The 56,650-nt window shown below is 41.7% G+C and carries 41 protein-coding genes; 22 read left to right on the top strand and 19 right to left on the bottom strand.

The annotated features are described in order from the left end of the window. The first annotated feature begins 5 nt into the window (after positions 1 to 5). A complete protein-coding gene (locus ISP07_RS20795; RefSeq protein WP_366035313.1) occupies positions 6 to 86 on the top strand; it encodes an IS3 family transposase in 81 nt (26 codons plus the stop codon). Between the two features lie 142 nt (positions 87 to 228). Further along, on the top strand, positions 229 to 1,209 hold the full coding sequence (locus tag ISP07_RS19425; protein ID WP_209328617.1) for a WD40 repeat domain-containing protein: 981 nt from the start codon (positions 229 to 231) through the stop codon (positions 1,207 to 1,209). 49 nt (positions 1,210 to 1,258) lie between these two features. On the opposite strand, the gene ISP07_RS19420 is transcribed toward ISP07_RS19425, so the two are convergent. Genes ISP07_RS19420 through ISP07_RS19400 form a run of 5 tightly spaced genes read right to left on the bottom strand, consistent with a single transcriptional unit; the run spans position 1,259 to position 6,357 of the window. Further along, positions 1,259 to 2,116: an aminotransferase class IV gene (locus ISP07_RS19420; RefSeq protein ID WP_054553387.1), complete on the bottom strand. Its 858-nt coding sequence runs from the start codon at positions 2,114 to 2,116 to the stop codon at positions 1,259 to 1,261. Between the two features lie 2 nt (positions 2,117 to 2,118). Beyond that, the gene (locus ISP07_RS19415) at positions 2,119 to 2,982 is read right to left on the bottom strand and encodes a glutamate cyclase domain-containing protein (RefSeq protein ID WP_209328616.1); all 864 of its coding nucleotides are present in this window, start codon (positions 2,980 to 2,982) and stop codon (positions 2,119 to 2,121) included. After that, positions 2,973 to 3,698 (bottom strand): 5-oxoprolinase subunit PxpA, encoded by a 726-nt coding sequence (locus tag ISP07_RS19410; protein ID WP_209328619.1) that lies wholly within the window; start codon positions 3,696 to 3,698, stop codon positions 2,973 to 2,975. The genes ISP07_RS19415 and ISP07_RS19410 overlap by 10 nt, the downstream gene beginning before the upstream one ends. 6 nt (positions 3,699 to 3,704) lie before the next feature. Then, positions 3,705 to 4,502, bottom strand: a complete 798-nt coding sequence (locus ISP07_RS19405) for a putative hydro-lyase (RefSeq protein WP_054553389.1) — start codon at positions 4,500 to 4,502, stop codon at positions 3,705 to 3,707. A 46-nt stretch (positions 4,503 to 4,548) separates the two neighbouring features. Beyond that, positions 4,549 to 6,357: a glycoside hydrolase family 3 protein gene (locus tag ISP07_RS19400; RefSeq protein ID WP_209328615.1), complete on the bottom strand. Its 1,809-nt coding sequence runs from the start codon at positions 6,355 to 6,357 to the stop codon at positions 4,549 to 4,551. 350 nt (positions 6,358 to 6,707) lie between these two features. On the opposite strand from ISP07_RS19400, the gene ISP07_RS19395 reads away from it, so the two are divergent. Further along, positions 6,708 to 9,572, top strand: coding sequence for an FAD-binding and (Fe-S)-binding domain-containing protein (locus ISP07_RS19395; RefSeq protein ID WP_209328614.1), 2,865 nt, complete (start codon positions 6,708 to 6,710; stop codon positions 9,570 to 9,572). 20 nt (positions 9,573 to 9,592) lie between these two features. Further along, complete coding sequence (locus tag ISP07_RS19390) at positions 9,593 to 10,372, top strand: hypothetical protein (protein ID WP_209328613.1); 780 nt, start codon at positions 9,593 to 9,595, stop codon at positions 10,370 to 10,372. On the opposite strand, the gene ISP07_RS19385 is transcribed toward ISP07_RS19390, so the two are convergent. After that, positions 10,367 to 11,263 (bottom strand): LysR family transcriptional regulator, encoded by an 897-nt coding sequence (locus tag ISP07_RS19385; RefSeq protein ID WP_209328612.1) that lies wholly within the window; start codon positions 11,261 to 11,263, stop codon positions 10,367 to 10,369. The two genes, ISP07_RS19390 and ISP07_RS19385, sit on opposite strands and share 6 nt — an antisense overlap. Positions 11,264 to 11,403: 140 nt before the next feature. Between ISP07_RS19385 and ISP07_RS19380 the strand changes: the two genes are divergently transcribed. The 3 genes from ISP07_RS19380 to ISP07_RS19370 all read left to right on the top strand — a co-directional run bounded on the left by ISP07_RS19380 (position 11,404) and on the right by ISP07_RS19370 (position 17,185). Next, a complete protein-coding gene (locus ISP07_RS19380; RefSeq protein WP_209328611.1) occupies positions 11,404 to 13,848 on the top strand; it encodes a TonB-dependent receptor in 2,445 nt (814 codons plus the stop codon). Between the two features lie 79 nt (positions 13,849 to 13,927). Beyond that, positions 13,928 to 15,151: an MFS transporter gene (locus ISP07_RS19375; RefSeq protein WP_324616139.1), complete on the top strand. Its 1,224-nt coding sequence runs from the start codon at positions 13,928 to 13,930 to the stop codon at positions 15,149 to 15,151. A 147-nt stretch (positions 15,152 to 15,298) separates the two neighbouring features. Next, positions 15,299 to 17,185: a C39 family peptidase gene (locus ISP07_RS19370; RefSeq protein WP_209328609.1), complete on the top strand. Its 1,887-nt coding sequence runs from the start codon at positions 15,299 to 15,301 to the stop codon at positions 17,183 to 17,185. Positions 17,186 to 17,319: 134 nt separating this feature from the next. Here the strand turns inward: ISP07_RS19370 and ISP07_RS19365 are convergent, their stop codons facing one another. Continuing rightward, entirely contained in the window at positions 17,320 to 17,832 is a 513-nt protein-coding gene (locus ISP07_RS19365; RefSeq protein WP_209328608.1) for an NlpC/P60 family protein, read from the bottom strand. Then, positions 17,833 to 19,020 carry an acyltransferase family protein gene (locus ISP07_RS19360; RefSeq protein ID WP_209328607.1) on the bottom strand — a complete coding sequence of 396 codons (1,188 nt, stop codon included), beginning with the start codon at positions 19,018 to 19,020 and terminating at the stop codon, positions 17,833 to 17,835. 195 nt (positions 19,021 to 19,215) lie between these two features. Between ISP07_RS19360 and ISP07_RS19355 the strand changes: the two genes are divergently transcribed. Further along, positions 19,216 to 20,841, top strand: a complete 1,626-nt coding sequence (locus ISP07_RS19355; protein WP_209328606.1) for a sensor domain-containing diguanylate cyclase — start codon at positions 19,216 to 19,218, stop codon at positions 20,839 to 20,841. A gap of 52 nt (positions 20,842 to 20,893) precedes the next feature. Continuing rightward, on the top strand, positions 20,894 to 21,595 hold the full coding sequence (locus tag ISP07_RS19350; protein WP_209328605.1) for a M15 family metallopeptidase: 702 nt from the start codon (positions 20,894 to 20,896) through the stop codon (positions 21,593 to 21,595). Positions 21,596 to 21,802: 207 nt separating this feature from the next. Here ISP07_RS19350 and ISP07_RS19345 read toward each other — a convergent pair whose 3' ends face one another. After that, a complete protein-coding gene (locus tag ISP07_RS19345; RefSeq protein ID WP_209328604.1) occupies positions 21,803 to 22,297 on the bottom strand; it encodes a hypothetical protein in 495 nt (164 codons plus the stop codon). A gap of 126 nt (positions 22,298 to 22,423) precedes the next feature. On the opposite strand from ISP07_RS19345, the gene ISP07_RS19340 reads away from it, so the two are divergent. Next, positions 22,424 to 26,434 (top strand): rhombosortase-dependent M36 family metallopeptidase, encoded by a 4,011-nt coding sequence (locus ISP07_RS19340; RefSeq protein ID WP_209328603.1) that lies wholly within the window; start codon positions 22,424 to 22,426, stop codon positions 26,432 to 26,434. 308 nt (positions 26,435 to 26,742) lie between these two features. Here ISP07_RS19340 and ISP07_RS19335 read toward each other — a convergent pair whose 3' ends face one another. Beyond that, positions 26,743 to 28,908 (bottom strand): M3 family metallopeptidase, encoded by a 2,166-nt coding sequence (locus tag ISP07_RS19335; protein ID WP_209328602.1) that lies wholly within the window; start codon positions 28,906 to 28,908, stop codon positions 26,743 to 26,745. Between the two features lie 432 nt (positions 28,909 to 29,340). On the opposite strand from ISP07_RS19335, the gene ISP07_RS19330 reads away from it, so the two are divergent. From ISP07_RS19330 to ISP07_RS19310, 5 genes are all read left to right on the top strand, one after another. Continuing rightward, positions 29,341 to 30,672: a dihydroorotase gene (locus ISP07_RS19330; protein ID WP_209328601.1), complete on the top strand. Its 1,332-nt coding sequence runs from the start codon at positions 29,341 to 29,343 to the stop codon at positions 30,670 to 30,672. An 11-nt stretch (positions 30,673 to 30,683) separates the two neighbouring features. Further along, positions 30,684 to 31,568 carry a GTP cyclohydrolase FolE2 gene (folE2, locus tag ISP07_RS19325; RefSeq protein WP_209328600.1) on the top strand — a complete coding sequence of 295 codons (885 nt, stop codon included), beginning with the start codon at positions 30,684 to 30,686 and terminating at the stop codon, positions 31,566 to 31,568. Between the two features lie 145 nt (positions 31,569 to 31,713). Continuing rightward, a complete protein-coding gene (locus tag ISP07_RS19320) occupies positions 31,714 to 33,873 on the top strand; it encodes a S46 family peptidase (protein ID WP_209328599.1) in 2,160 nt (719 codons plus the stop codon). Positions 33,874 to 34,137: 264 nt separating this feature from the next. Beyond that, entirely contained in the window at positions 34,138 to 34,347 is a 210-nt protein-coding gene (locus ISP07_RS19315; RefSeq protein ID WP_054553399.1) for a cold-shock protein, read from the top strand. 168 nt (positions 34,348 to 34,515) lie between these two features. Then, positions 34,516 to 35,223: a substrate-binding periplasmic protein gene (locus tag ISP07_RS19310; protein WP_324616138.1), complete on the top strand. Its 708-nt coding sequence runs from the start codon at positions 34,516 to 34,518 to the stop codon at positions 35,221 to 35,223. Between the two features lie 118 nt (positions 35,224 to 35,341). Here the strand turns inward: ISP07_RS19310 and ISP07_RS19305 are convergent, their stop codons facing one another. The 3 genes from ISP07_RS19305 to udk form a co-directional block, all read right to left on the bottom strand. Then, entirely contained in the window at positions 35,342 to 36,070 is a 729-nt protein-coding gene (locus ISP07_RS19305; protein WP_209328597.1) for a substrate-binding periplasmic protein, read from the bottom strand. A 157-nt stretch (positions 36,071 to 36,227) separates the two neighbouring features. Next, a complete protein-coding gene (locus ISP07_RS19300; RefSeq protein WP_054553401.1) occupies positions 36,228 to 37,451 on the bottom strand; it encodes a NupC/NupG family nucleoside CNT transporter in 1,224 nt (407 codons plus the stop codon). An 18-nt stretch (positions 37,452 to 37,469) separates the two neighbouring features. Next, positions 37,470 to 38,099 carry a uridine kinase gene (udk, locus tag ISP07_RS19295; RefSeq protein ID WP_054553619.1) on the bottom strand — a complete coding sequence of 210 codons (630 nt, stop codon included), beginning with the start codon at positions 38,097 to 38,099 and terminating at the stop codon, positions 37,470 to 37,472. A gap of 191 nt (positions 38,100 to 38,290) precedes the next feature. Between udk and ISP07_RS19290 the strand changes: the two genes are divergently transcribed. The 4 genes from ISP07_RS19290 (at position 38,291) to ISP07_RS19275 (ending at position 41,952) form a co-directional block, all read left to right on the top strand. After that, entirely contained in the window at positions 38,291 to 39,520 is a 1,230-nt protein-coding gene (locus ISP07_RS19290; RefSeq protein ID WP_209328596.1) for a phosphopentomutase, read from the top strand. Continuing rightward, a complete protein-coding gene (deoD, locus tag ISP07_RS19285) occupies positions 39,520 to 40,221 on the top strand; it encodes a purine-nucleoside phosphorylase (protein ID WP_036972525.1) in 702 nt (233 codons plus the stop codon). Before ISP07_RS19290 ends, deoD begins: the two co-directional genes overlap by 1 nt. A gap of 211 nt (positions 40,222 to 40,432) precedes the next feature. After that, complete coding sequence (locus tag ISP07_RS19280; protein ID WP_209328595.1) at positions 40,433 to 41,173, top strand: ferredoxin--NADP reductase; 741 nt, start codon at positions 40,433 to 40,435, stop codon at positions 41,171 to 41,173. A 71-nt stretch (positions 41,174 to 41,244) separates the two neighbouring features. Beyond that, the gene (locus tag ISP07_RS19275) at positions 41,245 to 41,952 is read left to right on the top strand and encodes a nuclear transport factor 2 family protein (RefSeq protein ID WP_209328594.1); all 708 of its coding nucleotides are present in this window, start codon (positions 41,245 to 41,247) and stop codon (positions 41,950 to 41,952) included. A 183-nt stretch (positions 41,953 to 42,135) separates the two neighbouring features. Here ISP07_RS19275 and ISP07_RS19270 read toward each other — a convergent pair whose 3' ends face one another. The 4 genes from ISP07_RS19270 to ISP07_RS19255 form a co-directional block, all read right to left on the bottom strand. After that, positions 42,136 to 43,341 carry a type II toxin-antitoxin system HipA family toxin gene (locus tag ISP07_RS19270; protein ID WP_209328618.1) on the bottom strand — a complete coding sequence of 402 codons (1,206 nt, stop codon included), beginning with the start codon at positions 43,339 to 43,341 and terminating at the stop codon, positions 42,136 to 42,138. After that, positions 43,331 to 43,630 carry a helix-turn-helix transcriptional regulator gene (locus ISP07_RS19265; RefSeq protein ID WP_138600147.1) on the bottom strand — a complete coding sequence of 100 codons (300 nt, stop codon included), beginning with the start codon at positions 43,628 to 43,630 and terminating at the stop codon, positions 43,331 to 43,333. Before ISP07_RS19265 ends, ISP07_RS19270 begins: the two co-directional genes overlap by 11 nt. Before the next feature lie 456 nt (positions 43,631 to 44,086). Next, positions 44,087 to 45,112, bottom strand: coding sequence for an IS110 family transposase (locus tag ISP07_RS19260; protein ID WP_209328593.1), 1,026 nt, complete (start codon positions 45,110 to 45,112; stop codon positions 44,087 to 44,089). 107 nt (positions 45,113 to 45,219) lie between these two features. Beyond that, entirely contained in the window at positions 45,220 to 46,110 is an 891-nt protein-coding gene (locus tag ISP07_RS19255; protein ID WP_209328592.1) for a tetratricopeptide repeat protein, read from the bottom strand. 271 nt (positions 46,111 to 46,381) lie between these two features. On the opposite strand from ISP07_RS19255, the gene ISP07_RS19250 reads away from it, so the two are divergent. After that, on the top strand, positions 46,382 to 47,755 hold the full coding sequence (locus ISP07_RS19250) for a GAF domain-containing sensor histidine kinase (protein ID WP_209328591.1): 1,374 nt from the start codon (positions 46,382 to 46,384) through the stop codon (positions 47,753 to 47,755). Positions 47,756 to 48,328: 573 nt separating this feature from the next. Further along, the gene (gene katG / locus ISP07_RS19245; RefSeq protein ID WP_209328590.1) at positions 48,329 to 50,506 is read left to right on the top strand and encodes a catalase/peroxidase HPI; all 2,178 of its coding nucleotides are present in this window, start codon (positions 48,329 to 48,331) and stop codon (positions 50,504 to 50,506) included. 220 nt (positions 50,507 to 50,726) lie between these two features. Here katG and ISP07_RS19240 read toward each other — a convergent pair whose 3' ends face one another. Both ISP07_RS19240 and ISP07_RS19235 read right to left on the bottom strand, forming a co-directional pair. Beyond that, the gene (locus tag ISP07_RS19240; RefSeq protein ID WP_209328589.1) at positions 50,727 to 52,652 is read right to left on the bottom strand and encodes a hypothetical protein; all 1,926 of its coding nucleotides are present in this window, start codon (positions 52,650 to 52,652) and stop codon (positions 50,727 to 50,729) included. 136 nt (positions 52,653 to 52,788) lie between these two features. Continuing rightward, complete coding sequence (locus ISP07_RS19235) at positions 52,789 to 54,387, bottom strand: ABC-F family ATPase (RefSeq protein WP_209328588.1); 1,599 nt, start codon at positions 54,385 to 54,387, stop codon at positions 52,789 to 52,791. Between the two features lie 532 nt (positions 54,388 to 54,919). On the opposite strand from ISP07_RS19235, the gene ISP07_RS19230 reads away from it, so the two are divergent. Next, on the top strand, positions 54,920 to 56,545 hold the full coding sequence (locus ISP07_RS19230) for a methyl-accepting chemotaxis protein (RefSeq protein ID WP_209328587.1): 1,626 nt from the start codon (positions 54,920 to 54,922) through the stop codon (positions 56,543 to 56,545). Positions 56,546 to 56,650: the final 105 nt, after the last annotated feature.

Raw genomic sequence — 56,650 nt, 5'->3', positions numbered from 1 at the left:
TTTATATTGAAAAATACTACAACTCAGTAAGAAGGCATGGCACCCTAGGGTATAAAAGTCCCATGCAGTACGAACAAGTTAATTAAACCCTGTGTCTACTTTATCGGGGTCAGATCATCAACCTGATGGCTGACGGCTGAAAGCTGACAGCTAGTTCCCCTACCAAGTTCCGCTTATTTTCATTACACTGCTCCAATACAAAAATAATTATAAAAATTGAGAATGATCATGACGTCGAAATTGCTTAAACCTCTTTGCTGTGTATTTGCACTAAGCCTTGTGGGCTGTGGTGGAGGTGAGGTGTTTACTGCTCCTGCTAGTAGTGAATTTGCCCATGGCAATGAGCTACTCAGTGCCACGGCGCTTAGTGAGGATGCCAGTCACGCGTTAGTGGCAACCCAATCTGATGTGTGCGTTTGGGATAATCAGATAAAAGCGCGTCTATACGATTGTATAACAGGGCAGGGCGCTGAACATGTTGAGCTTGTGGGTTTTAGCGCTAACAAATCTCGTTTTTTCATTTCAAATCGATTATCGGTGACTTTATATGATACTCGCACAGGGCGTAGTATTGGTACTTGGCTTACCGGGCAAGAAATCGCTAGAGACATCGCTATTTCAGCCGTAGGCGATACGTTGGTTATCGCTTATCGTAGCGGCAAGGCTGAGGTAATAAATACTCGCACAGGTGATACTAAGCGTTTTGATATTCATCGCTTAGATATTAATAGCGTGGCGTTATCGGCTGATGGTCAGTGGGCGTTTACCGGCTCAAGCGACAAGTACGTTAAGCTTTGGTCAACAAGAGATGGTAGCACTCGCTTTGAAGAGCGTTTAGCGACTAGAGTGAATCACGTTACTTTAAATAAAACAGCAAGCTTGGGCTTTGCAATTGACTCGGTTGATGATCGTGTATTCTTTGATTTAGCCAATAAAAAAGAGTTATCAGAAGTGGCTTCATATTCTAACTTTATTGAGTTCACTGCATCGCAATTTATTAATCGAGATAAATGGCTATTAACTGGGTCGCCAAAAATGAAGATGCGTTTATATCGCGTTGCAGATGGTGAACTAATCGCTGAGTACGAAGCTAAACAACAGCGCCAGCGAACGTCAGTACTGAGTGTGGCTTACGATGGTAAGCAGCTATATTCAGAAACCAGTGACGGCCTATTGCAAGCTTGGCCTTATAAAGCAAATAAAAGCTAAAACAAAAACGCCTACTTGCAGTAGGCGTTTGTTTTTGAGTCCGATTAAATTAGTAATCAAACTTATGCTTGGTAAACAAGCTTTGCACTTGTTGCCAAACTGCACCAGGCTTACCATCGCCAACTAACTTGCCATTTACTTTTACAACTGGGCCAACTTCTTTAGTGGCGCTAGTGATCCATACTTCGTCGGCATCAAGTAACTCGTCTTTACTAATAATGCGCTCTTGCACTTTAAAGTTACTGTAACTGTGAAGAATATTGAGGATTAACCAGCGGGTGATCCCCGGTAAAATTTGGTTATCAAGTGGTGGCGTACTGATCACACCATCTTTAACAATAAACACATTACTTGAACTAGCTTCGGTAATTTCTTCTAAGCGGTTAAATAGAATAGTTTCTTTGTTGCCCGCTGCTGCACCGTGCTGGTAATGGATCACGTTGCCAAGCAGTGCCGTTGATTTTATATGGCAGCGTTGCCAGCGACGGTCTTGCTCAAGCGATACAGTGTAAGTTGTTGCATTGTCGATATCGCCTTTTGGCTCTGCCGGAATTTCAAAAGCAAACGCGAATACGGTCGGGGTAATATTAGTTGGGTAACCGTGGGCACGTTTAGTATCAGCGCCACGGCTCACGTGTAAATAAATCCCTAGATTATCACCTTGGTTTTTCTCGCATAAATCATTACAGATTTTACGCCACGTATCGGCACTGTAATCGAGCTTAATTTCAAGTTCGTTTAAACCGTTATTCATACGCTCAATATGTGCGCCAAAGCCAAGCATTTTGCCTTGGTATGATGGGATCACTTCATAGATGCCATCGCCAAATAAGAAGCCGCGATCCATGGGTGAAATCTTTGCTTCATCAGCGCCAAGGTATTCACCGTTTAGGTATACCGTGCCCATTGTTAAACCTCATTCTCTGTCGTAAAGCCGCCAAGTTGGCGAAGCCGAGTTATTAATTGTTGACCATGCATTGCATGCAGGCCGTCTTCGGTGAGCTCATTTTTATGGGTGACGCCATCGACACTACCGCGCTCACTTAGGTAATGTAAAATGTTGAGTGGCTCAATATCAGCCAACAAATCAGTGTTATGCCAGCGACTTAAAAAGGCAATGAGTCCGTATGCTGCCCAGTTAGATACATCGGCGAGTAACAGCTCATCACAGGTTGTTAAACAAGGAGTGATGTTTAGCGCTTGCATATGCTGTGCAAGGTTACCCATGCCTATTTCGTTTCCGCCATCACCAATCGCTATGGTGGGGCAAGGTGCTTCTGTCACAAAAAAATCAAAGCAGCCGCAATGCTCCGAAATATCAATACCGCGCATATTATAATAACGCTGATGCTCGTTAAGCCCCGGGCGTTCTATTGATAAAACACACTCAGGTTTTAGCTGCGCAAGGGCTTTAATGCTAAAAGTGTGTGCATTATCAATGCTATTTATAGGTAGCTCAAAACAGTTAAAGTCATTTTTCAGGGCACTGTAAAGGGGGTTGCCAGTAACCAAAATAGGCTGTTTACCAAGCTTTTCGAGTACCTTGTAAAGTGCAATTGCACCAACCGGACCATCAGTCTCGAAGGTATTGTTGACCGCAAAGCCCGTACCTATCAACACAGTACCTTGTACTTTATAAAGGTATTTTGCTGCGCGTAAATACGTACCCGTTAGTTGTTTTGCGTATAAATGCTGCATACCACGCGGGTTTTGTTCAACCATCATGGTTTCAATGTGTTGGCTGAGCGCAGCGTCGCTTAGGCTTACTGACATAGTGCTTTAATCTCTTGAATGAGTGCAATACCCGCTTCATTATCGCCGTGTACACACAGGCTGTCGGCATTGAGTGCCAACTGCTGGCCACTTCGCGTTGTAACTGTGCCATGTTCAATTAACTGTTTAACCTGAGCTATTAGCGCCTGTTTGCCGTGTACGCTGCCCGCTAAAGAACGTGCAACAAGCTTACCTTCGTCTGTGTATTGACGGTCGGCAAACGCTTCTAAAATGAGTTCTAGTTGCAGATCGTTTGCTTGTACTTTGTGTTTGGCAGCTTGGTTGGTAGCTAAAATCATTAATTTTAATGGCTTTGCATAACTTGCCACTGCGCGCATAACGATATTCAGCGTTTGCTCGTCACTCATCATGTCGTTATACAGTGCGCCATGTGGCTTAACGTATTCGAGCGTTAAACCATGTACTGCAGCCATACCGTCAATTGCAGCAATTTGATAATGCAGGCAATTGGTCAGCTCTTTTTCGCTCATAGCCATTGAGCGGCGACCAAAGCCTTGCTTATCTGGGTAACTTGGATGTGCGCCAATCATTACTTTGTGCTGCTTGGCGAGGGCTAGGGTGTTTGCCATCACATCGGCATCGCCAGCATGAAAGCCACAAGCAATATTTGCCATATCAATATGTGGCATAACTTGCTCGTCTAAGCCCATTTTCCACATACCGAAGCTTTCGCCAAGGTCGCAGTTTAGTTTCATCGTCATTTATAACGCTGCCATTTTACTATTTGGAATATCGGTGATCAGCATGTGCCCTGGGCTATGCGTGATACAAAAATCAGGAGCCGCGTTAGCAATCGCAACTTGTGGAGTAACACCACAGGCCCAAAATACGGGCACTTCGCCTTCTTTAATGGTTACCGCATCACCAAACTCAGGTTTGTTGATATCTTTAATGCCAATTGCTGCAGGGTCGCCAAAATGCACTGGTGCACCATGTACACTTGGAAAACGGCTGCAAATTTGGATGGCACGAATGGCATCGGCAGGTTTCATTGGGCGCATACTCACAACCATATTGGCGTGGAAAATCCCCGCACTCTGACAAGCCATATTTGTCACATACATAGGCACATTTTTTTGCTCGCTGATATTTCTGATCTCAAGACCCGCGGCAATCAGCGCTTCTTCAAATGAGAACGAGCAACCAATTAAAAAGGTGACTAAATCGTCGCGCCAGTGACGGGTAATATCGGTTACTTCTTCAACCATTTGGCCATGTTTGAAGACGCGGTAACGAGGTAAATCGCTACGAATATCAATGTCTTCACCAACACTTGGCATATCGGCAACGCCCGGTAAGCGACTAGAGGCAATAATTGGGCACGATTTTGGGTTTGCTTGACTAAACTGCAAAAAATCAAACGCGTACTGTTTGGGTAAAATGACTAAATTAGCCTGCACAAAGCCCGGTGCAAAGCCCGATGTATTACCACTGTAATCTCCTGCGCGAACCATTTTTCGTATAGCTGCGGGAGTGGTTAATGATGCATTTTTTTGCATATACCGATCCTTACCAAATGCTTAACTGATAGTTTTACAATAACACTCAGTTCAGATCATTAATAGTAACGGGTAACTGTCCCGTTGCAGGAGCTTTTCCTAGTAATACTTTTGCCAATGCTGTGAAAGCTGGCCCTGCAATTTTCTCATCAGTATCTACATCAATATTGTAAGCATAAGTAGCAAGTACAGCGTCGCTAAATTTCCCGAATTGGGCAATATCGTAAGGGGCACGTAAGCTTACAAATATAGTCTTCTTATGGGCTAATTTTGCTTGTTTTAGCAATGACTCTAATGCCGCAGATTGGTCGGCTTTAGCAATTGCAAACTCCGGGTTGTCAGCTAAGTCATCCATCCCGCCGACTTCAACAGCACTTTGTTTTGGTGACGCATTGGCGGCAATGATTATATCCGCTTCGTTAATTTCTTTTAATGTTGCAAGCGGCTCATAACCTTGCAAACTTGTGCAGCTAAAGCTGATTAACTTATCGGTGTTGTCAATTAACGCCTGCTGAAGAGCATAGCATTTACGGGTATCTGGCATAATAATATGCACTTTGCTGTTCGATTTAATGCTAAGCGGTAAGGTGTTTTTCTCGTTTTTCACTTCAGTGATAGCAGCTAATGCTAATTCGGCTTCTACTTTTCTATGGCTTTGATCACCGAGTAACAGCTGCGCTTTTTTGATGGCTGCTTTGTCATCAAGCAACGAAGTGAGCTTAAACTTTTCTTTAAGTTTTAAAATGCGTGTAGCAGAAGCACTCATTTCGTTGGCATTTAACGTGCCGCGTTGTACTTCTTGTTCTAATCGCTCAATCAGGGCTTCAAGCACAGCTAAGTCTTTAGGGCTTCTGATTTCGATTGGCATCAGGGCAATATCAACACCCGCTGCAAAGGTATTTACGACCGCTTCAATTGGTTCAAAAAAGTGGCTGATCCCCGCCATATCAAGAGCATCTGTGATCACCACACCTTGATAACCAAGTTCGTCACGTAATAAGTCGGTGATGATTTTGCGCGACATCGTTGCAGGCTTGATCATGGTTTTGCCTTCTTTACTGACAAACGTGCTGTCGTCGAGGGCGGGGTATTGGATATGTGCAGTCATGATCATACCCGGTTGTTGGTTTTTAATAATTTCTTTAAAAGGGGGTAAGTCTTGCTGCCAAATGGTTTCTTTATCATGCATTACTTTTGGCAGACCTGTGTGGCTATCTACATTGGTATCGCCATGCCCCGGAAAGTGCTTTAACGATGAAATAACGCCGTTGTTTTCAAACCCAGCTACTTGGGCACCACCTAGTTTTGCAACCAATTGCGGATCTTCACCGTAAGAGCGCACGTTAATAACGGGGTTATCTGGGTTCATGTTTACATCAACCGTGGGTGCATAGTTAACATTAACACCCAGTGCTAATAGCTCGTCGGCAATAATGCGGGCAGACTCAGTCGCGAAGTGGGTACCATGTTCTTTATAGGTCGCGCCAATCGACATGTTACCGGTAAACGATGTACCTACATCACGAGGAATACGGGCAACTCGGCCGCCCTCTTGGTCTATCGAAATAAACAGCGGTAAGCCTAACTCTGACTTAGCAGCGGCTTTTTGTAGGTCATTGTTAAGTTTGATCACTTGCGGCACAGTATCGATATTTTCTGCAAATAAGATCACCCCACCAATGTTATGTTTAGTGATGATATTTGCTAAATCGGCCGGCAGTTCTGTCACCGGTGTACGGCATTTTTGCTCACCCGGGTCTTGCTCGCAGTAATAACGTAGGTCAAGCATGAGCTTTTGCCCTAACTGTTGTTTTAAAGTTAATGCAGACTCAGCAAATGATGATTGTAATGGCATGAAACATCCTAATCCGATAACCAGTGACGATAGTGCAAACTTATTTAACACAGCAAGCTCCAAAGCAAAACGCTTATTTAGTTTTTAGAATAAATTATTCTTGATGTTAATGGGTTTTTAAATATAAATACAGTATTTTTTTGCTACCCTAGCGGTTTTTGAGTCCGACTGCAAAAAGCTAAGTTAGATCACCAAATAGGGCTAATAGGCTTAAGTAACCAAACCTTTATACTGATGAAAAGCGTGGCAAGTTGATAATTTATCAATTTAATGGGTCGCTTTTTAGTACAATTTAAAGTAATAATATATTCCATAATCATCAGCGTAAATATGACAAGCCTGGGGGCGAGATGGCTTTAACTCGATTGCACGCATTTAAACAGCAAATTAAACCTTTTTTACCAGAGTCTGCATTAATAGAAGATTACTCGCGCCGTTATGCGTACGGGACAGACGCCAGCTTTTATCGATTAATCCCTGAATTAATTGTATTAGTAAGCAATCAAAATCAAGCCCGGCAAGTGATCATTGCTGCCAACGAGCAACAGGTACCCATCACATTTCGCGCCGCTGGCACGAGTTTATCTGGGCAAGCAATTACCGATTCGGTATTAGTTTTATTGTGCGATAGTTGGAGCAAGTTTGAGATTATTGATGACGCCGAGGCAATCCGTTTACAACCGGCGATCATTGGTGCTCGAGTAAATCAAGTATTAGCCCCGTTTGGTAAAAAAATTGGCCCTGATCCCGCTTCAATTAATAGCTGCAAAATAGCCGGAATGGCGGCAAATAATTCATCGGGCATGTGTTGTGGGGTGGCGCAAAACAGCTATCACACAGTAAAAGATATGACCCTCATTTTTGCCGATGGCACTGTGCTAGATACGGCTGATAGCCAAAGCTGTAATGCCTTTTTACAAAGCCATAGTCTTTGGGTTGATGAACTAATGAGCCTTGTTGATAGGGTAAAGCAAAACCCCGATTTGAGTGAGCGCATCGCCCATAAATACCGTTTAAAAAATACCACGGGTTATGGTTTAAATGCACTGCTGGATTTTTCTGATCCAATCGAAATCATTAAGCACTTAATTATCGGCTCTGAAGGCACCTTAGCTTTTATCGCCGATATCACTTACCACACCGTGGTTGAGCATAAGTACAAACACACAGGTTTCTTTATTTTTGACGATATCAGCAAGGTGTGTGAGCTGGTACAAAGGCTGAGTGAAGTTGATGTTGCGGCCGTTGAGCTGCTAGATAAACGTGCCCTGATGTCGGTATCTGAGCACGCCATATTGCCAAAAGAAGTGGCCAGCTACCCAGAGCAATCAGCGGCACTGTTAATTGAGTTAAGAGCTGAAAATGCACAGGCTCTCGATGTGCTCACAAAGGTCACCGAACAACTTCTTGCTGAGTTTAAGCAAAGCCAACTGGCAGCGATTGAGTTTTCAGCAGACAGCGCCCGTAATGCGGCACTTTGGAATATCCGCAAAGGCACCTTTCCTGCGGTTGGCGCAGTGCGCGAAACTGGCACTACTGTGATTATTGAAGATGTTGCTTTTGCTCTTGATAAATTAGCTGAAGGCGTGAATGCGCTGCATCAATTATTTATCAAATATGGTTATGATGAAGCCATTATTTTTGGGCATGCCCTTGCCGGAAATCTGCACTTTGTATTCACCCAAGCTTTTGATACACCAGAACAAGTAAGCCGATACGAACAATTTATGGCTGATGTGGCGAACTTAGTAGCGGTTGAACTAAAAGGGTCATTAAAAGCTGAGCATGGTACTGGGCGTAACATGGCACCGTTTGTTGCCACCGAATGGGGAGACGATGGCTTTGCGGTGATGGTTGCGCTTAAAGCATTATTCGATAAACAAAATATTCTTAACCCTGGGGTTATTATAAATCACGACAAAAATGCTCACACTCAGCATTTAAAAGTCATGCCAAAAAGTGATGATATTATCGATACCTGTATTGAATGTGGTTTTTGCGAAGTTGTTTGCCCGTCAAAAGGGCTTAGCTTAACACCGAGGCAGCGTATTACTTTATGGCGACACCGCACCGAGTTACACAATCAATTGCTAACAACCGAAGATTTAGCAAGCAAGCAGAAGTTAAATCAAAAGCTCAGTGTTATCGAGGCCGACTTTAAATACCTTGGTATTGATACGTGCGCGGCAACGGGCCTTTGTGGCCTTAAATGCCCGGTGGGAATAAACACGGGCGAATTTATTAAATCGCTCAGAGCAGAGCAAGCCTCATCGAACAAAGTTGCGCGATCATTATCACGTTTTGCTAGCAAGCATTTTGCGGTTGTTGCTAAGGGGGCACGGTTTGGTTTAACCGTGATGCAGGTGCTCGAAAAAGCAATCGGCAGCAGTAACCTAAGAAACCTGAGTAAACCTGCTAATAAGTTGCTTGGTACACCGCTGTATTACTCGGCATGGCCAAGAGCTGAGCAACCAATTAATAGAAAGCTTCAACAACCCCAACAAGCGAAAAAGTTGGTGTATATGCCTAGCTGCGCCAGCCGGATTTTTGCGGCTGATAAACTTGCCGATGATAAGCGCCCACTGCTAGATGTTATTTATTCACTCGCAGCCAAAGCTGGCTATGAAGTGCTACTTCCGAAACAAGCCGATTCACTTTGTTGCGGTATGCCATTTGCTAGCCAAGGCTTTAATGAAGAGTCTAAAAATAAAAGTAAGCAGTTACTTACTGAGCTCGAGACGCTTTCAAATAATGGCCAATATCCCATTGTTTTTGATGCCAGCCCTTGTGCACTTACTACTCTTAATGCCGCGCAAAATACAGCTCTCACAATTTATGAAAGTGCCGATTTTGCAGCCCAGCATTTACTGCCTAATTTGCAGGTAACCCCCGTGCAAGAGCCGGTGATGCTCCATGTTACTTGTAGTTCTAAGCGATTAGGTAAAGAGCAAAGCCTAGTATCACTTGCCAAGGCATGTAGTAATGAGGTGATTATTCCAGCTGATATTGAGTGTTGTGGCTTTGCAGGTGATAAGGGCTTTAACTTGCCAGAACTCAATGGCAATGCGTTAAAAACTCTTAAACAACACGTGCCAAAAAACTGTAGTCGGGGTGTGTCTAATAGCCGTAGTTGCGAAATTGGTTTAACTGAACACAGTGGCATTAGTTATCAGTCAATTTTGTATCTACTCGATAAGCAAAGTACAAACAAATAAGTTTAGGAGAAAAAATAATAATGAAGTTCCTTACACCAGTCATATTGTTGATGCTTACGGCATGCTCAACAGTCAAACTAGACCAAAATAATGGGAGTAAGCCAACGCTTGTTGAAATCGCTCAAAAAGTAACCAGCGCTAAAGTAATTATTTTGACAGATCATACATTGCCGGGTCATTTAAATTTAAGCAGTGGTGGAGCTGCAGATAAAGAGCGGTTATTTATCGATCCTGCGGCTGATGTTTTTGCTCAGCAACTAAGTGAACATGGGTTGAAATCTACCATATTGAAAGTCGAAGACATGATCCCCGAAGATATAATCACCACTAAAGAGCAATTTGATCAAGCGTATGCAAACTACGACCAATTATTGAAGCAAGCTGTAGCACAAGGAGATACGATTATCTCTTTACACTTTGATGCTGACATTATTATGGGGAAAGATTACAAAGACAATCAACTGTATATTGGTGGCGTACAAATTATTTTGGATGAGCGTGCAGTTAGTCCAGAAACATTTAAATTAAGTTATTACTTGCTCCACGACTATCCTTTGTTTGATACCCTCAACAGTGCTGGTTTCAGAACGCGGCCTGGTTATCAGGATAAACCCCGCTATCAAAATAATTTAACCTTAAACATTACTGGTCACTCATCTGGTGGGGGGATTTTATTGGAGCTTGCACCTCAGGAACAAGCTATACGCTTATATGATACTCCCGAAAATACAGCACACGCACTTATACCCGCTTTAAGTGTTTTAGCTAAAGCGGTATCTGACTTTCGTAAGTATTTATAAAACAGTACGTTGACCTGCATTAGTAAATGCATTTAATAACCAATTTAATGCGGGCCCTGTTGTATTTTTATGTTGCCATACTAAGTCTATACAATGCGGAAAGGTGACTGTTTGGTGATCTGTTTGTAAGATCACCAAGTCACCGTCTTTGACTGCATTTTTAACTGCATGTGCCGGTAATTGAGCCCAACCAAAACCACTTTCTACTATTTCGAGCAGCATCGAGACGTCATTAACATACCAACTTTGGTTAGAAAGCCCACTATCAAAGCGCCTAAAACCTGATTCAGTATCGGTAATACGAATATGTCGTTGCAATGCCAGATCGTCAGTTGATACTTTATTTAATTGTGCTAATGGGTGGCTTGGTGCAACTACAGTGTAGTAGTGGGCATGGCCTATCCCCCTAAAAGTGACTTGCTCTGGATAGTCATCCACACTTAATGAAACTGCTAAGTTTGCTTTACCTTGCTCAACAAGTTTAAACGCGCTTTTATGAGATGCAGCTACTAGCAGTAAAGAGGTAGAGGCAAACTTTTGATTAAACTTGTCGAGAATTTTTAGTAGTTCGTATTTAGGAAATGCTAATTCGTCATAGGCAATGATTAATTCGCTTTCTATATCGGCAGCAATATGAGTAATGCGAGTTGATAAGTTTTTATGGCTATTTGTGACACTGCGAATGTCATTATATATAGCGAGCCCTTTATCGGTTAATTTAGGCGAACGTGTTGTTCTATCAAACAATAAAAAGCCTACATCCACTTCTAAATTACTGATCAAGCCACTTATAGAAGATTGTGCTTTATTTAATTTTCTTGCTGCTGCCGAAAAACTGCCTTGCTCTACAGAAACAATAAATGCTTCTAATTGTTCAATTGAGAATTGCATCTGACTTATCGCTTTAACCTATAGTTTCTAATTTTTACTAACTTAGCTTATCAGTCAAGCTAAAGTTAATAAATTGAAAAGAATAATTTATACCTAAAATAAATAAAAATAGAAATAATTTAAAGTTAAAAGGGGCAAACATGGTAGAGTTGAGATTAACAAAGGTTGCAATGTTCGTTGCTGCAGGCCTATATAGCATATGCTCACACGCGTCAGATGAGCTTGAACAAAAAGAGCAGCAAGTAAAAGATAAACAGCAGCTGGAAGTCATTGAAGTCACGTCTTCAGGGCGCAGTACGATTGCAACAAAAACAGCAATGAATATTAGCGCAATAGGTGAAGAAGAGCTACGCCGTAAAAACATCGCTGATATTAAAGCATTAATTCAAGATAGTACAGTAATTAGTTCTCCTGGTAATAGCTCTCGTTTCGCAGACTCGGTAACGGTTCGTGGTCTAAATGTGGCAAACGTTAATGCAAATAATTTAGAGCGCTTCACTACATCTACTTTAGCGTATTACCTTGATAGCACACCTCTACCTAATATCGCTTATAGAATTAAAGATGTTGCGCGTGTAGAAACATTATTAGGTCCGCAAGGGACACTCTATGGCGGTGGTAGCCTAGGTGGTACTGTGCGTTATATTACAAACAAGCCTCAACTTGGTGATTTTCAGTTCGATTTTAATACGAGTGTTTATCAAGTAAAAAAAGGCAGCGTGAGTAATGATACTGATATGACAGTGAATGTACCTGTTAGCGACTCTGTTGCTTTGCGTGTGAATGTTGCTCGATTGGATGATCGCGGCTTTACAGACCGAAAAATGAACGCGGTTTGGCTTGAAGACAATGAAACGCGTTTTGGTACTCCTGACCGTGCAAAAGAGCTCTACCAAGACGATGACTGGGAGCGAACAGACTCTGCGAGAATACAACTGCTATGGCAGCCGAATGATGATTTTAAGATTAACTTTTCACATATTGAGCAAGACCAACTCGCTCATGGTACACGTGGTGTCAGCCTTTGGGACGTTGCAGAAGCTTGTGCTGCTGAAGGGGTGAGTGACACTGATTGTACATACACAGATCCAACCGCTCCTTTACAAGTTGATGAATACACGGTGCAGTCTGTACACGAAGAATACTCTGATCGTGGGTTTAGTATGTCATCCATCGATATTGATTGGTCACTGAGCTTCGCACAGTTATCTAGTAGTACAGCTATTTATGACGATGAACGTGTAGGTCAAGGTGATTATATTGGTGAAGGGTACATTTACTATGGCTGGATCCCAGGTTTGAGTGCTGCAGATACACGCGAATCAGCTTTTATGACATTTGATAATAGCAATGAAGGCTTGAGTCATGAAACACGATTAACTTCAACAAATTCAGGGCCATTATCATGGATTGTTGGTATCTACTACACAGATACTGATAGTAGCTTAAAATTTTGGGAACATTTTAAAGGGCTTGATCAAGCCATGTTTGATGCTTGGGGAGGGTTCGATGCGAATGCGCAATACCCTAGCAGAAAACAGGGAGATATTGGTTATTATGAAGACATATCGTCAAGTTATAGTGAGCTTGCTCTATTTGGTGAGGTGACTTACGAAGTGACTGATGCATGGGATATTACGCTTGGTGCCCGTGTTTTCAATTGGGAAGATAAAGCATATAAGAACATTAGTGATTACACAGGAGCAATAGGTGTAACAGAGGATGTGTCTAAAGGTGAAGGCAAGGGAGAGAGCATATTTAAATTTAATACATCCTATGATATTAATGCCGATAACCTATTTTATTTCACTGCTTCTGAAGGGTACCGTCGTGGCGGAACGAATGGTTTTCGTGATGAAGGCGAACTAGTCGTTAAAGAGTCAACGCAGCGTTTTGAACCAGATACGACGACCAACTATGAGCTAGGCTATAAAGGCTATATGCTTGATAAGGACCTTTACATCCAAGCAAATATTTTCAAAATTGAATGGCAAAATACACAAACATATTACGATCAAACTTTAGCAGGTATTTTCCCACTCAATGGCACTGCAAATGGTCCAGACTCTGAGTCTATGGGGTTCGAAATGCAGTTGCGTTATGCACTTACAGATGAGTTAGCGTTCAAGCTTAGCAGTGCAACGTCTGAAGCTGAGTTTACAGAAACAAAAACAGTCTGTTTATACGAAGGTGCTGATGATATGCCCGACCAAGAATGTAGTACTTGGGTGGCTGGTGATAAGTTAGGTGGTGCTCCAAAATGGCGTCATAATGCCAGTGTTGATTACAATACTGAGTTGGGTGATGGTTACTTAAGCGCGAACTTACGTGCCCGCTATACTGATAAAGTATTGAGCGGTCGTCAAAGCCGTGGAGAAGATCCATTTATTTTTGATGCTTACACAACACTTGATGCATCAATCACCTATGGCAAAGACAGCTGGAATGCAACGTTGTGGATAGATAACTTAGCGAATGATTTAACACAAACATCTTATCAACGTGTAGCTGGGCCTTGGGGGTATCGTAGTATTAGTCAGCGCCCGCGTACAATTGGATTGAATTTCTCGTATAGCTATTATTAATGGTGTAAAGTAATTATTCTAATAATAAAAGATAGTGGGTGTTTAATGCTTTTTACGTATTAAACACCCTTTCATTTAGATGATTACAAGATATTCTCACTTAATTAATTCACAGATAGTTTTTTCTCACCTATTAACCCAACTTCCACTTCTATTTGCAGCTGTTGTTGCTTCGGGTAGTAGCTTATTAATGCCAAGTGTCATTGGTGCTTACCTTCGTTTTTCGGATTTAACCCAGTCACAAATCAGTGTTATGGCTAGCCTTGAAATGGCGGGCGTATTGTTAGTAAGTGCGACCAGTTTTATATGGTTAAAATTTATAAATTTTCAGAGGGTAATTGTCATTTCAATCGCACTATTAATTGCTCTAAACAGTGCGACGGTCGTTTTTAATAATCAACCTTGGGCAACAGAAATAGGTTTAATTTTACGTTTTATTGCTGGTTTGGTGACAGGTGTCGTTTATTCAACCGCGGTGTATTTGCTTGCCCAAAAAGGAACTGCTACAGGCGCATATGCTTGCCTCGTTAGCTTGCAAATACTCTATGGGAGTATAGGTTTTTTACTGCTCCCAGTGCTTACCCAAACAATGGGCCTAAATAGCATTTATGCATTTTTTAATTTAGCCGCTTTATTTTCTCTCGTCTTATGTGCCCGGTGTGGTTTATTTACTAAGCCTGCAAGTTCATTACTTGCTCAAAATAATGAAAAGATGCAAGCAAGAAACAAAACTAATATCTCTGCGATTGTGCAGGGATTTCTGGCTATTGTTGCATACTACATCGTGCAAGGTAGCTTGTGGGTTTATATCGAACCCATTGGTTTAGCAAAAGGGTTGAGCGCAATTCAAGTTGGTTTGATACTCAGCATAGGTTTCTCACTAAGTATTTTAGGATCTCTATATTGCCAAAAATTCTATGCAAGGTACGGCATTGGCAGAGTTATTTGGGGAGTGTTGCTATTGCAATTGGGTTGCTTGTATTTATTATATTTGCCACTTTCAAACACATACAGCCTATTTGTTTTTGCATTAACGACAATAGTTTACCAGCTTTTGTGGAGTTTTGTTGTACCGTTTATGATGACTTTGATGAGTTCCAGTAATGCTGGTGGCGGTTACAGTGCTTTGAGTATTAGTGCTTTTAAGATAGGTTTGATCATTGGTCCACTTTTAGCTGTAAAAATCACCTCAAGCTTTAGTTATCAAACTTTAATTCTAGTGTCTGGCTTGGGACTTATAATCTCAGCATATTTTCAGTACAAAGCTTCAAAGAATATTAATTATGCAATTTATTCAAGATAAGTTTATTGCATTTTGTCATTGCGATTATGCGCAGTTACATATCGCTTTAAACGATAGTTACTAAAGTGTTTTTGTTAATTAAATGTTTCATTATGAATCCAGGAATGTAGTAAAGATGGATAAATTTCTACTTTAACTGGAATCAAAATGAATAATAAATTTAATACACTCGCAGTAAGTACGCTCTTGCTAACAGCTGGAAACGCATTAGCTTTGTGCCCTGATGGCGCAAGTTATGATGAAACCTTGGATTTTTGCCGAATTGATAATGACGTTTTTGGTCCTTTTACCAAAGCAATGGTAGATAAGTGCCAGCAGTTTGGAGGGGGAAATGCGTGTACTTCCACCTATCAATACCCAGTTCAAGGTAACACGATCGATGTACTTCGCTGGTCTCAGTCATTTGCAACAAATATTCGTGGTGATGGAGATTGCCCAATAGGCGCTGTTCGTTCAACAGCTTATGGAGGGCATTGTTTCGAAGAATTAATTGGTGAACCCAATAATATATATGGGAATTTCAGCCAACAAGAAGTTGCGGCCTGTAATGAACTGGATGGAGGTGTAGCCTGTTATACAAATAGGTGGAGTGCAAGCTTTTACTTAAGTGTTAAAGGGAAGTTGGCTGAAGATAATACCGAAGGTGTAGAAGTTAAAAATCGTCTTGGCGTTTGGCTTTGGTATATAGATGAAGTGGGTTTAAATAAAACGCACACCCAATTAGCTGATGAGCTTTCGGCGATGGGTGTAAAGCGTATTTTTATTAAAATTGCTGATGATACGCAAAGCTGTAGTTTATTTACTGACGCTTGTTCAACAAGTACAACGAATATTTATAAATCGCGCGGTATAGAACCATGGGCTTGGTCTTATAATTATCCAGGCAGCTATAATGCGCAAGCAGATGCATTATTTGAGGCTGCGCAATATGGCTATGTTGGTTATGTAAGTGACGTTGAAGTTGAGTTTAACAACAAAACAGCTGAGCTACATAGTATGTTCCAAGCGTTTACAGCAGCACGCAACGATGCGATTAATGCAGGTTATACTGATAGCAGCTTTAAATTGGGGGCAACTACTTGGAGTAACCCAATTGCACAGGGAATGAATGTAGGCATTATTGACCAGTACGTAGATTTTCATATGCCGCAAACTTATGTTGAAGTTTGGGGGGCTTCATATATGGCAGATCCTAAACGCTGGATTGAAGAAGGTAATGCAGAGTATCGTTCTTTAGGCGCCAATAAACCTATTTGGCATATAGTGTCAACTGAATATGATGATATTAGTGCGGATCAATTAAATAGTTTCATTAGTGCGGCAGGGCCAAATACCTCGGTTTGGCGAGTGCCCGGCGGCTCGGTCCCGCAGGCCGTGTGGAATGATTGGCAACAAATAGATTGGCTGCGTGCTGTTTACGATAGTAATGTTCAGGGCAATTCAGGTAATAACACCATGCTAGAGTGGATGGCAGATACCCCAAATGACGATGAGACGCCTCCTCCTGTTCAAGCCGCTGTCCCCTACTATAAACAACTTAATAACTATTATGACCCTTATGGTACATGTTCTGTTACTTCTTTAGCTATGGTGACAGATATGGCAGGCTTTACTGATCCAATGGTAAATGGTCGCACGCCTGACTATCTTTACGAAGAGCTTGGAGGCGTATTACAAACCGTCCCAGCGTTAGAGTGGGGCTACAACCAAATGGCCCAGCGTGCAGGCAGTAGTAAGCGGGCTAATAGTAAAACCAATGCGACGATAACCGAGCTGCGTAATGCATTGAATGCAGGTAAAGTGGCTATTGTTCATGGCTGGTTTACCAATCCTGGCCATATCATGGTTGTAACAGGATTTGATGGCACACATTACACGGTGAATGACCCGTTCGGACAGTGGAACCTACAAAAATGGGGAAGCTATAATAGCGGTGTATCAGGTAAAGGGATACGCTATCCAAAAGCTGAGTTCGAATATGCCATCAATGATAATGGTACGGGTGATGATTTATGGTTACATATCTATGACTAAATAAGGCTTCCCAAGCCACCTAGGTGGCTTGGGATAGTTTTTTTGAGATTATTTTGCAGCGTTTCAACGAGCTATTAAATCTGTATCCAATTGGCGAGGTTTTTGCGGATAGATCACAACCTCAGTGACAAGGCTTATTGTTTTGGTTGGCAAAATTTTCTTGCTAACCTTAGCGCTCCAGCAAACTGATGGCTAGGAATTGCCTCTACTTTGACAACCCCCTTATTTGAAGTCATGCGATGGATGTACTGAGTGTTATCGAGCGCAATCCCCACATGAGTTATTACGCCTTCAGCCCAATTGCCGTAAGTATTTTTTAAGAAAATTAAATCACCTTCTAAGACATCACTCAACCGAGTTATTCTCTTGCCAAACTCATCTGATGCCAGTGAATCTGCATGTATTACAGCTAATTTGTCATCAACACCTAATAAATGAATATCCCAAGGCTGAGTGGTTTGTAAAGTTTTAAAATGCTCACCACACGCGCTAATTAATACTTCGCGAGTCCAGTTCATACATTGCTCAGTTTTACCAACCTTATAACCCTTACCCTGCCAAGTTAAAGCGGTTTCTACAACGGTAGCATTTGCAAAAATGTGACTACTAAACACAACCAATGTCACAGTTAAAAAACGTTTTTTCATTTATACCTTCCAAAAAATGCCTTTGCGGTAGCAGCCGTACATCACACCATAAGACACCATTAAAAACAGCAGTGAAAAGCTAAATGAAGCGAGGTAATCATTGCTGATCACTAATTGTATTAAGCCATAAATACTGCCTTTTAAACTGCTATCGCCGAGCGGGATCATAATTAATAGCCGTGCAAACACGCCCGCAAACATAAAAAATAATATCGCATTCGCACCAAATACAATAAACGGAGCGCCCCAACTACGCAGCTTATAAATATCTAAAATAGCACTGCACAGTGCATAGAAAATCGCTGCAAGCCCTGAGCTGAGTAGCACATAGCTCGGCGTCCATAAGGCTTTATTGATAGGTGTTATTGGTGCAATCGCATAGCCGGCAATAACGGCTAATGTGCCCAGTAAGATAAGTGTACGGGCTTGTTTTTTAAGGTCGGGTTGCTTAGTTAAATAAACCGCAGCCAATATGCCGCTTAGTGCACTCGCAATGGCAGGCAGTGTTGAGAACAGTCCTTCAGGGTCAAATGGCAGTGGCTTAGCATTGGCATAATACAGGTGATGACTACCAAATACGGTATTGTCTATGAAGGCACTTAAGTTATTGCCATGTAACCATAACCCACTCACTACCTCGCCGTTTGGCAAGGTATAAGGGATATAAAGCATGGCAGCGCCGTAAAACAATAAAAGAGTGATGCAAGTTATGGCTATTTTCTTAGGTGATAAATAAAGATAACAACACAGAGCTACTAAATAGACCAAACCGATACGTTGCAGCACGCCTAACACGCGCAGCTGCAATAACTTGTCATCAACCCAGCTAAAAGAAGGGTCTCGAAAGTTGTAATAAAATAGAGCTAAAAACCAACCTAGAGCAATGAGTTTGATGGTTCGAATAAAACCCGCTTTTAGTATGTGTTGATCACTGATCCCTTTAGCACGCAAGCTATTTACTGATAGCGTGATAGACATGCCGACAATAAAAATAAAAAACGGAAAAATTAAATCGGTAGGTGTCCAACCATGCCAGTCAGCATGCTTTAAAGGCCAATACATCGCTCCCCAGCTGCCAGGGTTATTCACTAATATCATTGCGGTAATAGTCAAACCGCGCATTACATCTAACGCCATCAGGCGATGTGAAGGGAGTTTATTGATGATCGCAGAACTATGTTTAAACATGGAAAATTTCTATATTTTTTCTTTATTGTAATAAATTATTCCTTTTGAGCAAGTTTATTTGTCAATATAAATTTTGATTTTATTGCATCATCATTGAGCTAAATCAAATTATGACGAAAGTTTTATAGAGGCTGTAGTAATAAATTGCTAGTATAAATGTATTAGATGTACCCGATATGGACATTGGGCTTTGATATGAGAATTACAGTGCTTAATGGTCTTAAGGCAGGTTTAAATCTGCGCCGCTTAATTTTATTATTAGCGTTTTCGGCAACGCTAATCACCTCTCTAAACAGTTATTACTCGAGCTATCAAGTTCAAAAGCAACAACTAATAGATAAAACGCTTGAAAATCACAAAGCTTACGCAGCTAAACTGGTATCGGCCACCGATAATTTTTTATTGGCGGCGCAGCAGCAACTGGCTTATGTAGGTAAAATTCTTGAAAATGACTTTAATAATCAAGAGTTGATAAATGCTGAAGCAGAACGATTAAGGTTACAAACTAACAGTTTTAACTCGACCATTATTGTTAATAAACAAGGTGATATCTTAGGGGTATCACCGCAATCCTTAAAACTTAAAAATCGCAAAGTTGATAGTTTTGGGACTAAAGCTGCGCTTTCTTATCGAACCCCGATGATCAGCGAACCGTATATTTCGATGGCGGGAAATTTGCTGATTTTTATTTCTCAGCCTTTATTTGATAAGCAAGGTGAATTCATTGGCTATGTCGGCGGTACATTATATTTGAAGCGCACAAGCATTCTAAACCAGCTTTTACAAGTTCACTATTATCGCGATGGTTCATATTTATATGTTGTTGATGAGAATCATCGCTTGCTTTATCACCCTGATACAAAAAGGATAGGGGAGCAAGTTTTTGAAAACCCTGTGATCAAGGCTGTTTTGAAAGGACAAGCCGGAACTGAACTATTAAGTAATAGCAAAGGGGTTGAAATGTTGGCTGGCTTTGCTCCTTTAACCGTTGCTCCTTGGGGAGTCATTGCACAACGACCCCTTGAAGACACATTAGCACCGCTTGATAATTTAATGTGGCAAGTCTTCATAAAAACGGCGCCTGTGGGTGTCATCACTTTAATATTAATTTGGGTATTAGCTAGAAAAATAGCGAGCCCATTGAGGCAACTTGCTGAAACCGCAAATACGTTGGATAGGCCAACCACAACACGCGAGTTAATGCTAATTCGTTCATGGTATTTTGAAAGTAATGAGCTTAGAAAAGCAATGTTAAAGGGAGTTGGTTTATTACACAGTAAAATTGGTTTGTTACGTCAAGAAGCACAGACAGACTCACTAACAGGGTTACACAACCGTAGAAGCTTTGATGCGCAGTTAAGCCATTTTATTGCACAGCGCTGCCCGTTTGCAGTTTTGGCAATCGATATTGACCACTTTAAGCGGGTTAACGACGAGTTTGGGCATGATATTGGTGATGTGGTATTACAGTCGCTTGCTAAAATTTTGTTAGATGTAACTCGTGATAGCGACGTTGTTGCTCGTACTGGCGGAGAAGAATTTATTGTGATCATGCCAAGAGTTGAGGTCAAACGGGCGTATCAACTTGCAGAGCGCTTGCGGATGCGGATATCTGAAAGCTACATTGACCCTGTTGGCTGCATTAATGTATCTATTGGTATTTCTGGTTGGCCGATTGAGCAACTGAACATTGATGAAGTACTTAAGCTCGCTGACCAAGCCTTATATCAAGCTAAAAAAACAGGTCGTAACCGCTCGGTTGTTGATGCAACATATAGCCAAGACCTTACACCCGTTTCTGAGCCTTTAATCTTGGAATAAGTTATTTAATGTGCAATAGTGGATGCTATTAAGTTATTTATGGAAAATCAAAATGGCATTCACATTGTTGGCTCGTTTAACTAAATCCACTTCTCTTTTAGGTATTGCGCTTATGAGTGCAAGCGCTGCTTGTGCCAGCCCAAGCGATGATAAACGTAGCGAATTTGTGGATGTTGGTGCTTTGCTACCTAATGCTGTGTTAGATATTCGTTATTTTGGCCATCATAACTTTGTTGGCAAACCAGTTGATGGTTACAACGCGCCAAAATGTTTATTGCACAACAGTGCGGCCTCTGCGCTTAAAAAAGTGCAAGTAGCAGCGCAAACCCAAGGCCTGAGCTTGAAAATATATGATTGTTATCGCCCGCAGCGCGCTGTTGATCACTTTGTGCGTTGGGTAAACGATTTAGAAGATACCCGTACTAAAGCTGAGTTTTATCCAAACTTGGGCAAAGACAAACTGCTTGGTGATTACATCGCTGCTAAATCGGGTCACAGCCGTGGCTCAACGATTGATTTAACCTTAGTTGATGCAAAAGGCAAAGATCTCGATATGGGCTCACCATTTGATATGTTCGACACTCTTTCTAACACCGACGACCCACGCATTAGTGCAGAGCAAAAAGCCAATCGATACAAATTAAAAAGCCTGATGACTGAGGCCGGTTTCGCGCCTTATTCAATGGAATGGTGGCATTTTACTTACCAACCGCAAGCATACCCCGAAACCTATTTTGATTTTGTGGTGGAGTAGGTAAAACAGCTTTAAGCTTTCAGCTGTAAGTTTTAAGCCGAAAAGTGTTGTTTTTGAATGTTAAGTTAGCTTGATTAAATGGCGTTGAATGTTAGACACGCCATGCAAGTATGACGCCTACGGTTTGATGTAGGCGTGAAACTTGTTTCGCGCGTCTGACGGCAGATAGCTGAAGGCTGACAGCTTCTTTACTGCGCTCTACCCAACCTACATCACCTCTTTTATCGGTGAATAATCAACTTTAATTTCAACAACATCTACGTTGGCATTTTGTTTAAAAGCGTTTTGTACTTTTAATAAATCAGTGTCTTTTTCAGCAAGGTAGCGATAGCTTTTGTTGGTCATTTTTTTCAGCGTATATTGGCTGCTAAGCTCAACTGGTAAGGTATTTTCTTTTAGCGTTAGGTAAATTGCTCCAGTGGCGATGCCGCGCTCTTGCATTGCGTGATTAAAGACTTCTGTGCCTTTGGTTAAAGTTGGTGCATCAAAGGTAATTTTTTCACCATTATTACTAAAAGCATTCGTCGATTTTTGTTTGTTGATTTCGACTGCTTTTTTAACATCTTTAACTGAAATTTGTTCTTTTTGTGAACTGGTTGTTGGCTGTTGTACTGTATCTTGCTCGCTTATTTCATTTTTTTGACAGCCTGATACTAGTGCTAATGCTAGTGTAAGTGCTTGTATCTTAATTGTTTGCTTCATTTTAATCCTGTTTGTTAGTTACTTTTGTTTACAATTCGTTCTGTTTTTTAATTGCTATATTGGGTACATTGACGGCGGTTATGATTGTTAACCGAAAATACAAATATAACAATAGGAACGTAAGGAATGTCTCAATTTAAAGTAACAGCAGTTGCTACTATGGTAACGGCTATCTTGGCATCATCTCAAGTGCAGGCTAGTGAACAAACTCGCTTCTATAATGCTTCAAGCGTTAGCTCTCAAGTGCAATTCAACCCTCAAGTATCTCAGCAACGTGCATTAGCTGAGCGTAGAACTGTATCGGGTCACAAATCAATTTTCGATGAGCAATTAGGTAAAGCTACGTTCTTATGGAATGCAGTAGGTCAAGCTAAACCTGATATGGCGATGGTGCTTCCTGAGCTACGCAATGCCTATGCTGCAGATTTTTATTTAAATGCCTTAACGGGTGTTAGCACCGCTAAAAAAGGCGTCTCAAACGCAGTATTAACGGATTTATCTGAGCAAAAGCTTGGTTCAATCACAGCTAAATATAAGCAAAAAGTACATGACATTGAAGTATTCAACCGTGAATACAACCTGATCATGGACAAAGAATACAACCTAGTTGCAGGTTCTGGCTATTTTGCTAACACAAGTTCAAATGCAACGCAGTCGTTCGCACCGCTTGCTGAATTTGTAGGTGCAGAGCAAAGCATTAAACGTGCAATTAAAGAACTTGCTGATATCGACGTGTCACTAACTAAGTCAACAGAACAAGGTGACTATGTTAAATACACTGTGTCTAACCAAAACGGTGACAAAGTTGTATTAGGTCAGCCTCGTGCTAAGAAAGTATTCTTTGAAGTAGCGGGCGAGCTGCAATCTGCATACTATGTTGAAGTAGAAGTTGCTGATAAAAACAGCTTAGAAAGCGATTACTTCAGCTACGTTATTGGCGCGCAAAACAGCAAAGTTTATTTCAAGAAAGACTTAAAAGCACACGCGGCAGACTTTAACTACCGTGTATGGGCTGACGAAGATGGTTACCCGTGGGAAGGTCCACACGGTGACGTGATCCCAGCTGATGGCCCAGATCAAATTGATGAAACTGAAATCCTAGATGCACCACTTGTAAGCTTGTCTTACTACAAAAAACTAAGCACGATGGATCCGTGGCTTGCTGATGACGCTACAACAACATCAGGTAATAACGTATTTGCTTATGCTGATGTTATCGCACCACAAGGTTTTACAGAAGGTGACTTCACAGCTGAAACCACATCAGATTACACATTTGACTACCCTTACCAAGTTGATCAAGTAGCAAACAGCTACGACAACCGTAAAGCGGCGATCGTTAACTTGTTCTACATGAACAACTTCTTACACGATTTCTTCTATGACCATGGTTTTGACGAAACATCAAATGTTGCACAAGTATCAAACTACGGCCGTGGTGGTGTAGAAGGCGACCCTATCGAAGCACAAGCGCAAGATAATAGCGGTTTAAATAACGCTAATATGGCAACACCTGCTGACGGTGCAAGCCCACGCATGCAAATGTACTTATACAACTCGAAAGATGCGAAAGTGGGTGTAGATTTCGGTGTGGTTGTTACATCTGACGAATCAATTGGTCTACTTGAGTCTTCTAAAGTATCTGGCTTTGGTCAAATGCAATTTGCTGATATCGCAGGCGAAGTTGTTCGTTTAGTTGACGGCAATGATGTAGATTCTGGTAGCGTAACAGATGGCTGTGAACCTGCAACAAATGCAGCAGAACTAGCTGGCAAAATTGCGCTAGTTGATCGTGGCTCTTGTAACTTCACAGCAAAAGTACTACACGCTCAAGAAGCGGGTGCAATTGGTGCTATCGTTGTAAACAACAACCCAGATACAGATGAGCCAGCGCCAATGGGCGGTGAAGACGATGCAGTGATCATTCCTAACATGGGTCTGAACTATGCTGACGGTCACGCACTTTACGATGGTATCGCTGCAGGCGACACTGTTACTGTGAACATGTTCAACAAAGCAACGTTAAAAGACGGTACGCTAGATAACGGTATTATTGCTCACGAATGGGGTCACTATATCAGTAACCGTTTAGTGGGTAACTCATCAGGTCTTATCAACTTCCAAGGCCGTGCGATGGGCGAAGGTTGGGGTGATTTCCACTCGCTTATGTTCATTGCTAAAGCTGATGACATTAACATTCCAGGTAACGACAAGTTCCAAAAAGCGTACGGTAGCGGTACTTTCGTAGAAGATTTCTACTACGGTATCCGTCGTGTTCCATATTCAACTAATATGGAAGTAAACCCGCTGTCTTTCCGCCACATTACTGAAAATGAAGGTGCTGATGTAGGCATTGCACCAACAAGTGTTGCTTCACCACACGCAGCAGGTGAAATTTGGGCAACTATGCTTTGGGAAAGCTATGTAGCACTTATCAACGAGCACGGCTTTGAAGACGCGCAAAACCGCATGGCTAACTACTTAGTTGCTGGTTACAAGCTAACCCCTGTTGCTCCGCTATACACAGAAGCACGTGATGCTATCTTAGCAGCAGCGTACGCAGTTGATCCTGAAGATTACAAACTAATCTTAGGTGCATTTGCTAAGCGTGGTATGGGCTTAGGTGCTGTAGCACCAGAGCGTTTCAGCGAAGATTTAACCGGTGTTGTTGAATCAGACAAAATGAAACTTGCTAGCTTCACATTGAAAGATGTGGCAATGAATGCAAACTACAACGGTGCGGAATTAGGTTATTGTTCAAACGATAACGTGCTAGATAAAGGCGAAACAGGTACATTAACTGTTAGCATCATGAACACAGGTAGTGAAGTACTAACGGGTACACAAGCACAGTTAACAGTTGTTAGCGGTCACGATGTAACATTCGAAAATGATGGTTTAATCACATTCGACGATACAAACCCGTATGCTTCGCAAACAAGCGCGCCTATCATGTTTACATTAAATGATGCAGGCACTGCTGATACACTTGAAATCGAAGTGTCATTCCCTGAACTGTCTGCTGATGACGAAATTGTTGAAGCAGCAAGCGATACAGTATCTTACCTTGTGAACATGGACTTTGAAGATAAAGCACCAATGAGCTCACAAACAGCTGACGATATGGAAGTAGCAGGTGCATCATTACGTGATTGGAAAGAAAACGTAATGACAGGTGATGACTTAGCTGTTGGCACACAACGTATGGCAACGGGCGGTAATATCAACTTCTTTAACAGCTTTGGCTTTGGTCTTGGCGAGCAAACCATGTACCTAAACAACAATGACTTCCAGTCTGATGTTGCGGTTGAGTCAAGAGAGTTTGATATCGGTTTTGCGGGTGACTTTGAAGTTTCATTCTGGCACTTCTACCGAATCGAAAACGAGTGGGATGGTGGTGTTGTAGAAATTAGCGTAAACGACGGTAACTGGGTTGATGTTACTGAAATAGGCGGTACATTTGATGTAGGTTACGATGGCCCGTTAGAAGATAACGATGCGCAAGCACTACAAGATCGCGATACCTTCACAGGTAACAATATTAACGATGGTGTTTATGGTAACTACGAAACAATTCGTTTCGGCACTGAATTAAACGGTAACCGTGCTAAATTACGTTTCCGTATGTCATCAGATAGCTCTGTACGTGATTTAGGTTGGTGGATTGATAACGTAACTGTTAGCAATGTAACATCACCAATCTTCTCAAATGTAATTGCAGGTGATGCATTAGCATGTGATAACGCACTACCGTTATTATCTGTAACTGGTGATACGTCTGTTTCTGAGTCTGCTTCAGGCACATTAACAGCAACAGCAACAGACCGTAACAGTGATGACACGCTAAGCTACACGTGGACGCAACTAAGCGGTACTACAGCAACGCTTACAGGTGCTGACACAGCAACTCTAGGCTTCACGCCTGGTGCTATTTCAAGCGATGACGAGTTAGTATTTGAAGTAACAGTGAGCGATGGTACAGACTCTGTATCTGAGCAGTTCACAGTTGCTGTAACTAACGAAGCTGAGCCAGTAGAAGAGAAGAAAGTAACTAAATCTAGCAATGGTAGCTTTGGTTTCTTAACACTACTACTTGCACCACTAGCGCTTATCGGCCGTCGCCGTAAACGTAAATAAGACTTTTAAATAGTGATAACAAAGCCCTTACAGTTCCCTGTAAGGGCTTTTTTGTTTTTAAGTTAGCGAGGGGAAAGTTAGCGAGGGGAAAGGTACGAGGGAAAAGGTACGAGGGAAAAGGTACGAGGTAGCAGCAATTTTACATCGCGTCCTAGGCCCTAGCACCTGATGTTTACATTCGTAGGCGTGAAGCTTGTTTCGCGCGTCTGACGGCTGATAGCTGAAGGCTGACAGCTCCTTTTACTATCGTTGTGGGGTCATCAACACTCGATAACCCCACGATTCAGCTTACCGTTTAAGGCTTTTAGCTATTGAACGGTTGCTTTTAGGCCGCGGCGTTTTAATAATGCTGATGTGTCTGGCTCTTGACCGCGGAATGCTTTGTACGATTCCATTAGGTCACGTGAGTTACCGACTTCTAAAATTTCTTTACGGTATTTATCACCGATTTCACGTTTTAGACCGCCTTGCTCTTGAACAAAGGCAAAGGCGTCTGCCGCTAAGATTTCACTCCACATATAAGCATAATAACCCGCTGAGTAACCGCCGCCCATTGAATGTGAGAAGAAGGCTGACTTATAACGAGGTGGTACAAATGCTACATCAACTCCATGTTTTGCAAGCGCTTGTTGCTCAAACTTTTCAATGTCTTGTAAAGGAGCATCAGCAGAGAGTGAATGCCATTCCATATCAAGTAATGCAGCAGCAACGTATTCTAGGGTATCAAAACCTTGGTTGAAGCTACGTGATTGAATTACTTTTTTCAGTAGCTCATCAGGAATTGGCTCGCCAGTTTTATGGTGTTTCGCATAGTTAGCGATAACTTCAGGATACATTGCCCAATCTTCTTCAAATGTTGATGGGAATTCAACGAAGTCACGTGATACTGAGGTGCCAGATAGAGTAGGGTACTTCACGTTTGAGAACATGCCGTGTAAGCCATGGCCTAGCTCGTGGAAGATCGTTGTTGCTTCATCATAACTGATAAGCGTAGGTTCGCCATTCGCGCCTTTTTGAATGTTCATTACGTTTACGACAACTGGCTTTTGTTCCTTAAGGCCAGATTGTTTAACGAAAGAAGTCATCCATGCACCACCACGTTTACCTTCACGCGCGAAGTAGTCAGCAAAGAAAATGGCTAAGCTTTTACCATTTTCATCAAATAACTCATAGGCTTTTACATCCGGGTGATAAACCGGAATATCGTTACGTGGTTTAAAGGTGATACCGTATAAACGGTTCATGGTGAAGAATACGCCGTCTTCTAGAACACGGTTGAACTCGAAATATTCTTTCACTGCATTTTCGTCAAGGTTGTATTTATCTTTACGCACTTGCTCTGCGTAGAATAACCAATCCCATGGCTGTAATTTGAACTGCTCACCTGACTCATCAATCTTAGCTTGAATTGCAGCTGCTTCTGCGTTGACGTTCTGCATTAATGCAGGGATCATGCTCGCAAACATATCAAATACAGCGTGTGGTTTTTTCGCCATTTGCGACTCTAAACCAAAATCAGCCCAGCTGTCGTAACCTAATAGTTTTGCTTTTTGAGCACGTAACTGAGCAAGTTCTGCCACGATATCACGGTTACTATTTTCGCCCGATAATGCACGCTCAGCTGATGCACGCCATACTTTTTCACGTAAATCTCGGTTTTTCAGTGTTGCCAGAATAGGCTGACGCGTGGTGTTTGTGATCTTAATTAGGTATTTACCAGGGTGGCCAGCTTCAGCTGCGGCATTGGCAAGCTGCTCAATTTGACCTGCTGGTAAGCCTTCAAGCTCTGCTTTGTCATCCACTAAAACAACATTTGTTTTAGTCAGTGCTAATAAGTTTTGTGAGAACTGAGTTGTTAAGCTCGAGTGCTTCGTATTGATATCACGAATTTGTTGTTTTTGTTCTGCACTTAATTTTGCGCCAGCACGCACAAAACGTTTGTAGTAAACGTCTAATAAACGCTTTTCTTCAGCAGTTAAGGCAAGGCTGTCAGTTTCGCTGTGAATAGCCGCTACTTTCTCAAAGAGTGCTTTATTTAAGAAAATATTGTCGCTATGAGCCGCTAGTTTTGGCGCTAATTCTTTTTGTAATTCACGACGTGCCGGGTTTGAATCCGTACCCGCTAAGTTATAAAAAATACTGCGTGTGCGTGTTAATAGCTCACCACTTTTCTCAAGCGCAACAATCGTATTGGCAAAATCAGGCTTCGCTGGGTTGTTGATAATAGCTTGTACTTCAGCCATTTGCTCAGTCATGCCTTTATTAAATGCCGGCATGAAATGTTCATCTTTAATCGTACTGAAATCAGGCGTTTCGTATTGTAATACACTTTTCACAAACAGTGGGTTAGCTTGCTGTTCGGCAGCAACAGGTGCTGATTGCTCTGATTTAGGCGTTGATGTTGTTGTTTGTGGTTCTGAACAGGCTGTGAGTAACAGCGCAGAACCGATCGCGGTTGCGATTAGGTGTTTCATAGTTTTTCTCTTGTCATTTTTAAAATTAAAGTGTGTCGATATAACCTTGCACATACGTTTTATAAGCTCTTGATTTGCATAGCGGTTAAAACGAATTACAAAAAGTGCTACAAAAAAGCACTTATGTGAGGCAGGTATCACCATGTGATCAATGAGCCCAGCATACTGTGTCTTACTACAATTGACCTCATACGTTGCGATAAGGTGATCACTGGCTGCGATAAGTCGTTAAAATTCTCTAAGATCGGAAAGCCACTTATTACTTTGCAGCTTAAATAGCCTGATCCAACTAATCTTTTTGACTCATAACAGTGTCCAAATTAAAACTTTATGGTATGTTATATTGTAACAGTTTAATCTGCAATCAATCTTGCCATGGAGTGCATTTTTTTACGATAAGTTGCAAATGTTGCTGAATAAGCAAGGAGTCATATGGCTATCATAATCAAACACGCCTGCGTTGTTAATGAAGGACAGCGCGAAATAAACGATGTACGAATTGCTGGTAATCGAATCGCTGAAATTGCCAAAGATATCAGTGCCAAGGCCAATGATGAGGTAATTGATGCAAGCGGTCTGTTGCTATTACCAGGCATGATCGACGATCAAGTTCATTTTAGAGAGCCAGGCCTTACCCACAAAGGTACGATCGCCAGTGAATCTGCCGCGGCAGTGGCAGGTGGCATTACAAGCTTTATGGAAATGCCTAATGTCTCACCTTCGACTACCACGACAAAAGCACTTGCTGATAAATACGCGATAGCAGCGCAAACGAGCGCTGCGAATTATGCGTTTTACTTTGGCGCGACCCCAGACAACCTCGATGAAATTAAAGCTCTTGATGCTAAAAATGTATGCGGCGTTAAAGTGTTTATGGGAGCATCAACAGGTGATTTACTGGTTGAACACCCACATGCTCTAGAGGCCATTTTTCGGGAAAGCCCAGTACTCATTGCAACCCATTGCGAGCAAGGGGAGGTTATTCAACAAAACCAGCGCCGAATAGAAAAACGCTATGGTGAGTTACGAATAGAACATCACCCGTTAATTCGTGATGAGTTAGCGTGTTATGCATCATCATCGTACGCCGTATCGCTGGCAAAACGCTATGGCTCGCAGCTGCATGTTTTACACCTTACAACAGCAAAAGAGCTAGAGCTATTTAGTAACGCACCTATAGAGCAAAAACACATAACCGCCGAAGCTTGTGTGCATCATTTGTGGTTTAACCAAGATGATTACACACACTATGGCAATCAAATTAAATGTAACCCTGCCATAAAATCAGAGCAAGATCGCCAAGCGCTACTCGCAGCAGTACGCGATGGTCGCATTGATATTATTGCCACCGATCATGCCCCTCATACTTGGCAAGAAAAGCAGCAACAATACAGCGCTGCACCAGCAGGACTCCCGCTCGTCGAACATGCATTACTATCGTTACTTGAGCAGGTAAAACGTGGTGCGTTGAGCCTAGAGCAAGTCGTTGAAAAAACAGCGCATAACGTGGCAAAGCGATTTGCTATCGAAGATCGAGGGTTTATCAGAGAAGGTTACTTTGCAGATTTAGTCCTGGTTGACCCAAGCGCAGAAAAGCACGTTGAGCACACAAACACACATTACTTATGCCAATGGACCCCTTTCAATGGCACTACTTTTTCACACCGAATAACACATACCTTTGTAAATGGTGAGTGTGTCTTTGATGGACAGCACGTATACCCGCACAAGCAGGCCGCTATGGCCTTAACATTCAATCGTTAAAAGAAGTTGATATGCAATTACCCGATATTACCTCGCACTCTAATGTAGATTTTCAGTCGCCTTTAAAATGGGTCGGCATGGAAAAAATAGCATTGCCTTTGAAACTTGCACAACCTCATGTTGATGTGCACCTGAATGCCAATGCCGATATTTTTGTTAGCCTTGATAGTGATGCTAAAGGCATTCATATGTCGCGTCTTTATTTATTACTTAATCAGCTATTGGCTAATCAAAGCTTATCGACTAAGCGTATTAACGAGTTTATGGAAGCCGTTTTAGCATCACAAAAAGGCTTAAGTAAAGGCGCAAAACTGGTGCTGCATTTTGATTTACCCGAGCTAAAACCAGCACTCCTTAGCGACAATGCCGGATACAATGCTTACCCTGTTGTTTTAACGATAACTAAGAAGCAGTCGATGACTATCAACTTAAAAGCTGATGTAGCCTACAGCAGTACCTGCCCGTGTTCAGCGGCATTATCGAGGCAGCTTTTGAGCGAAGCCGTCGATAAACAATTTAGCGATGAGCATATAGATAAAGCCTCTTTACTCAGTTGGCTTGCAAGTGAACAGGGCTCTATTGCAACCCCTCATAGCCAGCGTTCTTATGCTTATATTGATGTCACTTTTAGTAGTGAGAAGCTACCCGATATTGGCGGCTTTATCACAGTATGTGAGCAAGCTATTGGTACCCCTGTACAAACGGCCGTGAAGCGTGAAGATGAACAAGCATTTGCTGCCCTTAACGCAAAAAACTTACTGTTTTGCGAAGATGCAGCAAGGCGATTAAAACAGTGTTTCGAAACCATGCCGAGTATTGCTGACTACCAGTTTAAGGTTGAACACCAAGAAAGCTTACATGGCCACAATGCCGTGGTTCACGAATCTAAACATTAAGCTGATGAGTCTAAGTGTTAGGCTCATGAACCTAAAATGGTTTACAAATTTTGACATTAGCGGTCGCAAATTATTGCTATTCATCTTCACAATGATAATGATATGACCGCTAAAAATGATAAACATAATAATATAAAGGACGACTATGCGTTTTAAATTTATTGCTGCTGCAGTGGGTCTCGCTGTAGCAAATGTTGCTGTTGCCGACGAAGGCATGTGGCAACCTCACCAGCTACCAGAGCTTGAATCAGTGTTAAAAGCGAAAGGCTTGAGCATTGATGTAGAGTCAATTTCTAAATTAACAGCGTTTCCGATGAACGCGGTAATTAGCCTTGGTGGCTGTACTGCTTCGTTTGTTTCACCGAAAGGCTTAGTCGTAACTAACCATCACTGTGCCTATGGTTCGATTCAATATAACTCGACCACCGAAAACAACATTTTAGAAAATGGCTTTTTAGCAAAAACAACGGGCGAAGAAGTGCCTGCAGCGCCGGGTTCTCGTGTTTATGTAACCGAGGAAGTGATTGAAGTAACTGATAAAGTAAACCAAGGTACTGAAAAGCTAACGGGTAAAGCACGTTTTGATGCTATTCAAGCAAATGAAAAAGCACTTGTTAGTGAGTGTGAGCAAGACCAAAGCTACCGCTGTAATGTATATACTTTCCACGGTGGTCTTGAGTATTACCTGATCAAATCGCTAGAAATCAAAGATGTACGTTTAACGTATGCACCCGCTATGGGCGTCGGTAAATATGGCGGCGATATCGACAACTGGATGTGGCCGCGTCACACAGGTGATTTCTCGTTCTATCGCGCGTATGTTGGCAAAGATGGCAAGCCTGCTGAATATTCAGAAGACAACGTGCCGTACCAAAGTGATGCGTTTTTAAAAGTAAGCGCTAAAGGCGTTCAAGAAGGCGATTTTGTGATGGTGACCGGTTACCCAGGCAGCACAAACCGTTACCGTATTTCGCCTGAAGTTGACTATGTGTTTAACACGGCCTACCCATTAGCGCGTAAGTATAATTCGAAATATGTCTCGTTAATCGAAGAAAATGCACCAGAGGGTTCAGAGGCACGTATCGCTTACGAAAGCACGATTGCGGGTTATAACAACTACATTAAAAACTACGGTTCAATGATTGAGAGCTTTAATAAAGGGTCAATGTATAGCCGTAAGCAACAATTCGAAAAAGATCTCACCGCGTGGATCAATGAAGATAGCAAGCGCAAAGCTAAATACGGACAGGTACTTGCTGATTTATCTGCGCTAGTTGCACAGTCGCAAGAGCATAACCAGCGTGACCGTATGTTAGGTTACGTACACCGCTCACAAATGATTTCAACTGCTCGACGTTTATACCGTTTAGCTTACGAAAAACAAAAGCCAGATGCTGAGCGCGAAAGCGGTTATCAAGAGCGTGATATGCCACGTATCGAGTCTCGTTTAAAAAGCATGAGCCGTCGCTATGATGAAGCCGTAGATAAAGCTATTTTACTGTACTTTATTGAGCAATATGCTGCATTACCTAAAGACGAGCGAGTTGCAGAGGTAGATAAAGCACTGGGTCTAACAAACGGTTTTGATAAACAAAAACAGCAAGCCATGCTTGATGATATGTATGCTAAATCGGTTCTTGCAGATGAAAGCAAACGTTTATGGATGGCAGATCTTGACCTTGCTCAGTTAAAGCAAAGTAGCGATCCATTCATTCAATATGCGCATGCAATCTTTGCGGTCACAAAAGATATTGAAGATGCGAAAAAAGAACTGGCTGGTAAACAGCAAGCTGCTCGCCCTGCATTAATGGAAGCAATCATCGCTTATAACAAGGCACTTAATAAACCTGTTTATGCAGATGCTAATAGCACCTTACGTGTAACTTACGGTACGGTAGGCGGCTATTCACCGCAGGATGGCTTAGTGGCAACCCCCTTTACATCTTTAGAAGGACTGCTTGCTAAAAATACCGGTGTTGAACCATTCAACTCACCAGAGAAACAAAACGAGTTAATTAAGCAAAAGCTTTATGGTGATTACACCGGCGGTATGAATACTGTTCCGGTTAACTTTTTATCGAACGTAGATACTACAGGTGGTAACTCAGGCTCTCCAACATTAAACGGTAATGCTGAGCTCGTTGGTTTGTTATTTGATGGTGTTTACGAAAGCATTATTGGTGATTGGGATTACGATGAAAACTTAAATCGCTCAATTCACGTTGATTCACGATACATGTTGTGGGTGATGGATAAAGTTGATAATGCTCAAAACCTACTTAAAGAGATGACTATCGTTAAGTAACCTGAGTTTAACGTTAATTTTAGTATTAAAATGCCAGTCACACAGACTGGCATTTTTGTTTTTAACATTAAGATATAGTATTTGACTTATTCTGGTAACTCTATATAGTGAGCGGTAGCTAAAAAGCGTGTAATTAAATCTTTATTTCGTTGTTGTATAAGTAATACTTGTAGTACCGTCCTGAAGTTTTTAAGTTCCATCTGATTTTTTGCTACACCCGCCCACTACGGGCAATATTTAATTTTTTATATCAGGAATAATACTATGTCTAACATCGTATCAGGTACAGTTAAGTGGTTTAACGAATCTAAAGGTTTTGGTTTCATCGAGCAAGAAAATGGTCCAGACGTTTTCGCTCACTTCAGCGCTATCCAATCTGAAGGTTTCAAAACTTTAGCTGAAGGCCAACGTGTAGAGTTCACTCTATCGCAAGGTCAAAAAGGCCCTCAAGCGGACAACATCAAGCCGCTATAATTTTACTGAAAAGTAAAATAGAGAAGAAGCAAGCTACGGCTTGCTTTTTTTATGTCTAAAAATTGACTGGGCTAGTTAATATTTCTATATTTAATGCAGCTGTGTCATTAGAGTGTATTAATTATTTTAAAATATTTGTTGTTAGCGTGCCTAAGCTTTGCACCTGTAGTGCTTGCAAAAGAAAGTGTCACCATTTACACCGAGCATTTCCCGCCATATAACTTCTCAAATAAAGGGCATTTAGAGGGTATTAACTTAAAGTTTGTTAAGGCCATGTGCATCGATGCCAAAATTAAGTGCAATTTTGAGCTCTTACCTTGGTCAAGAGCATTCCACTTGGCGCAACAACAGCCCATGTCAGGGTTAGTCTCTACAGCCCGAATTACGCAAAGAGAAAAGCTGTTTAACTGGGTAGGGCCGTTGGCCTCATCGCGAAATTTCTTTTATAGATTAAAATCAAATGAGCGTATTAATCCACTTGATCTACCCCAAGTAAAAGAACATAGCCTATGTGTTGTGCGTAATAGTATCTATGAGCAATTTGTAGAAACAATTGGTTTTAGTGATGGTAAAAATTTGCTGAAAGTCAGTCATAGTTATGAGTGTCTTAATTTATTTTTCAAAAATAAAATCGAGCTAATTATTGGTTCAGATCTATCATTTGATTATCAGCTAACTCAATACGGGCACCCTGGACGAGAAGTCGTTAAGCTAGTTGAGCTTCCTCTTAACGATACATTAGGGAATTATTTAGCATTAAATAAAAACATACCCATCGATGTAGTTGAACGTTTGCAATCAAGTTACGAAAAGCTAATTGCTCAGGGTAAGTTAGACTTTTTTATTGAGCAATATAGTAATACCAATTCAAAATAATTCTTATTAGTCATCGTTAGCCGTTTAAGCTATAGGTAGCTGAATACTACTATGGTGCAGTGTAAAAGGCACTGGGGGTTGTTCAGAGTAACAAATAACGAATTTTTCTTGCTCTTACTTAAGGCCTATTTGTTCGCATGACCTGACTATATAGCGTTGATGCCTGAATCTCAGCAAACGCATTTTTTAATGCATTGATATGGTGTGGGTTAGTATTTTTGTTTGCAGCCAGGAACCCTTTCATCGCTAAAAAATCAATTGCAAAGGCAAAGTGTAAGCGCGATTCATCAAGGCCTAACTCATTAGCCATAGCGGCGATATAGTTTTTATCGTCAATGATTAAATCAACCTTCCCCGACATCAACAACTGATATGACTTATTGATGTCTGAAGTATACACAACAGTGTAACCGCGCTCAGTTAAGCGTTGTGCTGCTAAGTCATGACGCTGAACTGCTATCTTGTATTGTTTGGCTTGCTCGTTGGAGGTGATGTTTATATCGCGGCGTTCGCTTAATTTCACAAAGCCCATTTCATAGGTGGCTACTTCACCAATCCAATAGAAATGATGTTCACGTTCTGGAGTTTTAGCCATGCTGTAAATGAAAGTATTCGGCTTTTTTAGTGCCATATTATAAGCACGGGCCCAAGGGTAGAGCTCTATATTGGCATTTAAGTTTGCTTTGGCAAAAATAGCTCTTACTAATTCAGTGCTTTTACCGGCAACTTGGTTATTGATCAAGGTTTGATTGGGCGGTGATAGTTCGGTAACAACGGTTAGGGTCGGCATGCAAAGGGCTGGCCAACTTAAGAAAAAGGTTAGTATATAAATTCTAAAATAGTTCATTTATGCACTTAAAAGGATTTAGTAAATAAATCTTAGCACATAAAACGATAAAAGGGCCTTGCGGCCCTTGGTGAAGTATCGTTCAAGTCAGATAGACCTTTAACCCCTTAAAGTCCTATCCTATTGTTTTGCAACTACGGCTCATCTCATTAAGTTTCTAAGCTAGCGAGAGGAAAAAACCTGCAATTGCTGCACTCATGAGGTTAGCCATAGATCCTGCTAACACTGCTCTGAGCCCTAAGCGTGCGATATCCTTTCGCCGACTAGGCGCCATACCGCCTAATCCACCTAGTAAAATTGCTATCGATGATAAGTTAGCAAACCCACATAACGCGAATGTGACAATCGCTTGTGTGTGCGCACTTAACGTATCGCGATAATTAATAAAGTCGAGGTAAGCAACAAATTCGTTAACTACAACCTTCTGACCTATAAAACTGCCTGCGATTACTGCTTCGTCCCAAGGTACACCTAATAACCATGCAACCGGAGCGAATACGTAACCTAAAATTTCTTGTAGCGTTAATGTTGGATGATCAAACCAACCACCAATACCGCCTAATAACCCATTTAGAAGTGCAATAAGTGCTACGAAAGCAAGTAACATCGCACCTACGTTCAGTGCTAGTTGCATACCGTTTGCGGCACCTGATGCGGCAGCATCAATTACGTTTACCGGTTTTTCTTCTTGTACGTCTAAATCAGCTAAATCTTCTTTTGGTGTTTCGGTCTCTGGCACAATCATTTTTGCCATTAAGAAACCACCTGGTGCCGCCATAAAGCTGGCTGCAATTAAGTATTTAAGCTCTACACCAATTGTTACGTAACCTGCCATAACAGAACCTGCTACGGTAGCAAGGCCACCTACCATTACCGCAAATAGCTCTGACTTAGTCATGCTGGCGATAAATGGCTTAACAATCAATGGTGCTTCTGTTTGGCCAACGAAAATATTGGCAGTCGCAGAAAGCGATTCAGGGCGCGAGGTTTTCAATAGCTTTTGTAAGCCACCGCCTAGAATCTTGATTATCCAATCCATTACCCCGATGTGATACAACACAGCAACGAGTGCTGAGAAGAACACGATAACGGGCAATACTTGTATCGCAAAAATAAACCCTAGGGTATCTTGCGATGCCAGTGAGCCAAATAAGAAGCTAATCCCGTCATTGGCATAACCAATAACCGATGAGACGCCTCGCGACATACTTGCCAGTACGTTTTTGCCCACTTCAAAGAACAAGACAAAGCCACCAATTAACACTTGAAGTAAAAAGGCGATGCCTACAGTTCTTAAATTAATTGCTTTACGGTTCGTTGAAGCCGCAAAAGCAATGCCTAGTAGCACAACAATGCCTACTAAGCTCATAAATGTTGTCATACTGACTGTTTCCCGTTGTTATTGTTGCAGTAAATATTTTATTTTACTTTTAATTATATCAATGGCAACGCGATTCATACCGCCGCGTGTGACTACGAGATCAGCTTTGTGCTTAGATGGCTCAATAAACTGATAAAACATAGGTCGCACTGTCGCTTGATATTGATCAACAACGGACTGTAATGTTCTGCCACGCTGCTCCATATCTCGTTGCATACGGCGCATAAGGCAGATATCTAACGGTGTATCGATGAACACCTTAATATCAAATTCTTTTCGAAGTGCCGGATCACTCAGTAGCAAAATACCTTCAACGATAAGTACTTTTGCAGGTGCGACTCGACGCGTTTCATCGCTTCGGGTATGCATTGCATAGTCATAAGTTGGTACGTCTACTGATTTTCCAGCGCGCAATTGAAGTAAGTGCTCATGCAAAAGCTCATGCTCGAAAGCATCAGGGTGGTCGTAATTGGTTTGCGTTCGATGGTCAAACGGCAAATGCGACTGGTCTTTGTAATAAGCATCTTCTTCGATCACTGCGATCGCGCCCGGTTCAAGCTCATTGACTAATTCGTTATAAATTGTCTTGCTAAAAAGAGACTTGCCCGACGCAGATGCGCCAGCAATAGCTATAATTGTTCGTGTCACTAAAGTTCTCGCCCACACAGAAGGAAACATTGTTAGGTAGATCACAATAGCAAAAAAGACACGATTAATCTCTTTTGCTTCGCTTAGAGATGCAAATTTATAATGTTTCCGTTTTATGAAACAGGACTTATGTCCTGTACCAAAAATTCAAAGAGCATATAAAGTATTCACATATTGATAACGAGGTACCCATGGCAAGAGCACTCATCTTAATGGCAGATAGCCTAGGAATTGGCGCAGCACCTGACGCAGAAAAGTTTGGTGACGTAGGCGCAAATACCTTCGCTCATTTACTTAAAGCCTATGCAGAAGAAACTGGTGAGCACTTATCGCTACCTAATCTTACCCGTTTAGGTTTAGCTGATGCATGCGAAGCCGCAGGTAAAGAACCTTGTTTAGTCAGTGACCGCCAAGCACCTATTGGCGCATGGGGTTACGCTAAAGAGTTATCGAGTGGTAAAGACACGCCTTCAGGACACTGGGAAATGGCCGGTGTACCTGTGTTGTTTGACTGGGGTTACTTCCCCAATACACAGCCGTGCTTTCCACAAGAATTTGTTGATGAGCTAATTGCTCGCGCAGAGATTCCTGGCATTTTAGGTAACTGTTATGCCTCAGGAACGACCATTTTAGAACAGCTAGGTGAAGAGCATATGCAAACCGGTATGCCGATTTGCTACACCTCAGTTGATAGCGTGTTTCAAATAGCCGCGCACGAAGAATCATTTGGACTGGAGAAACTTTATCAGGTTTGCGAAATCGCACGGGCGCTGCTTGATGAAATGAACATAGGAAGAGTGATTGCGCGGCCATTTTTGGGTTCGAGCCGTGACGATTTTGCCCGTACAGGCAATCGTCGTGACTATTCGGTGTTACCTCCGTCGCCAACCTTGCTTGATAAATTATCGCAAGACGGCGGTGAAGTGATCAGTATTGGTAAAATTGCCGATATCTATGCGCACCAAGGCATCACCCAAAAACACAAAGCGCCAGGGCTATTGAACTTGCTTGAGAAAACCTCAGAAGTAATCGCAAGCGCACCTGACCATAGTTTGATTTTTACAAACTTAGTTGATTTTGATGAAAAGTACGGTCATCGCCGTAATGCAGTTGGCTATGCTAAAGCATTAAAAGAGTTTGATGATTACCTACCGACCATTTTAAATCAGCTAAATAGTGATGATGTGTTAATTATCACGGCCGATCACGGATGTGATCCAACAGCAGCAGGCACTGACCATACACGTGAATACGTGCCAGTACTTGCATACCAACCGGGAATGACAAACACCCCGCTTGGAGAACGAGCTAGTTTTGCAGACATAGGTCAAACCCTTGCCCAGTGGTTTAATCTTCCTGCACTTGAATACGGTGATAGCTTTAACGACAAGCTATTAGCGAACAAAAAAGGAAACCAATAATGAGTACTCCTCATATCAGCGCCAATGTAGGCGAATTTGCAGAAACGGTATTAATGCCGGGTGATCCGCTTCGCGCTCAATACATTGCTGAAAACTTTTTAGATGACGCAAAACAAGTAACAGGCGTTCGTAATATGTATGGTTTTACCGGTACCTACAAAGGTAAGCCAGTGAGTATTATGGGTTCTGGGATGGGTATTCCATCAATGTCAATTTATGCCCGTGAATTGATCGTTAGTTACGGCGTTAAAAATCTAATTCGTATTGGTACCTGTGGCGGTATTGGTAGCGATATCAAAATCCGTGACGTTATCTTTGCACAAGGTGCAAGCACAGATTCAAACGTAAACCGTGCGCGCGTACGTGGTTACGACTTTGCCGCAATTGCTGATTTCGGTTTACTACTTAACGGCGTAAACGCAGCAAAAGAATTAGGTATTGAAGCAAAAGTAGGTAATGTATTTACAACAGATACATTCTACCAAGCAGATAACACATTCTATCAAGAATTAGACAAGCTAGGCGTACTTGCTGTTGATATGGAAACAGCTGGCATGTACGGCGTAGCCGCTGAATACGGCGCAAAAGCGATGGCACTATTTACTGTAAGTGACCACGTAATCACTGGTGAAGCAACACCAAGTGAAGAGCGTCAAAGCACCTTTAACGAAATGGTTAAAATTGCTTTAGAATCAATTTAAATAAGTTCCTTGGTAACGTATTCACTGAAATTTGGAAACACGCCCAAAGTGAAGTGAGACTAACCTCAAAGCCGCATTTATGCGGCTTTTTTTATGGCTACTTATTTACCTCGCGTAAAATCCTGCCCGCATCTCGCAACCGCCCCTTAAAACTTGAAAATTCAAGCAATTGTTGCCACTTTTAATAGAGGAACAACAATTGAGGATGTGTATGTCTAATTGGGTTGAAGCTAAAGTTAAAGATGTTAAATGGTGGACCGACTCACTATTTAGCTTAATTGTTAATGCCGATGTTGAACCATTTGTAGCAGGGCAGTTTACAAAGCTTGCTATGCAAGTGGGTGATAAACGGGTAGCACGTGCATATTCTTATGTTAATGCGCCGAATAACCCCGACCTCGAATTTTATCTGATTAATGTTAAAGACGGTCAACTTTCTCAACAACTTGCGCAATTAAAGCCGGGTGACTCAGTGACTATAGAGCGCCGCGCGACAGGCTTTTTTACCCTTGATGAAGTGCCAAGCAGTGAGCAGCTTTATATGCTGAGTACAGGTACTGCGCTTGGGCCTTTTATATCAATATTAGAGCAGGGCGAAGTGTGGCAAAAGTTTGAGCATGTTCACTTAGTGCATGGAGTTCGTTTTAATGAGGACCTAAGTTATCAAGCGCGCATTAAAGCACTACAGCAGCAGTACCCAAATCTTTACTATTCGCCTGTAGTCAGCAGAGAGTCAGCCACAATGGGTTTTAATGGTCGGATCACTGATGTTATTAAAGACCATCGTTTATTTGATGTGACCAGGCGCCCAGTTGCACCTGATTCTACACAGTTCATGATTTGCGGTAATCCAGAAATGGTAAAAGAGACCACGGCTATTTTGTTAGAACTAGGCTTTAAACGCAATAGACGACGAGAGCCCGGGCAGATCACAGTAGAGCAGTATTGGTAAAAAACTATGCCAAGCTGCAAGAATTTGCTACCTTAGCGCCACAGATCAGGCATGATGCATTTAGGAAAATTATGAAACCATTATTTTTGGCAATTAGTTTATTATTCTCTTGGCAGTCATTTGCAAGTGAAGAAACCACTGAACAAGCCGAGCCTCAAACTAGCCATGAACAAAAAGCCGAAAAGAAAGACGTACCTAGTTTAGAGTTTATTGAAGAAAAGCCAGTAACAGATCAAAAAGTAATTTCTGAATCTAAGAAAGAGGTCGCAGAAGTTGATGATAGCAAAGTTCTAGGTACTCAAACGCCTACACCTGCCGAGCAACCAAAAACAGTTGAAGAAAAACAGCAAGCAGTTGATGAGGCTGAAAAGGCCGTAAAGCAAGCAAAAGAGGCGCTAACAGCCAAGCAACAAGAAAAAGCGCGTCAGTCACGAGAATCAATCGCTGTAATTGAGCAATTAATAGCAGCATATAATGCTCGTAATATTGATGCATTTATTAAAATGTATGATGAAAACGTCGAGTTTTACACATTCCCAAATGAGTTAATGTTCACAGGGAAAGAAAAGCTTATAGCTCGTTATGGCATCATGTTTAAAAAGCTTAAATGTATAAAATCGTCTCCAATTAAACGAATTGTGCATGGAAATATTGTGATTGACCATGAGCTATCAGAGACTTGTTCACAAGACCCTAAGGTGGTTGATAAGCGAGCTGAATTTGTCACTAGTTATAAAATAGAAAATGGTAAAATAACCAAAGTGTTATTCTTCCGCTAGAAAAAGAGCAGCCCAGCTGCTCTTTTTTTATGGGTGAAAGTTAGTGGGTTCAAGCTAGCGAGTTTCGAGATATGAGGTAGCAGCGATTTTACATCGCGTCCTAGAACCTAAATCCCAGCGCCTATGACGCGGGATAAACCTGCTGCTACATGTAGGCGTGAAACTTGTTTCGCGCTATTAATCTTAATTAATTTCAGGAATTACACCTTTTAAACGGGTGATATCTTCATCACTAACGTCTGCAAAATGTTTAAAGTGAGTCGGCCAATCTTTGCAATATTCTTCAATCTCTTTAATGATGTTTTTTGCTGCTGAATTTGCTAACCCAAATCGCTTAGCCTGAGATAAAAAATTGCTTTTACTTGCATAACGGCCATCATCGCCAAAGCCAAGGCTATGCTGTTTTGAGTTGTTGATTGGAGTGATGTCATAGGCTGGACTTAATCGCCAATTTTTTTGTGAAAATGAATATAGGAATGCATGATTGCGAGTGTGATCATCTGTATTACCAATATATGCATTGAACACCATTCGCTTAAACAGCTCTTCAGCATCACCTGCATTTTGTATTGTTTGATGCCTAATAAATTCAGCTAATTGACCATATGAATAGTCACTTGAAAGATCACTCATAGCAACTTTGGGTTTTTGAAGTAAGCTATTTGCACTTAAAAAGTGGTGTGTTGGTAAACCATTGCTTACATCAAACCGCTCAACAAGTAGTACATCACCGGTATGTGTTTTATGAATAAAGGTAGGAGCCGTTCGAATACCAAGCTGTTCCGCCATTTTCATTGCAGCATGTTCAGCTCTGACTAGATTGAATAAGTCATCTTGGCGATTGAATTTTGCTAAGTAGAGCTTGTTGTCAATTTGGATAGAGGTCTTTGGTCTAGCTCCCCCCATGCTTTGGCCAAACTCAAATGCTTTCTTAGCTTCATCTGAAATTGTTTTATTCGCCAGCAAGTCATCTTTAGCTTGGTCTAGCAAGGCTAAATCAGACAAGGTGTTTTTGTTAGTTTTATGCTTTGAGGCACTTCGCGAGAGACTAAAAACAAGCGCTCCTACGCCATACCCAGACCCGGCTAATAAAAATTCTAACTCGTTTTTGGGTTTTGTAGTATGAAGCGAAAGAATTAACTTGCGCCCCCACGAATCAGCTCCTGCATCACTCAATACGCCAAATACACCTCTGTTTGCACTGTAATTGAAAATCCCCGACTTTAATGGCAGATGTATTGGATCTAGAGCAAAGGCATCGCTTCGGGCTAAATAGCTCTTACCATAGTTGAACTCACCTCGACCTGATTGATTATCTAATTTAAAGTAACCACAGATAACGGGTTTTTCTTCTAAACCATCTATAAAAACATAGCACTCAGAAGTCATCATTGATTTCCTGTGGTGAATTTCGTTTGCGTTGGCGAGCATTGTATCCACCTACGTCGGCCGCTAATTCATTTATTTCATCGAGAAGCGATCCCTGTAAGTTAAGTACAACCAGCGCTTCAAAAAGAATGTCACTTTTCACAACATCACCTTGCTCTAACTTTTGTACTGTCGAACGTGATACCCCAATCATTTTCGCAAATGTACTTTGCGTATAATGAAGAGTTCGGTGCTGGCGAATCAAATCTCCCAGCTTTTGTGCCATTTTTGCAGCCTGTTTAGAACGCATATTGATTACTTTTTTAATCATTAGATACTTAATGATTAGTTTAGCGGTATTTGTTTTTTTTGCAATAGAGGGGGATTAAGTTAGTGGGTTCAAGTTAGCGAGAGTAAAGTTAGCGAGTTTCGAGGTACGAGGTGGCAGCGATTTTACATCGCGTCCTGGCGCCTAGGACCTAGAACCCAGAACTCGCCTATGACGCGGGATAAACCTGCTTATATGGACTCCTCCGATTGCACAAGCCTTTTTTACATTAAGCTGATGTGATTGCGTACTTATATACGGACTCTAATGAGGCGCTACCTCGGTCACTTTGATGTTTTCGCGCCCTTGTGCCTTATCTGCTACACGGTATCTTCGTACACTAGCGGGTTTTCAGGCTATCAAGGGTAGGTCTCACCACTTAATGCTCTATCTTGGCTTGTTCAATTCTTCTGCTGACTAATTTTTTATTCTTTTACTTTATGCTGTCAGTATTGTCGGCTCATAATTCGTTCCATTTTTAAGTAAGGCATAGGCGGTTCTCATTGTTTTGTTTGCTAATGCAATCGCCGCGCACTTAACCCCTTTTCTTACTAGAAGGTTTTTTATCCATCGTTCTTTTTCAGTCAAGGCCTCTCTGTTTTTTAATTTACTCACTATCGAGCGAGCGCCTAAAAATAGATTTCGCCTTAATGCTCCACCTCGTCTTTTAGGTATACAGCCTATCTTTGCTTTACCGCCTGTCGAATGCTGTAGTGGTGTCACACCTGCACACGCAGCTGCACTCCTTCCATTGCTAAACTGTGTTGTGTCACCTAAAAAAGACAGAAGCTCGATAGCAGTGATTGGGCCGACTCCTTCGAGTGCCATTAAGCGTTGACAGCCATCATTTTGTTTTACAATGCGCTCTATTTGTTTTTGCAACGCTACTTTGTTTTCACACTGCTGTTGATAAAGAGCGTAAGTCAGCGCAAGCGCATGTTTTAGTTCTAATGGCAGTGTGTTTTCTGCATCTTCTAACATATCGGGTATGGCTGCTTTAAATGCGGCCTCACTTTGGTTAATGACAATACCAAACTCAAGAAGTAAACCACGTATTTGGTTTGATAATTGAATTTTTTGTTTATCTGCTAGCGCCCGAACCTTACTAAGAGATTGCAATGCTTGCTCTTCGATAGAGAGAATTTTACAGGTGCGGACATTAGGAACTTTACTAGCAATGGCTATCGCAATAGCATCGTTTGCATCTGTTTTTTGACCTTGTCTAAATGCTTTAACAAATAACGGGTCAAGCAACATAACTTTATGACCAAAAGATTGCGCAGTGCGTGCAAAATATTGAGCGCTTGCGCATGCTTCCATAGCAACAACGGATGGTTTAGCTTTAACTAATAACTCAAGCAATGCTTTGCGGCTAGCTTGTTTATTAGATTTAAGTTTACTGCCTTGAAACTGCGCAACTTGGAAAATATTTTTTGCTAAATCAATAGCAATTAAATTAGACATGTGTCATGTATGGACTCCTTAATTGGTAAAAGTTGTTTTGCAATTTCTTTATACCGTACTCCCCCATTAATGGGGAGGAGTCCATACATCTGCTACATGGGGTTCGGCTATGCCGATTCATTTAACAACGAATTAAAGCTGTCGTTGTCGTGTAGGCTGGCAAACGCGCTTTCGTGTAATAGCTCGTTACGTAGGTTAGGAGAATATTCAAGAGCCATACGAATATCAGCCATTGCATCGGCGTGTTTGTGTAGTAATGCATAGGCACAAGCACGTTGCCAGTATGCGTAGCCGTAGTCGCTATCAATTTCTAATGCTTGATTACAAAGCTCGATAGCCTCACCTGTTTCGTTAATTTCTAACAGAGCATCTGCTTTATAGGCAATGGCTTCTACGTCTTCTGGTTTACGTTTTAAGATCTCGTCAAAAATCTCAATCTTATTCGCAACATCGCTTTCTAAATTGGCACGCATCCATAAAGAATGAACTTCATTGGTGATTGAGATCTTTTGTTGGTTTAATAAGATCTCTTCAGATCGCTCACGTAGTTTTTCTTCGAGTACTTTTAGGCGCTCTTCATATTCTTTTGTAATCGCACTCACGCGTGTATTAACAATATCTTCTACCTTATTTTTCACATCACGTAGGGAATTCCAACCGACTAAGACCAAGATTGAAGCGGTAATGGTAATAATGAAAAACACATTATTAATGGTGTCTGTTGTATAAGTTAATGCACGGTCGGCAGTATCAAGTTGTGTATGAGCAACTTGTTTTGTCACATCTTCGCGTAGTTTTTGTTGGTCTTGGCGCACCGCTTTTAATTCATCAAGAATATAGCGCTCTAACAATGGTTTATACATAGGTTCTTGAAGCTTATCGAGTCCTTGCTGTTGCTCTGCTTCAGTTAATGCTGGGCGGTTTTGTGGCTCATTTTGAGCTGCTAGAAATGGGCTAAAGCTCATTAAAAAAGTGATTAAAATTAGGGTATAACGCATAACATATTAATTTTTTGTGATTACTGAGGTAACTGTAACATGCGTGAGCACTAGGGACTAGGCAAAAAAAAACCAGCTCGGGGGAGAGCTGGCCAAACTGCTTAAACAACATAAAGTCGTAAGGGGTATCAACAGGAGTTAGGTACAATATACTCATTTTTATCTGAACAACTACTTAATACTTAAAGAGTTTCTAAAAAAAGTTAATCTATATGCGATATTGAGTTTGTTCGTCTAAACTTAAAGGATACTAAAACTAAAAGGTGAGAATATGCGCCAGCAACTAGTACAACTGCTTTATGGTGTATCAATTTCGTCTGATCTCGATAGTGGAAATGTTGAATTAGCTGAACGGCTAATCCTTAATGCTGTACTCGATGGACTCGAAATCGGGCGTGCCGGCATTTGGTTACTTAATAAAGAAAATACAGCAATAGAGTGCCGTTTATTACTCGACAGAGAAAATGGTAAAGAAATTCAAATGCTAGTGCTTCCACGGGACGCATACCCTGACTATTTCAAAGCACTTGATACGCAACGCACAATAACAGCGGTTGATGCGCATACTGATCCTGCTACCTACGAATTTAGCGAAAGCTACCTAACACCACTTAATATTGGCGCTATGCTCGATGCACCAATTCGCTATAAAGGAAAAATGATCGGTATATTTTGTTGTGAGCACATTGGTAGTGAGCGACATTGGACAGAAGATGAATGCTCATTTATAGGCGCATTAGCAGATCTATACGGCAGAGCGCTATCAGCACAAGAAAATGAACGTATAAACGCAGAGCTTGAACGCGCTAATCAGCACCTAGAGGAGCGTGTTGTTGAACGCACTCGAACGCTCGAGAAAACCTTATCTGAACTTACCGAGATGCAAGAAAAACTAATTGAAGCAGAAAAAATGGCTTCATTGGGTAATCTGGTTGCTGGAATTGCACATGAAGTTAATACGCCAATAGGTATCGCGGTGACTGCAAACAGTTCGGCAAAAGACAAACTCTCTGAAGTTGATAAGCTTATACAGTCAAATACGTTAACTAAGGCTGCGCTGATAGAGAGTATTAATCATTTAAACGAATGTTTTAAAATATCATTCACTAATTTAGAGCGAGCAGCAAAATTAATCAGCGACTTTAAACAAACGGCAGTAGATCAATCTTCACTCGATTTATTAGAAACCAACATTAAAGACTACTTAGAAAACATTCTACACAGCTTAATGCCTTTAACCCGTAGTCATAACGTAACTGTAAATGTGAATTGTGTCGATGACTTTGAGTTGATCACAGTCCCAGGAGCTTTGAGTCAAATCATAATGAATTTGGTTAATAATAGTTGCGTTCATGGTTTTGTTGGACGCCAAGACAACCAAATAAACATATCGGTTAATATTGACGAAGCACAAGGTGTTTATTTGCTTTGCTACAAAGATAATGGCCATGGCATGGATACAGAAACTTTGCATAAAGTGTTTGAGCCCTTTTTTACTACGAAGCGCGGCTCAGGTGGAAGTGGATTAGGAATGTCAATCGTTTATAACCTTGCAACGCAAGCATTACAAGGTGAAGTGAGTGCTGCGAGTTCACCTTTTAATGGCATGACAGTTAATTTTAAACTGCCTATAAAACTCGCATAACTAATTAATATTTATACAAGTTGAGGGCTAAATAATCTGGTGACTGGGTAATAAAATTAAAAATTAATCAGTTTGCTTAGCGAGACATGATATATCGGTGCACTTGTTGTTTTTGCAAAACTGCTTTATACGTTTTTTCGAGTATAAATAATTAATGCTTAAAGGTGTAACCAATAGCGTCAGCCAAAACAATAATGAGCTTCTAAACGTTAACCCCACAAGCGAAGCAACTACCAGCCCTGTTAACATTAAAATAGGTAAATTGGCGATAAAAAAGTTAATGCTTAATTGTCTAGCAACATCAGGATTAATTGTTTTCATAAGGGCTACTCGCAGTAAAAAGACCTTTATAAAATGGACTGTTTTGTAAAATGAATCAAATCGTATTTTTCTATCGAATCAATCGATTTAAAACCATGTTCAAGATCTAGCTTTATTTATGTAGTGCTCCTATAGTTTTAAACAACATGAACTTTTAAGTTATTAGTTATTCAAAACTAATAGAAATCTTTATTTATGATGATGCTAAGTAAACTAGCTTTCGTCGTATCTTAAGCTTATGAGGAGCAAGCAATGAGTAATGGAAAAACGGGCCAGTGCCCAGTAATGCATGGTAGTAACACTGTCACCGCTAAATCAAATACTGACTGGTGGCCAAACGCACTCAATTTCGACATTCTTCACCAACACGACAGCAAAACGAACCCTTACGGCAAAGATTTTAATTACGCTAAAGCATTCAAATCTCTTGATCTTGAAGCCGTTAAAACCGACTTAAAAAGCTTAATGACCGAAAGCCAAGAATGGTGGCCAGCTGATTGGGGCCATTACGGTGGTTTAATGATCCGTATGGCGTGGCACTCAGCGGGTTCATACCGTTTAGAGGATGGACGCGGTGGCGGCGGTACAGGTAACCAACGCTTTGCACCATTAAATTCATGGCCAGATAACGCTAACCTAGATAAAGCACGCCGTTTACTTTGGCCAATTAAAAAGAAATACGGTAACAAGCTTTCTTGGGCAGATTTAATGATCTTAGCCGGTAATATGGCTTACGAATCAATGGGCTTAAAAACCTTTGGCTTTGCCGGTGGCCGCGAAGATATTTGGCATCCAGAAAAAGATGTGTACTGGGGCGCTGAAAAAGAATGGTTAGCACCTAGTGATGAGCGTTACACAAATGTTGAAAAACCAGACACCATGGAAAACCCATTGGCAGCGGTACAAATGGGCTTAATTTATGTTAACCCAGAAGGGGTGAATGGTAACCCAGATCCGCTTAAAACGGCTGAACAAGTTCGCGAAACATTTGCCCGTATGGCAATGGATGACGAAGAAACTGCGGCACTTACTGTAGGTGGCCACACTGTGGGTAAAACCCATGGTAATGGTAGCGAAGAAAACGTTGGCCCAGAGCCAGAAGCGGCTGATGTGTTTGAACAAGGTCTTGGTTGGAACAACCATAACTCACGCGGTATTGGCCGCGATACCATGACATCGGGCATCGAAGGCGCGTGGACCACTCACCCAACTAAATGGGATAACGGTTATTGCTACTTGCTACTTAATTACGAGTGGGAGCTTAAGAAGAGCCCAGCAGGTGCGTGGCAGTGGGAACCAATTGATATTAAAGAAGAAGACAAACCAGTTGATGTAGAAGATCCATCAATTCGTTTAAATCCTATTATGACTGACGCCGATATGGCGATGAAGATGGACCCAACCTATCGTAAGATTATCGAACGTTTTAACGATGATTTTGAATACTTTAGTGATGTGTTTGCACGTGCATGGTTCAAACTGACGCACCGTGACTTAGGTCCTAAATCACGTTATTTAGGTGCCGATGTACCAAGCGAAGATCTGATCTGGCAAGATCCGATCCCAGCGGTGAATTACACCTTATCAGACAGCGAAATTAGCGAGCTTAAAACCAAGCTACTTAACTGTGGTGTAAGCCAAGCAGACTTAATCGCAACAGCATGGGATAGCGCCCGTACTTACCGTGGTTCAGACCATCGCGGTGGTGCAAATGGTGCTCGCATTCGCCTAGCACCGCAAAAAGATTGGCAAGGAAACGAGCCAGAGCGTTTAGCTAAAGTATTAAGCGCACTGGAATCGGTGCAAGCGGGTTTAAACAAACCAGTAAGCCTTGCTGATTTAATTGTGCTCGGTGGGTCAGCAGCGGTTGAACAAGCAGCAAAAGCAGCGGGCGTTGACATCACCGTGCCATTTGCGCCGGGTCGTGGTGATGCCACAGACGAGATGACAGATGCAGACTCGTTCGACGTACTTGAGCCAATTCACGATGGTTTCCGTAACTGGTTGAAGAAAGACTACGCAGTATCCGCAGAAGAGTTGATGTTAGAGCGTACGCAATTAATGGGTTTAACAGCACCAGAAATGACCGCTCTTGTTGGTGGTATGCGTGTACTTGGCACTAACCACGGCGGCTCTAAGCATGGCGTGTTTACAGATAATGTAGGCACACTTAGCACCGACTTTTTCGTAAACCTAACTGACATGGCTTACACATGGAAGCCAACAAGTAAAGGTCTTTACGATATTGTTGAGCGCAGCACTGGTGCAACTAAATGGACAGCAACACGCGTTGATTTAGTATTTGGTTCAAACTCAATCCTACGCTCTTACGCAGAGTTTTACGCACAAGACGACAACAATGAACGTTTTGTAAAAGACTTTGTAGGTGCATGGGTGAAAGTAATGAACGCCGACCGCTTCGATATTTAATTTAAAATTCCGTTAAGTACAAAGGCCACACAGTTTAACTGTGTGGCCTTTTTTATTTAAATAAGTTAGCGAGTTACAAGAGCAAAGTTACGAGATTCGAGCTGCGAGATAGCAGCTATTTTACATCGCGTCCAAGCGCCCAGAACTCGCTGATGACCGCTGCTACACGTAGGCGTGAAACTTGTTTCGTGCGGCTGACCGCTTACGACTGCAAGCTCCTTTACTTCTCAATCCCAAACCAATAGCTATTTTGAAAAATACTCTCTTTTAATTCTCTTTCGCTGTAAGCATACGTACTTTGCCAAAACAGGCGGTCAAAAAGGTATTTATCACCGTCTTTAGCAAGAATTTTGAAATTAAATAATGATGAATAGGCAACTTCTTGATTTGCTAATACTTCATCTTTACAGCTTGAGTAATCAACTGCATTTGGGCACTGCGATATCATAGCAAAGCTAATGCTGTTATCAGCTTCTAATTGCCAATAACTACTTGGTGTAAAATTAGCTCTGTTTTCGAGGCCATATTGGTCAGCATAATAGAAGCTGCCTTTACCATCATCATTTATATACCAGTATATCTTCTGGTTGCCGCTGGTATAGCCTTGACGTAAGTAACTAAATAGGTGCTTATAGTCATCAAGTGTGATGGTTGAATCATCAACTACTTCCGTGAACTCATACCCTAAGCGAGCTTGGCGCTGCTCTTTATTACGCTCGCGTGCCATGATCATTTTGCCATCAGGCTGAGTGAAAAATTGTAAGCTCGTTTCTAGGCCATTACCCGTTACTTTAACGGTTTCGCCGTTATTGTCTAAGTTGTAATGCCATTTAAATGAGTCAGTACTTTTAGGTGTATTGAATGTGACCGTTGCTGTGTCGGCTGCAGTGATTGTAAAAAATGTGGGTACATAACGGAACGTTAAACCTTCGCCTGTATCTGAATTTTTATTATTTAAACGACCAGTATATGATTTGCCTACTGTCAGCTCAGGAACTGTAACAGGGGTAAGTTTTCGAAGTGCTCTAATCGATGTTTTTTCTAGCAGAGCTTCAGCCAGTTCGGTTGATTCATTAATAATATTCTGTGCACTTTCATCTTTATAAGTTAAAACATGACGTAGTTTTAGCACTAAAAAGTCATCAAACTGAGCAATAACTTCTGCATCAATTAGATCAAGATTAAATGCTACATCTACCTCATGACCAAGGTTACTAAATTGCTTTGTGTTTTGAGTTATAACTAATGTATTACTCTCAATTTTTAATGTTTTGCCTTCTAACGTCGCCGAAAATTCAGCATGAGGGAATGAAGTCGTATTTCCTGAAGCCGTCGGAATAAAGTTTGCTAAAGGTACTTCAAAGTAACTTTCTTCACCTGCTGCACTTAAATAATTAACAGAGTGGAATGAGCTTCGCTCTACATCAGCGTAGTACGCAGAACTAAACTCTGTATTTGATTTATAAAGGGTAACTACTTCGCCTTTATCGGTTGAAACATTAAAAAGCTCAACACGAATAGCATCATCGCGCTTAGCCAACACTTCAATTTCAAGTAGGGCTTGTTGATTACATTCATGCAAGCAATCAATCGCTTGGGTATTTAATGCAATAACATCAGGGTTCGACCAATCAAAACGACTTAACTCACCATTTTGAGCAATCACCCCAGCATCTTCAGTAGCAAATGCCAGCTGTACGCTACCATCGCTTGATTGCCAGTTACCCATTACTTCGCCATTGCTAAGCTCAATAGGTTGCCATGCTGCACGGTTTTCGGCGACATTAACGGTAAGGGTATATTGGTTACTCGCTTTACCGTCAGAGACTTCCACAGTAAAAGCGTGGTTAGCTACTTCGAATAGGCTTGGCTCAGCACTAAAAGTAACCTGATTACTGCTGGTGGTTACAGTCAGCCACTCTGGTTTATCAATAACCGTTGTAGTAACACTGTCGTTTTGCTCATCTTTTAAATCAACAACTAAATTAGTTGATACAAGCGCTTTGGCTGAGAGAGTGAGCGAGCCAGAAAGCGTCGGCGCAGTATTTTTTGTCGCTTCTGCATCTGGCGTTTTATCTGTTGATGAACCGCCACCACAGCCTGTTAGAGCCAGAGTCAGTGCCGATACGCTGAGGATTTTTTTCATTTAGGTCCCTTAAATTTATTGTTCTATTGAAGTCAAAGAAATTTAAGTTACCTAAAGTGGGTAATTCAGTAAAGTGAATATGTAACTGAACGTAAACAAAAAAGGAGAGCTAACTTGCTCACCTTATAGGAAAGGCTTATTGCGCTTGTTGCGCAACATGGTCCATATATTCGTCAAATGTGCCCTGAAAATCGATAAGCTGTTGATCTTTAATATCGATGATACGAGTCGCTAAAGACGATACAAACTCACGGTCGTGGCTCACAAAAATTAGCGTGCCTTGGTAATCTTTTAAAGCATTATTGAGCGCTTCAATGGCTTCCATATCCATGTGGTTGGTTGGCTCATCCAAAATTAGCACGTTGATGTCTTGCATCATTAACTTACCAAACAATAGGCGGTTCTTTTCACCACCCGAGCAATTACGCGCTTTTTTGTTCGCGTCATCTGCGGTAAATAATAAACGGCCTAACATAGCACGTACCATTAAATCGTTGTGTTTGGCGGTACGCCACTGCGACATCCAATCAAATAAAGTTAAGTCGTTATCAAAGTCTTTACTACTGTCTTGTGGGCAATAACCAATACTGGCATTTTCAGACCACTTAACCACACCTTCGTTACTTTGTAATTCGTTTACAAGGCAGCGTAATAGGGTGGTTTTACCAACACCGTTTTCACCGATAACCGCAAGTTTAGCTCCGGCTTCAAGTAATAGCTCTCCGCCGCTGAACAGGGTTTCACCCTCAAAGCCATGGCCTAACTTAGTAAGCTCTAATGCTTGGCGATACATCTTTTTGCCTTCGTCAAAACGTAGAGATGGGCTAATACGGCTTGATGCTTTTACTTCATCAAGCTTAATTTTATCCATGCGCTTAGCACGAGAGCTGGCTAATTTTGCTTTTGATGCATTCGCACCAAAGCGGTTTACGAACTCTTGTAGCTCGTCAATTTCAGCACTCTTTTTTGCGTTTTCAGCAAGTAGTTGTTCGCGTTGTAAGCTTGAAGCTTCGATCCATTTTTCGTAGTTACCAGGGTAAATCCGTAGTTCACCGTAATCGATATCGGCCATGTGTGTACATACCGAGTTTAAGAAGTGACGGTCGTGCGAGATGATAATCATCGTACACTTACGCTGGTTAAGCTCGTTAGCAAGCCAAGTGATAGTGTGAATATCAAGGTTATTGGTTGGCTCGTCAAGAAGCAAAATATCAGGGTTTGCAAATAGCGCTTGTGCTAACAGCACACGAAGTTTCCAGCCCGGCGCAACGTTTGCCATTAAGCCGTAATGAAACGCTTGTTCAATACCCGCTTGGATCAAAATTTCTTCCGCGCGGCTTTCTGCTGTGTAGCCATCCATTTCGGCAAAAATGCTTTCAAGTTCAGCGACTTTCATACCGTCTTCTTCACTCATTTCTGGCAGTGAATAGATACGATCGCGCTCTTGTTTAACCTTCCAAAGCTCTGCATCACCCATGATCACCGCATCAACCACAGTGTATTGCTCAAACGCAAACTGGTCTTGGCTTAGTGTACCTAGCTTTAAACCCGGTGCAATCGACACATTGCCAGAGGTTGGCACAAGCGCACCACTTAGAATTTTCATAAAGGTCGATTTGCCGCAGCCATTCGCGCCAATTAAACCATAGCGGTTACCGTTACTAAATTTAGCTGAAATGTTTTCAAATAGAGGCTCTGCACCAAATTGCATGGTGATATTTGCGGTTGAAATCAACGAATTGTTCCTAGAAAAGTACTGACAGGGTTATGGGCGCAGTAACTGCGAAAATAAACAAGCAATAGGGTAAATAATAGGCCGCGGATTATACAGATCAGCCCCTAATAACGCTATTAAAAAGAAATGAAAGTTGTGATTTCACATCGCGTCTTAGCGCCTAGAACTCAGATCCTAGCGCCTGATGTTTCCCGCGTAGGACTGGCTTTAGCCGGGAAATGTATTAAATTAGCGAGTTTCAAGTTACGAGGGGAAAGGTGCGAGATGCGAGTCTGTAGCAGCGATTTAACATCGCGTCCTAGCGCCTAGATCCTAGCGCCTATGTTTCATTCGTAGGCGTGAAACTTGTTTCGCGCGTCTGAGAGCTGAAGGTTGAAAGCTCATTATTTTTGGTTCGGCACTGAAGTACCTCCTACAAGACTCCCCCAAACGGCACAAAATAAGAAAAAAACCTGAAAATATATAAATATAGTTAATACTTTAGGGAAATCGGGCGATAATACTAAGTAATATGACAGCAAAGGTGGATTCAATGTCTGCAGGTATTTCTTTCAATAACTTGAGCATCACAAAAAAAATACACGCCATAACATGTATTGCCATTACGGCATTCGTGATCATAGTAGTAACCAATTTTATAGCCATGAATGACAACAAGATCTCGCTCGACGAGCTAGAAAAGTCATCATATCAGGTCGTTAAACTCACTTCAGCAAACGTTGCGCTACTCGAAAAACTAGATGAGTTATACACTCAAGCGGTAACATTTGGTGAGTCAGATTTAGTTGATAGTGCAGCGCAAACGTATAAAACGATTAATGAAAATCTACAAAATATCATCATTATCAACGACAGCTACGTGCATGCCGATACCAAAAAACAATTAGAGCTTTATGCACAAACCTCGTCAAGCATAGCAACTTCAATGATCGACGGCAGCGCTGACTTTAGTAAAATTCAGCAACAAGCACAGCAAAAAACGCAGCAGTATGAGGCCGTTCTAGCTGGCTTTAAACGAGCACAAACCCGCGCAGATGATCGCTTTTTTGAACTTGTACAAGCAACCAAAGCGCGTTCAGACAACGCACTAAATTTAATGCTTGTAGTGTCTGTAGTATCACTTATTTTATTGGTTGTTACCTCAATTTGGATTGCGCGTGGAATCGGTTCATCGGCCAGCGCAGCGGCAGATAACTTACGCCTATTAGCAGACGGCAAAGGCTCTCTAAGCACACAACTTGAAGTACACGCTAAAGATGAAATCGGTCAAGTTTCGATTAACTTCAACGCGTTTATACAGCTGTTAAAAGCTGCGGTACTTGAGGTTATAGCGGTTTGTGAGCCATTAATGGAGAACTCAACACGACTTGTACAAGGCATGGAGCGTGCCGAGCGTGCCACAACTAAACAAACATCAGATGCTGAAATAGTTAAGCAATCAATGGAAGAAATGCGCCAGAGTGTCGCTGATATTTCTCATTCAGCAGCAAATGCATCACAAGCTGCGCAAACAGCCGAGCGAGAAGTTGAGCAAAGTCGAACGCAAATACAGCGTTCTGTGACAGAATCAAAAACACTAAGTGAAGAGATAAATCAAGCAGCATCAACTATTAATCAACTGGCCACTGACACCAAGAATGTGACGCAAATTTTAAACGTTATTACCTCGATTGCAGAACAAACTAACTTACTCGCGTTAAATGCTGCGATTGAAGCTGCACGTGCAGGTGAACAAGGCCGAGGCTTTGCGGTTGTAGCTGACGAAGTGCGTGAGCTTGCTTCAAGAACATCGCAGTCGACGAATGAAATCAGAGAGCTGCTTTCTACATTAACCACAGCAGCAAGCCATGCAGTAAATGCAATGAACTCAGCCCGAGATATGGCTACAAATAATGCAGAGGCCGCTGAAAATACAGGGCAATCGATTGATAAAATCTCTGAACAGATATTAGAAATTAACGGTATGAATTCGCAAATTGCCGCAGCTACCGAAGAGCAAACATCTGTTGCTAGTATGGTAGTTGATAACGTGACGAATATGCATATGTCGTTTGAAGAAACAATGGATTCATTATCGGCAGTACGTGATGTAGCGAAGAACCTTCATTACCTCTCTGATTCGTTACTCGACGCCACAGCTAAATTTAAAGTCGAGTAATTTTAGCGCATAAAAAACCAGGCATCGCCTTAATGCCTGTCAGTTAAGAGCTGACAGGCATTTTTTTGGGCTTTCGTTCAGGGTACCGACTGGGCCTCTTTTTCA

The organism is Pseudoalteromonas sp. PA2MD11, assembly GCF_017808125.1.
GTDB classification, from domain to species: domain Bacteria; phylum Pseudomonadota; class Gammaproteobacteria; order Enterobacterales; family Alteromonadaceae; genus Pseudoalteromonas; species Pseudoalteromonas simplex.
This window is presented reverse-complemented; position numbering and strand designations above follow the sequence as displayed.

What these genes read in the sequence shown, in the direction of transcription:
- folE2 (WP_209328600.1), top strand. Translation starts at nt 30,684, where the DNA reads ATGCAATTACCCGATATTACCTCGCACTCTAATGTAGATTTTCAGTCG.
- ISP07_RS19250 (WP_209328591.1), top strand. Translation starts at nt 46,382, where the DNA reads ATGCGCCAGCAACTAGTACAACTGCTTTATGGTGTATCAATTTCGTCT.
- ISP07_RS19305 (WP_209328597.1), bottom strand. Translation starts at nt 36,070, where the DNA reads ATGAACTATTTTAGAATTTATATACTAACCTTTTTCTTAAGTTGGCCA.
- ISP07_RS19360 (WP_209328607.1), bottom strand. Translation starts at nt 19,020, where the DNA reads ATGTTTAAACATAGTTCTGCGATCATCAATAAACTCCCTTCACATCGC.
- ISP07_RS19230 (WP_209328587.1), top strand. Translation starts at nt 54,920, where the DNA reads ATGTCTGCAGGTATTTCTTTCAATAACTTGAGCATCACAAAAAAAATA.
- ISP07_RS19380 (WP_209328611.1), top strand. Translation starts at nt 11,404, where the DNA reads ATGGTAGAGTTGAGATTAACAAAGGTTGCAATGTTCGTTGCTGCAGGC.
- ISP07_RS19255 (WP_209328592.1), bottom strand. Translation starts at nt 46,110, where the DNA reads ATGCGTTATACCCTAATTTTAATCACTTTTTTAATGAGCTTTAGCCCA.
- ISP07_RS19345 (WP_209328604.1), bottom strand. Translation starts at nt 22,297, where the DNA reads ATGAAGCAAACAATTAAGATACAAGCACTTACACTAGCATTAGCACTA.
- ISP07_RS19355 (WP_209328606.1), top strand. Translation starts at nt 19,216, where the DNA reads ATGAGAATTACAGTGCTTAATGGTCTTAAGGCAGGTTTAAATCTGCGC.
- ISP07_RS19330 (WP_209328601.1), top strand. Translation starts at nt 29,341, where the DNA reads ATGGCTATCATAATCAAACACGCCTGCGTTGTTAATGAAGGACAGCGC.
- ISP07_RS19400 (WP_209328615.1), bottom strand. Translation starts at nt 6,357, where the DNA reads ATGCCATTACAATCATCATTTGCTGAGTCTGCATTAACTTTAAAACAA.
- ISP07_RS19395 (WP_209328614.1), top strand. Translation starts at nt 6,708, where the DNA reads ATGGCTTTAACTCGATTGCACGCATTTAAACAGCAAATTAAACCTTTT.
- ISP07_RS19420 (WP_054553387.1), bottom strand. Translation starts at nt 2,116, where the DNA reads ATGGGCACGGTATACCTAAACGGTGAATACCTTGGCGCTGATGAAGCA.
- ISP07_RS19290 (WP_209328596.1), top strand. Translation starts at nt 38,291, where the DNA reads ATGGCAAGAGCACTCATCTTAATGGCAGATAGCCTAGGAATTGGCGCA.
- ISP07_RS19270 (WP_209328618.1), bottom strand. Translation starts at nt 43,341, where the DNA reads ATGACTTCTGAGTGCTATGTTTTTATAGATGGTTTAGAAGAAAAACCC.
- ISP07_RS19315 (WP_054553399.1), top strand. Translation starts at nt 34,138, where the DNA reads ATGTCTAACATCGTATCAGGTACAGTTAAGTGGTTTAACGAATCTAAA.
- ISP07_RS19265 (WP_138600147.1), bottom strand. Translation starts at nt 43,630, where the DNA reads ATGCGTTCTAAACAGGCTGCAAAAATGGCACAAAAGCTGGGAGATTTG.
- ISP07_RS19275 (WP_209328594.1), top strand. Translation starts at nt 41,245, where the DNA reads ATGAAACCATTATTTTTGGCAATTAGTTTATTATTCTCTTGGCAGTCA.
- deoD (WP_036972525.1), top strand. Translation starts at nt 39,520, where the DNA reads ATGAGTACTCCTCATATCAGCGCCAATGTAGGCGAATTTGCAGAAACG.
- ISP07_RS19240 (WP_209328589.1), bottom strand. Translation starts at nt 52,652, where the DNA reads ATGAAAAAAATCCTCAGCGTATCGGCACTGACTCTGGCTCTAACAGGC.
- ISP07_RS19390 (WP_209328613.1), top strand. Translation starts at nt 9,593, where the DNA reads ATGAAGTTCCTTACACCAGTCATATTGTTGATGCTTACGGCATGCTCA.
- ISP07_RS19415 (WP_209328616.1), bottom strand. Translation starts at nt 2,982, where the DNA reads ATGTCAGTAAGCCTAAGCGACGCTGCGCTCAGCCAACACATTGAAACC.
- ISP07_RS19375 (WP_324616139.1), top strand. Translation starts at nt 13,928, where the DNA reads ATGATTACAAGATATTCTCACTTAATTAATTCACAGATAGTTTTTTCT.
- ISP07_RS19280 (WP_209328595.1), top strand. Translation starts at nt 40,433, where the DNA reads ATGTCTAATTGGGTTGAAGCTAAAGTTAAAGATGTTAAATGGTGGACC.
- ISP07_RS19340 (WP_209328603.1), top strand. Translation starts at nt 22,424, where the DNA reads ATGTCTCAATTTAAAGTAACAGCAGTTGCTACTATGGTAACGGCTATC.
- ISP07_RS19365 (WP_209328608.1), bottom strand. Translation starts at nt 17,832, where the DNA reads ATGAAAAAACGTTTTTTAACTGTGACATTGGTTGTGTTTAGTAGTCAC.
- ISP07_RS19335 (WP_209328602.1), bottom strand. Translation starts at nt 28,908, where the DNA reads ATGAAACACCTAATCGCAACCGCGATCGGTTCTGCGCTGTTACTCACA.
- ISP07_RS19385 (WP_209328612.1), bottom strand. Translation starts at nt 11,263, where the DNA reads ATGCAATTCTCAATTGAACAATTAGAAGCATTTATTGTTTCTGTAGAG.
- ISP07_RS19350 (WP_209328605.1), top strand. Translation starts at nt 20,894, where the DNA reads ATGGCATTCACATTGTTGGCTCGTTTAACTAAATCCACTTCTCTTTTA.
- ISP07_RS19405 (WP_054553389.1), bottom strand. Translation starts at nt 4,502, where the DNA reads ATGCAAAAAAATGCATCATTAACCACTCCCGCAGCTATACGAAAAATG.
- ISP07_RS19425 (WP_209328617.1), top strand. Translation starts at nt 229, where the DNA reads ATGACGTCGAAATTGCTTAAACCTCTTTGCTGTGTATTTGCACTAAGC.
- ISP07_RS19300 (WP_054553401.1), bottom strand. Translation starts at nt 37,451, where the DNA reads ATGACAACATTTATGAGCTTAGTAGGCATTGTTGTGCTACTAGGCATT.
- ISP07_RS19370 (WP_209328609.1), top strand. Translation starts at nt 15,299, where the DNA reads ATGAATAATAAATTTAATACACTCGCAGTAAGTACGCTCTTGCTAACA.
- katG (WP_209328590.1), top strand. Translation starts at nt 48,329, where the DNA reads ATGAGTAATGGAAAAACGGGCCAGTGCCCAGTAATGCATGGTAGTAAC.
- ISP07_RS19410 (WP_209328619.1), bottom strand. Translation starts at nt 3,698, where the DNA reads ATGAAACTAAACTGCGACCTTGGCGAAAGCTTCGGTATGTGGAAAATG.
- ISP07_RS19260 (WP_209328593.1), bottom strand. Translation starts at nt 45,112, where the DNA reads ATGTCTAATTTAATTGCTATTGATTTAGCAAAAAATATTTTCCAAGTT.
- ISP07_RS19320 (WP_209328599.1), top strand. Translation starts at nt 31,714, where the DNA reads ATGCGTTTTAAATTTATTGCTGCTGCAGTGGGTCTCGCTGTAGCAAAT.